Raw genomic sequence first — 57,671 nt, 5'->3', positions numbered from 1 at the left:
TTATTGACTTTTAATTCTTCAAAACTTGTCATAGGCCGCAAAGATACATCCAAAAATCGACATGCAGAAACGACGATCAACTCAACCGGTACATCTTCCCGGGCAAACTGGCCACCAACCCGTTAAACTCGAGCCCAAGCAAAATGGACGATACTTTCCCCATGGGCATCCCGGCCAGCTGGCATAACTGGTCGATGTAAACCGGGGCATCACCAAGCAGGTCAACAATTTTTTGTTCCTCGGGACGAAGTTCAACAAAAAGCTGCCGTTGAATTTTGCGAGGCTTGTCAATCTGGGGTTGCCACGACATAAAATACTCCAAATCATTCAGCGATTCGATCAGATTGGCTTTACTTTCCCGGATCAGCGCATTGCACCCGCGGGAATAAGTATCGCTGCTACGCCCCGGCACAGCAAATACATCGCGGTTGTACGAGTCGGCAATGTCTGCTGTAACCAGCGAACCGCCTTTTTCCGCCGATTCAACAATAACCGTAGCATCGGCCAAGCCGGCAATGATACGGTTGCGCCGAAGAAAATTCTGCCGGTCGATCTTTGTCCGGCTCATAAAATCGCTCACCAAGCCTCCATTTTCCCGCATCTTTTGAGCAACGCTTTTATGTAACGCCGGATATACTTGGTCCAGGCCGTGGGCCAATACGCCAAGGGTTGGTACCTGGTATTTCAAACAAGCCTTATGGGCTGCCACATCAATGCCATAAGCCAAGCCACTCACCACACAGTAACCACCCCGCTGCGCCATTCCCGCAACCAGATCGTCGCAAAATTTCCGACCATAGTCAGTCGCATTGCGGGTACCGACCAAGGCAACCATTTTGCTTTCGTTAAAGTTGATGTGCCCGGTTGAAAACAGCACCAACGGCGCGTCAACGCAACGCTTTAACCGCATCGGATAATTATCGTCCAAATAAAAAGAAGCCCGGATTTGATGGCTTTGCATAAAGTGGATTTCCTCTTCTGCCCGTTCTGTCAATTGGTGAGCAATAATATTACGGGCCAGGACTTCGCCAATGCCAGGTACTTTCCTGAGCGTTTTTTCGGAAGCATGAAAAACGGCTTCGACACTGCCCAGGTAGGCAACCAAACTTTTGGCATTGACACTGCCAATGCCGGGAATTAACGACAATGCCAGTTGATATTTGAGATTGTGGGAGTAATCCATCTGGAAATGTTTATGATCAATTTAGACCTTTCCGAAGAAATACACAAGCTTTAGCGAACGAGCTGCAATATTTCAGTTAAATCGTGCTGAATAGCCTGAATTTCTTCGCGCGACAATCCGGCCAAACTCACTTCTGGATATTCGGCAATCCCCTTACTGGTCCTGATAGACAGGTACAAATCCGAAAATAAAAGCACCTTTTTAACTTTTGCTGAATACAGCAAATGTTTGTCAAACTCAATCGCGTTATACTCCTTCCCAAATAACGACACCACCGGATAGTAGCGCACCAGTAGCTTTCCCCCTTCAGAACTGTAATACACGTAATTCATATTGACAAACTGGAAGCCTACGACGAACAAAACCAAAACACCGCCTGCAATCAGGGCACCGGCATTGTTTTCTTTCCAAACAAAAAACAGGGCTACCAGCAACAGAAACACAACTACCAGGTTAAAAATGCGCTTTATTCTTCTTGTTCGTTTTTTGTTTGAAATTTCCATAACTAATTAATGAATCGTAAATAATAACCGCAAGCTGCTTTTCAATTAAAAGGGCTTCTGAAAATATATTAACTTTGCCGTCACGAAAAATCGGACAAAATGGCTCCATCAAAAATACACTCAAATATTATCTTTTCCCAGCAGATTGAAGCGGAACTCAGCAAAATCATTGATGGGTTCCCTGCCGGAAAAGTTTTTCTGCTCACCGAGGACGTTCCCGACAAACTGTGCCTGCCGTTGATCGGTCAACTCATCGAAACCCATCATATTCGAAAAATCGTGATTCGTGGCGGCGAAACCAATAAATCGATCCGCTCGGTGGAACAAGTTTGGGAAGTACTGTCGAAACACGGAGCCGACCGTAAATCGCTGCTCATCAACATTGGCGGAGGCATGCTCACTGATCTGGGCGGTTTTGCGGCTTCAACCTTCAAGCGGGGAATGGCTTTCGTAAATATCCCCACCACCCTGCTGGCCCAGGTTGATGCTTCGCTGGGAGGAAAAACCGGCATCAACTTTAACGGGCTGAAAAACGAGATCGGTGTTTTTAACGAGCCGGATGCCGTTATTATCAACACCAACTTTCTGAAAACAATCGACCACGAAAACTTTTTGTCGGGTTTTGCCGAAATGCTGAAACACGGTCTGATAAAAAGCCCGGAACACTGGGAAGAACTGATGACTTATAATTTAGGGCAAATCGATTACGAAGCGCTGCAGGCGATCATCGCCCACTCGGTTGCGGTAAAAGAATGGCATGTATTGAACGATCTTACCGAAAAAAATATCCGCAAAGCACTTAACTTCGGCCACACGGCCGGACATGCTTTTGAAAGTTACGCCCTGTACGAAGGTCGCCCCATCTTGCACGGATATGCCGTTGTTTACGGGATGATTGTGGAACTGTACCTGTCGGCCAAAAAATGTGGGTTTAATGAAACGGAACTCGAAACCATCTCCGGATGGTTGCTTCAAAAATACGGTAAATTTGACATTGCCAGGCAAGATTACGAAGCTTTGTACGAATTGATGACCCACGATAAAAAGAACGAAGGCAGCCGCATCAACTTTACACTGATTTCTGAAATCGGGAAAGTGGAAATCAACCAGGATTGCCCGAAAGAATTGATTTTTGAGGCGTTGGATTATTACCGCCAACTGTAGCATTTTTTTGACTTTTGACTTTTGATTTAAAATGAAATACCAGCTTTCCAAACCAGATAAAACAATCAACGGCAGCATCAAACTGCCGGCATCAAAAAGCATCGCCAACCGTGCCCTGATTATCCATGCGCTAAGCTACAGTCCTTATGAAATCGAAAATTTATCCGATAGCGACGACACCAAGGTCATGCAACGGGTATTGACCTCAAACACCAATGTATTTGACATTGGCCACGCCGGAACGGCAATGCGTTTTCTGACCGCATTCCTGGCGCAAATTGTGGGTGAATGGACCCTCACCGGTTCGGACCGGATGAAGCAACGGCCAATTAAGATCCTGGTTGACGCGCTGAACAAGCTGGGTGCAAAAATCGAATATCTGGAAGAAGAAGGATTTCCGCCGCTGAAAATTTACGGCTCGCATCTCAAAGGCAACATCTTGGAGTTGGATGGGAGCGTGAGCAGCCAATACATTTCGGCCCTGCTAATGATCGCTCCCACGCTGGAAGGCGGACTGACACTACGGTTGAAAAACAAAGTAACCTCGCGTTCATACATTGAACTGACCCTTGGGCTAATGAAACAGTTTGGGGTAAAATCAGTTTGGAAAGGTAACGAAATCCGCATCAACGAGCAGGACTACCAGCCTTGCGAATTCACCGTGGAAGCTGACTGGTCAGGCGCCTCGTACTGGTACCAGCTGCTGGCCCTGGCCGGAGCGGGTGAAGTGGAACTACAACACCTGAACCTGATGAGTTTGCAGGGCGATTGCGCCATTGCCCCTTGGTTCAAGCAATTTGGGATAGAGAGCCAGGCAACCGCAAACAGCATCATCATCCGAAAAACAGCAGATATTCAACCCAAAAACCTGTCGCTAAATTTTGCCGAAAACCCCGATGTGGCTCAAACCATGGCGGTGTTGTGTGTGCTGAAGAAGGTCCCATTCCACTTCACCGGGTTGGAAACCCTGAAAATAAAAGAAACAAACCGCATTGCCGCCCTGCAAAATGAGCTGTCAAAATTCGGCGCACAACTAACAGAACCACATCATGGTGAACTGGCATGGGACGGCACGTTCCCATTCGAAAAGAAAGAAGTGCCCTGCATCACCACCTATCATGACCATCGCATGGCACTCGCCTTTGCCCCTGCCGCCCTGTTTGGCACCATTGAAATTGACGACCCGATGGTAGTAACCAAATCGTACCCGGCCTATTATGACGACCTGAAACTTGTAGGTTTTGATGTGGCCCAAGTTTAAATGAGATGAAGTGCATTACAACACGCGAAACACTGATCCTACACATTAATAAAAAGAGTCACGACCTTCCATCCGGCAGATCGTGACTCTTTCAATTTTGGCAATTCGATAAGAATAAATCCGTGTAAACTCATTCTGCTCTGGTCCACAATTGATTTTCAACATTTATGCACTCCTCGATCAGTATGGAATCGGACAAATCGCCCTGAACATCAAGAACAACCGGAGCAGCAGTGTTAAACCGGATATTGTCAAACTGAACATTCCGGGCATCCAGCAATCCAACTACGCTATCGTTGGAACCAATACGCATATTCCGGAAAGAAGCGTTCACCAGATCATGCGCATAAAACAATGTTTTGCAGTTCTTTACTTCAACATTCTCAATGGATAAGTCCTCAAGCGGCGACTCGGGAATACCATTAACACGTACAAAGTTGGAGCAATTCTCAATCAGGATATCCTTCGCCTGAATGTTTTTATATTTTGGTGTAAGGTCATTCACATCTCTCACCGGCAACCGGTCGGCCAGTTCACCAACATACATTTTACCGCCAAGCATGTCCCAACGAAAAGCTGTGTTTTTCAAATTCATGCGGATTCGCTCGTAAATCAAATTCTCACCTCCACCTCCTCGGGGACGTCTGGTTTTAAACCTAATTCCAACCCCCGTGTCTTCAAACACGCAATCGTGTACATACAAGTTGCGGATCATGCCGGCAGTTTCACTTCCGCAAGTTATTGCGCCGTGTCCTTCACGTGCCAGACAATAACGCACCACCACATTTTCGGTCGGTCTGTTCACGCGTAGGCCATCTTCTCCTCGACCTGCTTTCATGGTGAAACAATCGTCTCCACAACTCAATGTGCTGTATTCAATTAACACATTCCGACTTGATTCAATATCAATTCCGTCGCCCCGCGGAACACCGACCGAATTAACATGGATTCCGCGAATGATCACGCCATCGCAATAAATTGGTACAACATTCCAAAAAGCTGTATTCTCCAGGGATACCCCTTCAATGTAAACGTTCTCACAGTTTATAGGTGAGATGAACATCGGCGCGAAGATCGTTCCGGATTCCTGGCTTCCGTCATACATGCGTTCGTCAATTGGAGTATCAGCCAAAATCACATTTTCTATCACGCCCGACCTGTCAATACGGTCACGTATATCGCCGCCGGTTGGGCCAATTAAATTTCCCGAACCGGTTACAGCAATATTTTTCTGATTATTAGCATAGATACATGCGCCCAACGACATCACTTCAACTCCTTCAATTCGGGTAAAAACAGAAGGCTGAAAGTCCTTTACCCAACCGCTAAAACGCAAAATACTTCCGGCTGGAATTTGCAAATTAATGTTGCTCTTCAATTCGACCCTACCGGTTAACCACTCGCCCTCAGGAATAATCACCGTACCTCCGCCTTGCTGACTTAAAGCAGAAATAGCACTGTTAATGGCAACTGTATTGATCTGATTATTGGAAAGCTGGAGCACCACGGTATCGGCAGGAAATACCGGTTTCTTGAACTCGATTGTTTCAAAAGGGGCTTCAACCGGAGCAATTTCATCAGGCAGCTTAGTATGTCCGACTTCGTCAATTACCGGAATTTGAGCAAGCGCCCAATCGTTATCCTTTTTCCCGGAACTGTCACAGGCTGACAGCATGCCAACAAAAGCAACAAATAACAGAGAGATACATTTAAAATTCATAATTCATTAGGTTGAGATTCGTTTCAATAATTTCTGATGACTTCACACAAAGCTAAACAACTTTCTAATTCTATGAAAACGTTTACAATAAAATACCCATCCAATTTAGAAGTCCTTTTCAAATCCATTCATATCCTTAAATTGGGAAAATCAATAAGAACAATGTTACCCAACAGTTATCGTCTCTCCTGAAAAAAGGCAGTCATCAGGTCGGAACAATCATCTGCCATCACACCACCTGTAACTTCCGTTTTAGGGTGCAATGCCTTGGGCGCAAATTTGGAGAAACCGCGTTTTTCATCGGCGGCACCGTACACAAGCCGTCCGAGCTGCGCCCAGCCCAACGCGCCGGCGCACATAACGCAAGGCTCCAGAGTAACATACAACGTGCATTCATTCAAATACTTACCACCTACCAGATTAGATGCAGCCGTGATGGCCTGCATCTCGGCATGAGCCGTTACATCAGTCAGCGTCTCTGTCAGGTTATGAGCCCGGGCAATTATCCGATTATTGGCAACAACCACCGCTCCCACCGGAACTTCCCCCTGATCGTACGCAAGCCGGGCTTCCTGAAATGCCCGCTTCATAAAGTAAACATCATCGAACGGCTCCATCACTCAAATCAATTCAATATTAATGGCAAACCTACAATTTTAATTGCTAAAATCTACTTATTTTTGCTGCCGAACAAAAAGAAACAGCAACTATGTACAGAACGCACACCTGTGGTGAATTACGCCTTGAGCAGCAAGGAATCGAAACGACCCTCGCCGGTTGGGTACAACGCAAACGCGAATTGGGTGGGATGACTTTTATTGATTTGCGCGACCGCTACGGAATAACCCAATTGGTTTTTGATGAAAACAGTCCGGCTGAAATCAAGGAGAACCTTAAAAAACTGGGACGTGAGTACGTCATTCAGGTTAACGGGTTAGTACGCGAACGCAGCAGCAAAAATATAAATATACCAACCGGGGAGATTGAAATCGATGTAAAAAAACTGACGGTGCTTAGTCCCTCGGCTGTTCCTCCGTTTACAATTGAGGATGAAAGCGATGGTGGTGACGATATACGCATGAAATACCGCTACCTGGATCTGCGCCGCAATCCGGTTCGCGATACACTGGTGTTGCGATCAAAAATGGCACACGAAGTGCGTTCATACCTAAATGCCAGGGAATTTATCGAGACCGAAACTCCGGTCCTGATGAAATCGACCCCGGAAGGAGCCCGCGACTTTATTGTTCCGTCGCGCCTGAATCCCGGCGAATTTTACGCGCTGCCACAGTCGCCGCAAATTTTCAAGCAGCTGTTGATGGTGGCCGGCTTCGACCGCTACTACCAGATCGTGAAGTGTTTCCGCGACGAGGACCTGCGTGCTGACCGCCAGCCTGAATTTACCCAGATCGACTGCGAAATGTCGTTTGTAGAACAAGAAGATGTGCTTGCCACCTTCGAAGGATTGACAAAGCACCTTTTTAAAACTTTAAAAAATACTGAAGTGGGTGATTTTCCGCGCATGCCCTACCGCGAAGCCATGGAAGATTATGGTTCGGACAAACCGGATACCCGCTTTGAGATGAAGATTAAAAATCTCACCGAATTGGCAAAAGGAAAAGATTTCAAAATTTTTGACGAAGCTGATTTCATTGGAGGGATTTGTGCCAAAGGTTGCAGCGAATATACCCGCAAACAGCTGGATGAGCTGACAAACTGGGTGAAGCGTCCTCAAATTGGGGCAAAAGGACTGGTCTATGTGAAATTCAACACGGATGGATCGGTAAAATCGTCGGTGGATAAATTCTACTGCGAAGACGACTTAAAGGCTTGGGGAACTTCATTTGGTGCCGAACAAGGGGATTTGATCCTGATACTTTCGGGTGATAAATCACACACGCTAAACGCTCTTGGCGAACTTCGTCTGGAAATGGGCAACCGACTTGGACTCCGTGACAAAAATATCTTCAACCCACTTTGGGTTGTCGATTTCCCACTTTTGGAATGGGATAGTGAATCCAAACGTTTTTACGCCATGCACCACCCGTTTACTTCGCCCAAACCCGAGGATATTCCGCTGTTGGAAACCAATCCAGAACAGGTACGCGCCAATGCATACGACCTGGTTATCAACGGGGTTGAAATTGGCGGTGGGTCTGTCCGTATTTTCAACTCGGAACTCCAATCCTGCATGTTCGATTTATTGGGTTTCACAAAAGAGGAAGCACAAGCTCAGTTTGGCTTTTTGATGAGCGCCTTTAAATTCGGCGCACCGCCCCACGCTGGCATTGCGTTTGGATTCGACCGTCTGGTATCTATGTTCGCCGGGCTGGACAGTATCCGCGATACGATCGCCTTCCCTAAAAACAACTCCGGCCGCGATGTGATGAACGATGCTCCATCACCGGTAGCAGAGGGCCAGTTAAAAGAACTACGTATTAAACTCGATTTAAACGATCGTTAAAATCGCAAACATATCGCCATAAAAAAGGGAACTGCAAAGCTCCCTTTTTTTTTATTACCCTACTTCAAAAAATCTTCGCGAATTGGGTTAAAACTATCCACAAGCCGGGCCTCCCCCGATAATAACTGAATAGTGTGCTTTTTTCCGGAAGCTACCGCAAACATATCGCCGGCTTTCAGCCTGACAGGGTCCTCTCCTTCACAAAAAAAGAGGATTTCACCAGCTGCAATATAAGAGGTTTGTTCGTGCGGATGACTGTGTGGTGGCTCTGGTTCACTCCAGGGTCCATCAGTAAAATCAATCAAAACAGTCATTAAGTTATCGGTGTGAATAATTTTCCTTTCCAAACCTTCACGTACCTTTTCATAAGGTGTTTGATCAAATAATAAAGTTGCCATCGCAATTAATTTAAATGAAAAAGGGAAACCAAGCAGTTTCCCTTTTCTAATTATTAATACATCCGATTATTCTACAGTAGCTTTCTTCCTTGAAGAGTAGTTAATGTGCAGGGCCGAAGCTTTTCGCAATTCCTGCTTGATATCGGTTACGATACCCATTTTAGTAAATTCATCCACTTTCAGGGAAGTAATCATGAATGGTACCTCTGCCTCATCGCGGGCTTCACGTTCAGCCGTAATGTAATCGAGAATATCTGTCGTATTCGCAAACTGATCATTTAACTGAATACGAGGCTCAGAACCAAACACATTTTGAAATTGCTTATGCGGTGTGCCCACATAAATATAGCTTACCAATGATTTTTTCTCCAATTTGGAAAGTTCAGTCGCTTCAGGAACCGTTACTTTAACTTTCAAAGTAACTTCCCTCATTGTTGTACTTACCATGAAGAAGAAGAGCAACATAAACACGATATCTGGCAATGATGCTGTCGAAATCGGTGGTAATTCCTTAGAGTCACTTTTTCTAAACTTTGACATACTAGTTTCCTCCCACTTTTTTAGGTTCAGCTTCAGAGATTCTTGAAGGATAAATTTCCTTTATCGCGTCTTGTTGATCCTTGTCAAGCTTTTCGTAAGATTTACCAAACTTTTGTTTGGCAAGCTCTTCTCGCAAATCATTGATGGCACCAACCAACTCGTTTTGAACAGCAATGTATGTCCCGTACTGGGTTCCTACATCGTTTCGTAAGGAGATCACCCCTTTTGTAATTCCAACCTGACCGAAATAAGCAACCTCTTTCGGGGTCTTTTCCGGCAAATTTTCGTTGTCATACGGGTTTGCCATAAATTCTTTGGCTTTCTCACGAAGGTCATCAACACGTGTGATTTCTCCTTCTACCAACAACTGGTTATTGGCATTCACCAAAACCACGAAAACGTTACGCTCCTTAATTGGAGGCATATCATCTTCCGGTTGTTCTTCCGGTGGCATAGGGGGAAGTCTGCGTTCAAGACCGCTGTCCACATCCATCGTGGTGGTTACCAGGAAAAAGATCAGCAACATAAAGGCTATGTCAGCCAAAGATGCTGCAGGTATTTCGGGAATTTTTCTAGCCATAATTTAATTTTTTCCTGTATTACAAACCACGTTGAATTATTTAAAAATACGATATACCGATGAAACCGCAATTGCAATGATTGACAGGAAAAGCAAAATGTAAGTTGCATACAATGTTGTTCCAATCCATTTTGAAACAGACTGGGTTAAACTTCCGTCGGCAACAAACTTGTCAACACCATGAAATTGAGGAATGGCATCGGAGGCAAAAGCATAAGATATGGCCAGAACCACGCCGGCAAAAACCAATGCAATTAAACCTTTTTTGGCAGCATCTTTATCAGTAGCAGTATGCAACACGGCAAACACCAAAGCAACAACTGCACTGGCACCCAGCAGAATATACGACCAGGTAAGATTTGTATTGATCCAGGCACCCATAGTTGGATCAGCTTCATTATCACTGAGATTCATCGTTAAAGACACAATCAGAAATGCTGAAACTGCCAAAAGTACCCACATCAAAATGTTTAATACTTTTTCAAGCTTCATAAGTCAATTATTTTTTAAGATTGTGTTTTACTAAAAGGTCGATCAATGAAATAGAAGCATCTTCCATGCTGTTAACGATAGCATCAATTTTGGCTACACAGTAGTTGTAGAAAATTTGCAGGATGATCGCAACAACAAGACCAGATACGGTAGTAATCAAAGCCACTTTAATACCACCGGCAACCAATGACGGGCTAATGTCACCGGCAACTTCAATGGCGTCGAAAGCTGCAATCATACCAATTACAGTACCCATGAACCCAAGCATAGGAGCCAAGGCAATAAACAAAGCCAACCAGCTCAAACCTTTTTCCAACAAACCGGCTTGAACACCTCCGTAAGCCACAACAGTTTTCTCAACAACATCGATACCTTCCTCTGAACGGTCAAGGCCTTGGTAAAAGATACTGGCAACCGGACCACGTGTGTTACGGCAAACTTCTTTAGCTGCTTCGATACCACCGCTGGCCAGTGCTTCCTCTACTTTCACCAATAATTTTTTGTTGTTGCTGGTAGAAAGGTTCAGGTAAATAACCCGTTCCAATGCCATAGCAAGACCTAAAATCAAACAGATCAATACAGTTGACATGAAACCGGCACCACCTTCAATAAATTTTTGTTTTAACTGGCTGTGCAGCGATTTGCCTTCTTCAGAGGCAGCAGCGGCTGCTTCTTCAGCATCGGCGGTCATGTCAACAGCAGGCGCAGCTTGCTGAGCCGCTACTTCTGTAGTTGCCTCTTCAGTTTGATCCTGAGCTACGGCATTGTTCGATGCTCCCAAATAAAGCATCCCAAGAACTGCTATAAACGCAAATAGTTTTTTCATCATTGGTTTTAATTTTAATTAGTAAATCTCCTTAATTTAATTCTATACTATTTGTTTTTTATTCTTACTGATGATAAGGAATTTGGTTCCCGATCATTTTCAAAACATTTTCTTTCAAGGTTTGTTAATGAACTTAACCAACCGTTTTTGCGGAGAGAGAGGGATTCGAACCCTCGGTACCCTTTTGAGGTACACACGCTTTCCAGGCGTGCCAGTTCAGCCACTCCTGCACCTCTCCTTTGTTTCCGGCATCGCATTTTCAGGCCGCAAAATACAAAAAAATTGTGAAAAAAAAATTCCTACTCACTTATTTCACCGCTCAGGCTTTTATTCAAATGTAACTTTGTGTCAGCATCACTCAAGCCTTGCCCCAGCAGAAACATCAATTTAGTCACCGCGGCTTCAGTGGTCATATCTTTTCCGCTTACCACGCCGGCTTTCAAGAGTTCGCGGCTCGCCTGATAATGACCCATTTTCACAGCGCCACCTTCGCATTGAGTAACATTTACTATAATAATCCGCTGCCTGATAGCCTTTTTTATCAGACGCATCAACCAGGGAGAAGTTGGCACGTTCCCGGAACCGAAGGTTTCGAGCACAATTCCTTTCAATCCAGGGATATTAATGATCTGCTCGAAAACGGCCTGACTCATCCCGGGAAATATTTTCAGCACAACCACATGATCGTCAAAATTGGTCCTCACCTTCAGTATTCCTTTGTTTTGGGGATGATAGATATTTTCGTGGTAATATTTTATATCCACGCCCGCTTTAGCCAGCAGCGGATAATTGGTGGAGCTGAATGCGCTGAAATGATCGGCATGACGCTTGCTGGTCCGGTTTCCCCGTGATAATTTATTGTCGAAGTAAATGCAAACTTCCGGGACGATAGCCTGCCCACTTTCGTGCGCTGCTGCAATTTCAATTGAAGTGATCAGGTTCTCTTTGCCATCGGTGCGAAGGATTCCGATTGGTAGCTGCGAACCGGTCATCACCACCGGTTTATCCAGATTTTCGAGCATGTAACTGAGCGCCGAAGCCGTATAGGCCATGGTATCGGTTCCGTGCAAAACCACGAAACCGTCGAACTTGCTGTAATTATTCTGAATAGTCCGGGCCAGTTTCCCCCATATTTTGGGGGTCATGTCAGAAGAGTCAATGGGCGGATTGAAGGTAATGGATTCCAAGTGGTAGCCCAACCGGTTTAGCTCGGGCACTTCATCCAATATCTGATCAAACCGGACCGGGCTCAACGCGCCAGTCCCCGATTTTTGAACCATGCCAATGGTCCCGCCAGTATATATGAGTAAAATAGATCGTTTTTGAAGATCCATACAATTAATTAAACGAACGTAGCAAAGGTAAATTAATTTGTTCCTAAATACCGAATAGTTTCTCAGCATTTTCTGTTGTTATCCGGGCAAGCTCGGCAACAGGAAGCTGATGGATCTCGGCAATTTTCCGGGCTACATAAATCAAGTACGAACTTTCATTGCGCTTTCCCCGGAACGGAACAGGGGTCAAATATGGGGCATCCGTTTCCAATAAAATATGAGAAGGATCAACATTGGCAACCACTTGATCCAATCCGCTGTTTTTAAAGGTGACAATCCCGTTTATTCCCAATTTAAAACCTAATCCAACCACTTGCCTGGCTTGCTCTGCCGTACCGGTAAAACTATGAAAAACACCGGACAAGCCCTCTCCTGCTTCGGATTCCAGCACCTCGAAAACTTCCTGAAACGAATCGCGTACATGCACCACCACGGGCAACCGGTACTTTTTGGCCAATTGCAGCTGTTTGCGGAAGGCTTCCGTTTGTTCGTGAATAAAGGTTTTATCCCAGTACAAATCGATCCCGATTTCGCCAATCCCGTAAAATTTTCGTTTTTTCAGCCAGAATTCAATTAACTCCAATTCTTCCTCGTAATCCTCGGTAACCGAAGTAGGGTGCAAACCCATAAGCGGATAGCATATTTGGGGATATTGATCGGTCAGGTCCAGCATCTTTTTTACCGACGAACTATCAATATTGGGGAGGAGAATCTTCCGGACACCGTTCTCGAAGGCGCGCTGCACCACTTCATCCAAATCCTCCGTAAACTCCTCCGAATAAATATGGGAATGCGTATCAATCAACATAGAAAAAAATTTCCTGCAAAGAAAATACTTCTCTGTCAGATCACCCTTTTTTGAATATTATCTAATTGATAATTCAAACCAAAGGCCGGAAAGGACATCTGCTTTTCCTATCCGGCCTTCACAAAAAAATTAAAAAAGACTACACCACTCCTTGTGCCAACATGGCATTGGCAACCTTAACAAAACCGCCTACATTGGCGCCTTTCACATAATTGATGCGTTGTCCGTTATTGCCGTGAAGAACACAAGTTTCATGAATTTCGCGCATGATCAAATGCAATCGGGCATCCACTTCTTCTCGGGTCCAATTCAGTCGCTGGCTGTTTTGAGTCATTTCCAGGCCCGAAACCGCTACTCCCCCTGCATTGACCGCCTTGCCCGGTGCATAATTCAAGTGATTAACCAAATAATCAACAGCCTCAGCTGTGCAGCCCATATTCGAGGCCTCCGCCAACAAGAAGCAGCCATTGGCCACCAGCATTTTTGCATCGTCCAGGTCAACTTCATTCTGCGTGGCACAGGGTAGGGCGATATCCACTTTTTGCTCCCAGGGCTTTTTCCCCGGATGAAATTCGGCCCCAAATTCAGCCGCATACGGTTCCACAACGTCATTATTGGTAGCTCTTAATTCGAGCAAGTAATCCACTTTTTCATCTTTTATGCCAGCCGAGTCATAAACATAACCGTCAGGCCCGGAAATGGTAACCACCTTCCCCCCCAATTCATTAATCTTGGAGATAGCCCCCCAGGCCACATTACCGAAGCCGGAAACGGCAAACGTATGCCCGGCAATTTCTTTGCCCAAACGTTCAAGCATATAGCTGACAAAATAAACTGCCCCAAAGCCGGTTGCTTCAGGACGTATCAGACTGCCCCCCCAAGCCAGGCCTTTTCCGGTGAGCACTCCGGTAAACTCATTGCGGATTCGTTTGTATTGACCAAACAAATAGCCAATTTCCCGGCCGCCTACTCCAATATCGCCTGCAGGCACATCCGTATCCGGACCAATATGGCGCTGTAGTTCGGTCATGAAACTCTGGCAGAAACGCATAATTTCATTATCCGATTTTCCTTTCGGGCTGAAATCAGAGCCGCCTTTTCCACCGCCCATGGGCAAAGTGGTCAGACTGTTCTTAAACGTTTGTTCGAATCCCAAAAATTTCAATATAGATAAGGTAACGGTGGGGTGAAAACGAAGCCCGCCTTTATACGGTCCAAGTGCCGAGTTGAACTCAACCCGGTAGCCCCGGTTGATACGCACTTCACCCTGATCATCAATCCAGGGTACCCGGAACATGATCACACGTTCGGGTTCAACCATCCGCTCAAGGATCCTGGTTTTTTGATATCTTGGATTTTTCAGGTAAACATCCCAGATGGATTCGACCACCTCATGGACAGCCTGATGAAACTCCTGTTCACCGGGTGTCCTGGCCTTTAAAGCCTCCATAAATTCGTTGATGTCTGTTCTCATCTTGCTCTTTTTGATTCAAAATGAATGTTCATTCTTCCGACAAAGGAAAAAATGAATTGAGTATTAAAAACTGATTTTATGACAACTTTCGGATACGACCGAATGTTTAAAAGCAGCGTCGTAAAATTAAAAAGCTGCCCTGGCTAAAAGGCAGCTCTCAAATCTCAATATACGGAAAGCTCAAACTACTCCCTGGGCCAACATGGCCGTTGCCACTTTTACAAATCCGCCAATGTTAGCTCCGTTCACATAATTGATCCAACCATCGGGCTGGCGTCCGTACTTTCCGCACATTTCATGAATGGTCTTCATGATGGTTTGCAAGCGGCCGTCAACCTCTTCACGGGTCCAGTTCAGGCGCATGTTATTCTGGGCCATCTCCAGTCCCGAAACGGCAACACCGCCGGCATTGGCTGCCTTTCCGGGTGCATATAAAATTTTAGCACGAAGGAATTCATGCACTGCCTCCGGAGTACATGGCATGTTGGCCCCCTCGGCCACCACCTGACACCCGTTGGCAAGTAAAAGCCGGGCGTCCTCCCGGTGAATTTCATTTTCGGTGGCACATGGCAAGGCCACAGCGCAAGAAACCGACCAAGGACGTTTACCTGCCTGATAGTAGCATCCATATTTTTCGGCATACTCCCGAATGCGTCCACGTTGAATATTTTTCAGTTCAAATACAAAGGCCAGCTTATCCCGGTCAATCCCCTCCGGATCGTGAATAAAGCCTGCCGAATCAGACAGGGTGACCACCTTCCCGCCTTGATCAATTACTTTTTGAGCCGCATATTGGGCCACATTTCCCGAGCCGGAGATGGCAACGACCTTCCCGCTGAGCGTCTCCTGCCGGGCTTTCATCATTTCACCAACAAAATAAACCAGGCCATAACCTGTAGCTTCTGGCCTGACTAAGCTGCCGCCCCATTCAATCCCTTTACCGGTGAGCACGCCGGTAAACTCGTTGCGAAGCCGCTTGTACTGCCCGAACAAGAACCCGATTTCCCGGCCGCCAACACCAATATCCCCGGCAGGAATGTCAGTATTGGGGCCGATGTGCCGGTACAGTTCCGTCATAAAACTCTGGCAAAAGCGCATCACTTCCTGGTCGGAACGATCTTTCGGATCGAAATCGGAGCCCCCTTTACCGCCACCCATGGGCAAGCTGGTGAGGCTGTTCTTAAAGACCTGCTCAAAAGCCAGAAATTTCATGATGCTCAGGTTTACGGTTGGATGAAAGCGCAAACCACCTTTATATGGACCGATGGCCGAATTCATCTCAACCCGGAAGCCACGGTTAACCTGCACATTCCCCTGATCATCCAACCAGGGCACACGAAACTGAATAATCCGCTCGGCCTCCACGAGGCGCTCCAAAATTTTCATCCGCAAATATTTGGGGTTATCCAGCAAATAGGGAGCAAGCGACTCTACCACTTCTTGTACTGCCTGATGAAATTCAACCTGGTTTGGATCCCTGGCTTTTACAAATGCCATAAAGTCATTACTAAACCGGTCAACTAAATTTTCCATGATGGTTGCTTTTGTTTTCTTAGAATAAGTTCGGGAATACACAGCACATATTAAATCTGTTTTCCAACAGGTTACAACAACCAAAACAAAGAACCCTGCAATTCAACTTTCGAAAAAAAGCTCCCCAATTTACCTCGGCATTTGCCCCGCCGCTGCGTCATTATTCTTGTTCAGCCAGCTACAAGATTTACTGGAAGAAACCAGCCGACCTGGGGCAACCATTTTAGTTCACGCAAGTTATTTGTATTTTTGTGCGGTAATTTTAACAGAAAACATCATGAGAAAAGCAGAAATCCATACCAGCAAGGGGATCATGAAAGTGAACTTTTATGAAGAAGATGCTCCGGGAACCGTGGAAAACTTTGTCAAATTATCCAAGTCGGGGTTTTATGACGGGCTGACCTTTCACCGGGTTATCCCAAACTTTGTGATTCAAGGCGGATGCCCTGACGGAACAGGCGCAGGTGGTCCGGGATACACCATCAAGTGCGAACTTTCCGGTAACAACCAATACCACGACCGCGGCGTCCTTTCGATGGCACATGCCGGAAGAAATACAGGTGGTTCACAGTTCTTTATTTGCCACAGCCGACAAAACACGGCACATCTTGACCGTAACCACACTTGCTTTGGCAAGGTTTACGAAGGACTGGAAGTAATTGATGCCATCCGGGCCGGCGACCTGATCGAAAAAATCGTCATCATCGAAGAATAGCAAAACAAGCCGGTTTCAGCCGGCTTTTTTCTTTTTTATCATGAAGTCGATTCGGAAAAACACAAGCTAGTTATACTTTGTTTCTTCTGAAGAACTTGCTTGCCACAGCCAGCGGTCGAAGGGTTCCCTTCTTTTTGTACTGATGGGCTTCCATACGCTGCAGGATGTTGGCCAAAATCTCAACAGTCTCCAGGATGTTTTCGCCCTTGTTCAGCATCACACATTCCGAACGCGACGCCATCGAGGCATCAGTAATTTCCGACCGTGTAGCGATACCTTCCTTCGCCAGCTTCTCGAGCACCTGTGTTGCCCAAATATTCGGGATGAAAGCAGATTCGCACAGCCACAGCAACATTTCCTGCACCTCCGAAATCCGCTCCGGCCCCAGCTCAACAGCCAGGTCGCCACGGGCAATCATCAATCCTATATTGGGGCTTCGCATGGCCGTGAGCAATAACTCGGGCAAGTTGGTGAAGGCTTCCTTGTTTTCAATTTTCAATACCAGCCCAATATCTTCGCGGTTTAAACGTTTTAGTTCGGCTTGCAACAGTTCAACATCAGCAGCTGTGCGCACAAATGAATACCCAACCGCATCGGCATGTTGCACAATAAAAGGCAAATAAGCCAGATCTTCATCCGGCAAAGACGGTAAATTCAGCCGGGTGTCTGGCAGGTTGATACCTTTTTCACCCCGCAGCTTGCTGCCACCGGGTTTTGTTTTCGTAATCCGAACAACCAGATAATCGCCGGTTACCTCATGAATAACACCGCCAATTTTCCCATCATCAAACCAGATGCGCTCGCCAACCTTTACATCCTGAAATATCGAAGGAATCGAAATCGATATTTTCGCTGGTTCCAGCAACTGGCCCTTTTCATCGTAGGACGCGCCTGTTCCCGGAACATCATGATAGCACACATGTAAAAGGTCACCCGTAAACAGACGAATAAAATCCTGTGGCTTTTTGCCTGACTTGTTTGTATTTTCAACGCTGCCGGTCCGCAACTTGGGACCGGGCAAATCCATGTAGATTTTGCAATCGCGACCGGTTTTGGCCGACACGGTTCGAATGTTGGCAATCATCCGCAGCCATACCGCCGGGCAGTCGTGACTGCAATTGATCCGCGCGTTTTCCATTCCCGCACGCAACAACGATTCAATCAGAGCACTATCATCTGCGGCCTCTGTTGGCAATGTAACCATAATGCGGGTATGGAATGGTTGATTGGTTTTCCCCAACAAGCGCTCGGTGTTTTCTTCCAACACCTTGATACTTTTATAATAATTCACCGGATGCTCGCCCAAATCGAACCGCCCCTGAAATTTTCGGCCAACATACAAATGGAGGAAATAGAGAATGTTTTCGATATTGGCCAGCACATAACGCTCGGAATGCCCGATGGACGACAAGCCCATAGCCGAAAGCTGTTCCTGAATGTGGCGCAGCTCAAACGTACGCAATTTCAGGTAGCGGATAAAGTTGCGGGCCGAATACCGGTAATTCGGATGAACGGACTCAATTTGAGATTCATAACCGGCCTCGCAATCTAAAATAGCCTGCCGGATGACCATCAGCTCACGGATTAATTCTTCAACCTCCATAATAAAAATAAATTACCAACTTTTGCTCAGTTGGAAGTGTCTGTATATAGAAACTCGTAAGCGGATAAACCGCCAAATGTCCGCGCTAAATATAGCTATTTAGTTGATAGTTTATTTTTCGGCTCCCCATTTCCTGAACAGCATGCTACAAATTCCCGGGCAAAAAAAATCCGGTTAATATGAAAAATAACCGGAAGAGCACAGCATTCTAAACAAACTGTTTCAGGAGCATCCAACATTATCAGGCTTCAACAACACTGTTTTCGCCGCCAAAGCTATTGGCAACAAAGCGGTCAGCCTCAGAATCGTTCAGCCAATTTGTTCCGTTGACCAAATAGCGAAACCCATAAGCTTGTCCTTGTTCCAACTCCAACTGGCAGGTGAATTCACCCGTTTTCAGTTTTCCCATCGGACAGGCAGCCTCGTCCCAGGCATTGAAATCCCCAACCAGGGCAACCGTTGCAGCGTCACCAGCCATCTCTTTTGAAACCCGGAAAGTAACCTTACAAACCGGTTTCGATTTTAAAATTTGTTTCTTTAAACTCATAGCAATACTTTTTCAAACTAAATAATGGATTTAACTTCGACCAAAATTAAACGACATTACCACTCAACAAGCCTCCTAATCCGTGCACATCCAGCTTATTTGCAATAATTTAACACAAATCAGACCAAGCCAGCACACATCAGACACCATTCTTCATCCTAACAAATGGCCGAAACCGCCTTTATTTCCGTGCCAGGAAACCTAACTTACACAAAAAAACTGGATGCTATAATTCGTAATGCACTTGTTACCTGAGAAAAGCTCAACTTTACAAACGGAATGTATGTCTATCGTTTAATCAACGGGCAATAATTGGCCGCCACCGACCTTCAATGCGAAACTCATCACGCCAAAACCTGTGCACTCTTCCCGGATTTTTCTATCTTTGCGCCTCAGTTTTAAAACGCTTAAAATCAACCGATACCATGGACTACAAATTCCGGGAAATTGAGCCGAAATGGCAGGCATACTGGGAGGAACAGAAAACCTTCAAAACAGAAAACGACTTTTCGAAGCCAAAATATTACATCCTCGACATGTTCCCCTACCCATCCGGGGCCGGCTTGCATGTCGGGCATCCTGAAGGTTACACGGCTACCGATATCATCAGCCGGTACAAACGCATGCAAGGCTTTAATGTATTGCACCCCATGGGCTGGGACGCATTTGGCTTGCCCGCCGAACAATACGCCATTCAAACCGGAACGCACCCGGCCATTACCACGCAAAAGAACTGCGATAATTTCCGTCGCCAGATTAAAACATTGGGGCTGAGTTACGACTGGGATCGGGAAATCAACACAACCGACCCGAAATATTTTAAATGGACGCAGTGGATCTTCACCAAGCTATATAATACCTGGTTTGATTACGAACAAGGAAAAGGCCGTCCCATCAGCGAATTGCCCATCCCGGCTGAAGTTGAAGCCGAAGGCGAAGCTACTGTAAAAGAATACATCAGCAAAAAGCGCCTTGCCTATTACGATAACGCCCAGGTTTGGTGGTGCGCCAACTGTAAAACGGTTTGTGCCAACGAAGAGGTGTTAACCGACGGATCGCACGAAAAATGCGGACATCAGGTAACTCGTAAAAACCTGAAGCAATGGCTACTACGCATTCCACACTATGCCCAGCGCCTGTTGGAAGGACTGGACGAGCTGGATTGGCCGGAAGGCGTGAAAGACATGCAGAAAAACTGGATTGGCAAATCAACCGGCGCTGAAGTCGATTTTGAACTGGCAGGACTGGCAGAGAAACTGCGCGTGTACACCACCCGCCCCGACACCTTGTTTGGCGCCACCTACATGGTGGTTTCGCCCGAGCATCCGATGCTGGATAAAATGGTAACCGAAGATAAAAAGGAAGAGGTTCGGAAATATACGCAGGCCGCATCGCTGAAGTCGGACCTGGACCGCACGGAGCTGAACAAAGAGAAAACCGGCGTATTTACGGGTCGCTATGCCATCAACCCGATTAACGGAAAGCAAATCCCCATTTGGGTGGCCGACTATGTGTTAATGGGTTACGGAACCGGAGCCATTATGGCTGTTCCGGCGCACGACACCCGCGACTTTGAGTTCGCCGAGAAATTCAACATCCCGATTGTTTGCATCCTCGACCCGAAAGATGCCGACGCTGAAACGCGTGAAAACGTGCTGGCCGGCAAAGCTTGCTGGACAGAAGATGGCGCTTACATCAATTCGGCCAGTGAGGTTACCGGAATCAACATCAACAGCCTCAGTAAAAAAGATGGCATCGCGAAGGTAATTAGCTGGCTCGAAGAAAAAGAAATCGGAAAAGCCACCGTAAATTTTAAGCTGCGCGACTGGCTGTTCAGCCGCCAGCGCTACTGGGGTGAACCGTTCCCGGTTATCCACTGGGAAGACGGCGAAATCAGTCTGGTAGAAGACGACCTGCCTGTTACCCTGCCCGACATGGAAAAATTTGAACCGGGTGAAGGCGGCGAATCGCCCCTGGCCAATGCCGGCGGCTGGCTGACCGTGGTGGACAAAAACGGGCGCAAAGGCCGTCGCGAAACCAACACCATGCCGCAATGGGCCGGATCGTGCTGGTATTACCTGCGCTACATCGACCCCAAAAACGACGAACAGATTTTCGACCCCAAAGTAGAAAACTACTGGATGCCGGTTGACCTGTACATTGGCGGCGCCGAACACGCGGTGCTTCACTTGCTGTATTCGCGTTTCTGGCACAAAGTGCTGTTCGATTTGGGCATTGTGTCCACCGACGAGCCGTTCAAAAAGCTTTACAACCAGGGCATGATCCTGGCTTTTGCCTACGAAACGCAAGCCGGCGCCAAAGTGGCTTCGGACCTGGTGGAAGAAAAAGACGGCAACTATTTCCATACCGAAACCGGCGAAGAGCTGCGCCAGATTGTTGCCAAAATGTCGAAGTCGCTGAAAAACGTGATCAACCCCGATGATGTGGTGGAAAAATATGGCGCCGACTCTCTTCGACTTTATGAGATGTTCATGGGGCCGCTCGACGATACGAAGCCTTGGGCCGAAAATGGCGTGAAAGGCGTATTTGGTTTCCTGGGCCGTGCCTGCCGTTTCTTCGGAAATTCGGATAACCTAACCGAAGGTGAAGAAGACAAAGAAGTGCTGAAACTGTTACAGCAGACCATCATTAAGGTAGGCGATGACATTGAAAACCTGAAATTCAACACCGGCATTTCGGCCTTGATGGTTCTCAACAACCTGGCCATGAAAAAAGGCAAAGTAACCAAAGCCACTGCCGAAACTTTCGCCAAAATTCTGTCTCCTTACGCCCCGCACCTGGCCGAAGAACTGTGGCAATTATACGGTCACGGGCAAACACTGGCCTACGAACCCTGGCCGGTAGCCGACAAAAGCCTGCTGGTGGAAGACACGTTCGAATACCCGGTATCGTTCAACGGCAAAGTGCGCTTTAAGCTAACCATGCGTGTTGACGCCGCTAAAGATGAAATTGAAAAAACGGTACTGACCCACGAACACGCCCAAAAATGGCTGGCTGGCGGAACACCGAAAAAAATCATCATCGTCCCGAAAAAGATCATTAACGTGGTGATGTAGTCAAAACTGACATATTCATAATCAACAGAAAAGACGTCCGGCTCGGACGTCTTTTTTTGTTATACTGAGCTACCATTTTTCTTCGCGTATTTTACCCTCGGTCATCATTCAGCCAAATCCAAAAAAAATGAACTGTAATACGTGGCATTTCGCCATTAACCGCCTAAACGAAAAGTTAAGGCGTGGCACAATGCCATTCCTCCGGAATTTAAAAAGTGGAGGCGTGGCATCCCGCCAAAGCCTCACCTGACAAAAAGTGAGCCCGTGGCATTTCGCCAATCCCCGGAAACACAAAATCTGATGTTATGGCAAGTCGCCATGAGCAAAAGATGACCTTCTGATCAAATTTTCGTTAATCGGGCTACTGATGACTTTTTCACATAGTTTCTTCGGTGCGAAAGCTATTTTTTTGCAGCCAATTTTAACGGGACAATTACCGGAAAAATCAAGACTGAATACATTAATATACAAGCGATGACCGAAGAACGCAAAGCAAAACTAAAAACCACCTTTACCGATTATATCGTCATTGCCTTTGGCATGGCATTGTATGTCCTGTCGTGGACCATCTTTCTGATCCCGGCCGAAATCACCGGGGGCGGGATAAGCGGTTTGTCGGCTGTCATTTTTTACAGCAGCAAAATCCCCGTGGCCATCTCCTATTTCATCATCAACGTGTTCCTCATCCTGATCGCCATCAGGGTGTTGGGGGCAAGTTTCGGCATCAAAACTATCTGGAGCATGCTGGTGGCCACGCTGCTTTTCTGGGTCACCCCCGGCCTGATAACAGAACCGCTGATAGACGACACCTTCCTGTCGGCTGTACTGGGCGCTATGATGGGGGGCATCGGCATCGGTATTGTGTTTACCCGCGGGGGCAGCACGGGTGGAACCGACATTATCGCCATGATAGTCAACAAATACCGCAACATCAGCCCGGGACGCGTCATCATGTACTGCGATGTCATTATCATTGCTTCCAGTTATTTTGTTTTCCAGTCACCGGCCAAACTGGTGTACGGCTATGTCACCATGTGGGTGGTTTCATATACCATCGATGCTTTTTTGAGTGGAGCCAACGCATCTGCGCAAATTTTTATATTTTCGAAAAATTTTGAAGAAATTGCCGACTATATCAATAATCAGGCAGGTCGGGGCGTTACTGTAATGGACGGTACCGGCTGGTACACCAAAGAAGAAGTAAAAATAGTGATGACGGTTGTCCGTAAACGTGAATCCAGCTTAATTTTCAGGAAACTGAAAGAGATTGATCCTAACGCGTTTATATCCATGAGTAGCGTGATGGGCGTTTACGGACAAGGATTTGACAAGATTAAAATCTAGCATGAAGAAGTATTTGGCCGAAGGAATTTTTGTGGTGATAAGTTTAGTGGTAGTAACTTGGGTGATTTGGCAGCGCCCCTCGGAAACTCTGCCGGAAAGCGAACCCGAACCCATTTTTATTCCTGAGCCAGTACTAAAGTTTGGATTACCGGTCGATTCATTTCTTATAGAAAAAACCTTCATCAGAAAAAACCAGAACCTGTCAGACATTTTGGTAAAAGAAGGGGTTTCATACCAAACCATCGACCAGATTGCCCGAAGTTCAAAACCCATTTTCGATGTTCGCCGGCTCCGGCAGGGCAACAACTGCTATTTCTTTTACTCGCGCGACAGCCTGCGTAATCCATCCTATTTTGTATATGAGATTGACGCCATCAACTATGTAGTGTACCAGCTGAACGACAGTCTGCATATCTACAAAGGCGAAAAACCCGTCACCCGCGAAATACGTACCGCTTCGGGCGTTATCAGCTCATCGCTCTGGAATACGATGAAACACAACAACCTAAACCCCGTGCTGGCCATCGAACTTTCGGAAATTTATGCCTGGACCATCGACTTTTTCGGGATACAGAAAGGCGACAAGTTCCGGGTGATCTACGAAGAAAGTTTCGTGGACAGTGTATCGGTAGGCATCAGCACCATCTATGCCTGCCAGTTTCAGCACATGAAGGAAGATTTTTTTGCCTTTCAGTTTGAACAAGACAGCATCTTAAGTTATTACGACGACAAGGGCAAAAGCCTGAAAAAAGCGTTTCTGAAAGCACCGCTGAAGTTTTCGCGCATCAGCTCACACTTTTCGCATAGCCGCATGCACCCCATCCTGAAGATTTCCCGCCCGCACCATGGCATTGACTATGCCGCACCAACCGGTACGCCCGTGGTTTCTATAGGCGATGGGGTGGTCACCCGTAAAGGGTATCAGGCAGGAGGTGGTGGAAACTACCTGTACATCAAACACAACTCAGTTTATACAACCTGTTACATGCACCTGCACAAATTTGCCTCCGGCATGGCGCCAGGCGTTCGTGTCCGGCAGGGACAACTCATTGGTTACGTCGGCAAAACCGGACTGGCTTCCGGCCCTCATCTCGACTTCCGGGTGTTCCGAAATGGCTCGCCAATCAACCCGCTGAAGGTGGAAGCCCCGCCCGTTGAGCCTGTACATGAACACCTATTGACTAAATTCACAACATTGAAAGATTCGCTGATGCTAAAATTGAACCGTATTGACTTCTCTGCCAAAAGCCTGGATTAATCCGCAGCAATATGATGTTTGCAAACAGAAAGGACGGAGAATTATCCCCGCCCTGGTATTCGTTGCCTTTTAACTTTTACCTTCAATAATCTGTTTCCGGTTCTTCTTTCAACAAAATTTCTTCAAGAACCCGCGGAAAGTGTTCATATTCCAGCTTGTGAACTTTTTCGGCCAGCGAATCGGGAGTTTCGTCCTGGGAAACCGGGCATTTGGCCTGAAAAATAATATTGCCCGCATCGTATCGTTCGTTCACATAGTGGACAGTAATGCCGCTTTCCTTATCCTTATTCCGAATAACAGCCTCGTGTACAAACTTACCGTACATGCCTTTCCCGCCGTAATTGGGCAGCAGGGCAGGGTGAATATTGATGATGGTGAACTCCTCGGTAAGGTTATGAGGTACAAGCCACAAGAATCCGGCCAGTACAATCATATCAATTTTACGCTCACTCAGCGCCTCCAGCACCTCAATACTGTGGTAAAGCTCTTCTTTTCCAAAAGTAAATGTATCAACGCCCAACCTTTCTGCCCGGATCAGGGCATAGGCATTTTCGTTGTTCGACCACAGGGAATCCACAATAACATCCCTGCTATTACGAAAATATTCGATGATATTTTGGGCGTTTGTGCCTGAGCCTGAGGCAAAAATAGCGATCCTCTTCATGTTTCTGTTCTTTATAATATCAAATTTGAATATTGGACTATTCGATTCAATTATAGCTGCATCAGCTAGGGCACGCCACCCCGAAACAGCTATTTATTTCAAATTTTGTTTGAAATATTTTGGGTAAATTTATTACTTTGCACCGGATTTTTTAAAAAATAAAATTGAATATTAACTTAAAATTAGAACTATGTCTGACATTGCATCTAAAGTAAAAGCAATTATTGTCGACAAATTAGGTGTTGACGAAAGTGAAGTAACCAATGAGGCTTCTTTTACAAATGACCTTGGCGCTGATTCACTTGACACTGTAGAGTTGATCATGGAATTCGAAAAAGAATTTGACTTGGCTATCCCCGACGATCAGGCTGAAAAAATTGGCACAGTAGGTGAAGCAATCGCTCACATCGAAGCAAACATCAAAAAGTAATAAAACAGAATTTATGGAATTAAAACGGGTAGTTATTACCGGACTTGGAACCGTAAACCCGCTTGGTAATTCTATTGAGGAATATTGGGAAGGGCTAAAAAACGGGGTGAGCGGAGCCGCAAGGATCACCAGAATGAACATTGAGCTCCACAAAACCCAGTTTGGATGTGAAGTAAAAAACTTTGATCCTACTTTATATGTAGAGAAAAAAGAGGTTCGCAAACACGACCCTTTTACTTTATATGCATTTGCCGCTGCCCAGCAAGCCATCGACGATTCGGGCCTCGACCTGGACGCGATTGACAAAGACAGGGCAGGTGTAATTTGGGGTGCAGGCGTTGGTGGTCTTCAAACTTTCTACGAAGAAGTGAAGGCTTACGATTTGTCCCGCCCCAAGTTCAACCCTTTCTTTATTCCCAAGATGATTGCCAACATTGCCGGTGGATTAGTATCCATCCGCTTTGGATTCCGGGGACCAAACTTCACAACGGTTTCTGCTTGTGCATCGGCTTCACATGCCATGATCGAAGCGTTTAATTACATTCGTATGGGCAAAGCCAACCTGTTTATCACAGGAGGATCAGAAGCAGCCATCAATGAAGCTGGCCTGTGTGGTTTCAATTCCATGCGTGCAATTTCAACACGAAATGATGACCCGGCAACAGCTTCCCGTCCATTCGACAAGGACCGTGACGGTTTCGTCATGGGTGAAGGTTCAGGAGCTCTTATCTTTGAAGAGTACGAACACGCTATTGCACGTGGTGCTAAAATTTATGCTGAAGTTGTCGGTGGCGGGATGTCTGCTGATGCCTACCACATGACTGCCCCGGATCCAGATGGTAAAGGCGCCTCGTTGGTCATGAAATGGGCCCTCGAAGATGCCGGCTTAAAACCGGAAGACATTGACTACATCAATGTTCACGGAACCTCTACTCCTTTGGGAGATATTGCCGAGCCAAAAGCAATTATTAAAGTATTTGGCGATCATGCATATAAGCTGAGTATTAGTTCCACAAAATCAATGACAGGCCATTTATTGGGTGCAGCGGGCGCTATTGAAGGCATCGCGTCGATCCTGGCATTGAGAGACGGAATTATACCTCCAACAATCAATCATTTTACCGACGATCCTGAGATCGACAATAATCTTGATTTTACCTTTAATGTGGCCAAAAAACGTGATATCAATTACGCCATAAGCAACACATTCGGGTTTGGAGGACACAATGCAACAGTAGTATTCAAGAAATACTGATATCGTGATAAGAACGCTGGTTCATAAAATAAAACTCTTTTCCACTCCCGGAAAAGAGTTTTATTTATTTCTTAAATCCCTGCTTGGCCGTTACCCGGGAAACCTGAAACTATACGAAACGGCCCTGATCCACAAATCCGCTTCAAAAATGGACTCGCAGCGGAACTGGGTCAATAATGAACGGCTCGAATATTTAGGCGATGCCATTCTGGGCGCCGTAATTGCCGAATTCCTGTACAATCGCTTTCCCAACGAAGACGAGGGTTTTCTCACCCAAATGCGGTCGAAACTGGTGAACCGCAGTTTTTTGACCGAACTTACCTACCAAACCGGCTTGAACAACTACATCAAGTCGAACACCAACAACACGGCAGAAAACAGCCACATTTACGGCGATGCGCTGGAAGCTTTGATCGGGGCTCTTTATCTTGACAAAGGATACGCCATTACCAAAGAGTTCATTACCAAAAAGCTGCTGTTGGAATATGTGAACCTCAACGAGGTTCAACACACCAACACCAACTACAAAAGTCAGTTGATAGAGTGGAGCCAGAAAAACAAAAAGGAAGTTAACATTGAAACCACCGAGCGTTTGACGACCGAAAGCCGCATTCCCTGTTTTATTACCGTGATCAGTGCGAACGAAGAGATTATCGGGCAAGGCAAAGGAAACTCGAAAAAAGAATCGCAGCAAAATGCCTCGCGTGAAGCAATTCTTCATTTAAAGAAGAATGATCCGTCCTCATTTTAAGGTGATATAAAAAACAGCGGGGCCCGAAGACCCCGCAAAAACCAAAACCTAAATTCACCTTGTAAAAAACTCAGTTAAACCCCAAAATTTGAAAAAGACTAAATTATTTACGTCTTTGCACAAATATACGCAATAGCCACCAGCAGGGATACTAACAAATGTTAAAGCCTGTTAACATTTTTAATTTTCACTTCCGCCCCTGCTTATTCAGCCAATGTTAAATATTGTTAAGCCCTGATTTACGGTATTTTTTAAAGGTTATCTTTGCGTTATGAGCAGAAAGGTAATCATTAGTTTGATTGTATTCATGGCCTTGGTGATGACCAGCCTGATCTTGGTACAGACCAATTCGATCCAAAAAGCTTTCGAAATCCGTGAAGAACAATTTGACCAAACCGTAAGCAGGATTCTTCGTCGCGTAGTGGACCGATTGGAACGGGACGAAGTTTCGCGGATTGTGAGCGGGAACTACTCACCTTCTTCCAATGCCTCCAGCCTTTTTCCCAATAGCGGAAGAAGTGCAGGACTGCTCCCCAAGCGACAGGCTCAAAGTGATATCAACATTTCCTTTCGTTTCTCGCAACGCAATGGCACGACTACCTATCGCGATGAATTCAGCATCCGTTATGCCGACTCGCTGGCGATCCTCCAAACAGAACGGGGCCGCCCCGGGGAATTCCCGTCTGCTTTTGACATGTTCCACGATTACGACAGCTACATCCGCCAGCAATACGAGCAACGGCTGGACGAACGGGCAGAAATGTACCGGATCATCCAAAACCAGATCATCTTCGCCCAACTCCCCCTGCAAGACCGCATCAATCAGCAACTGCTCGAACGTGCCCTGAGAACTGAGTTTCGTGAAAACGGCATTGACCTTGATTTTAAATATGCAGTAAAAACATATCCGCACGGCGAAGAGAAATTTGTATTTGGAGATGCAGATTACCGCCCCGAAAATCGGAAAGAATACCAGAATGTACTTTTTCCCAGAGACATCCCGGATCCCAAACCGAACTACCTGCGTGTGTATTTTCCGCGAAGGGATACCTATTTGCTCAAAGAAACCGGCATCATGGTCATCCCAACAGCCATCCTGACCTTCCTGCTGATCGCTATTTTCGTATATACAATCCTGGTTATTTTGAAACAAAAGAAGCTTTCGATCATCAAGAACGACTTCATCAACAATATGACGCACGAGCTGAAAACGCCAATTTCGACCATCTCGCTGGCCAGCCAAATGCTGCACGACAACAGCATCACCAACACGCCAAAAACCATTGAGCATATCTCGAACGTCATCCTCCAGGAAAGCAAACGCCTAAGTTTTCAGGTTGAAAAAGTGTTGCAAATGGCCGTTTTCAACGAGGGACGCCTGAAACTGAAATTCAAAGAATTCCACTTCAACCAGTTGGTCAGTAACGTGGTGATGAACTTTGAATTACGGGTAAAAAACAAAGGGGGCAAGCTCGATGCAGAACTGCTGGCCGAAAAAGATTTGATCAAAGGTGACGAAATCCACATTACCAATGTTATCTTTAACCTGCTCGACAATGCAGTCAAATACAGCAAAAGCGAGCCGGAAATCAGCATCAAAACAGAAAATAAAAACGGCTTTCTGCTGGTTTCCGTAAAAGATAATGGCATTGGCATTGCCAAAGAACATCACGATCAAATTTTTGAACGCTTTTTCCGTGTTCCAACCGGCAATGTACACGACGTGAAGGGATTCGGACTGGGCTTAAGTTATGTCAAGAAAATAATAGACTCGCACCAAGGAAAAATAAAGGTGGAAAGTGTTGTTAACAAAGGCACAAAATTTACCATCTATTTCCCGCTTAATACAAAAGAAAATGGAAACAAAAGCAAAACTTTTATTGGCCGAGGATGATGAAAATCTCGGACTGTTATTAAAAGAATACCTGATTGCCAAAGGATTTAATACCGATCTGTACGGAGACGGCGAAGTTGCCTATGCCGGCTTCAAGAAAAATGAATACGACCTCTGCATCCTGGACATCATGATGCCCAAGAAGGACGGGATCACCCTGGCGCGCGATATCCGGCTGATCAACCAGGAAGTACCGATCATTTTTCTGACAGCCAAAAACCTGAAGGAAGATGTCCTGGAAGGTTTCCGCACCGGGGCCGACGATTACATGACCAAGCCCTTCAGCATGGAAGAACTGATTTTCCGCATCGAAGCAATCCTCAGGCGCACCACGCTGGACGGCAAATCTGGCACGGAACAGGCAACCTACAAACTAGGCCGTTACACTTTCGACCCCCGTAAACAGGTTTTGCTTGATGAAGGCGAAGAAACCGTGAAACTAACCACCAAGGAATCGGAGCTGCTGCGTTTGCTGTGCAACAATGCCAACAAAGTACTGGAACGCAATTTCGCTCTCAAAACCATTTGGATCGACGACAATTACTTCAACGCGCGCAGTATGGATGTTTACATCACAAAATTGCGCAAACACCTGAAAGACGAACCCTCCGTTGAAATTATCAACGTCCATGGCAAAGGGTACAAACTTGTCATGTAGGCAAGTACATTAACTGACATTCAATCCCGGCTTTCCCGGGATTTTTTATTTCTGGCAACCGAAACCACCTGTTCCGGAGCCATAAAAATTTGCTTCAGGTGAATACCCCATGAGGCAGTAAAGGATCAGTTAACCCCTACTTTTTTTTATTTAGACTGAATTAAACCTAAAATTGCCGATAATTTTAGATATTTTTGTCTGAAATAAAGACGAAAATTATGGGATGCAATGGATGCACAATAAATACAGACACAGCCAATGAAGGCATGTTGGCCACCTACGATTGGCTAAAAGATCTGCCAGACACTTCTCATTTAAGCAATCTGGTTGAAGTACGTTTTAAAGGCACTCGCAAAGAATTCTTTAGGAACGAAGATCAGCTATCGCTCAAAGTGGGTGATTTGGTGGTGGTTGCCTGCTCACCCGGACACGATGTGGGCCAGGTTACCTTAACCGGTACGCTGGCAAAAAAGCAATTTGAACGAAAAATAAAAAAACACGACCGCTACACCTGGCACAAAGTTTACCGAAAAGCGACCGATGCCGACAGAAAAAAATGGGAAGACGCCCACAAACGCGACTACCCTGTTATGGTCTGCTCCAGGCAAATTGCCTCAGAACTGGGGCTTAACATGAAAATCGGTGATGTTGAATTCAGAGGCGACGGCGCCAAAGCGATCTTCTATTATATTGCCGATGAACGGGTTGACTTTCGCGAACTGATTAAACGCTACGCCCGTGAATTTCAGATCAAGGTGGAGATGAAACAGATTGGCGCCCGTCAGGAAGCCGGACGTGTTGGCGGAATCGGCTCATGCGGGCGCGAACTTTGCTGCTCAACCTGGCGCACCGACTTTTCGAGCGTTACCTCAGATGCAGCCATCCAGCAAGGACTTTCGCCCAATGCCGAAAAAATGGCCGGCAGGTGCGGCAAGCTGAAATGCTGCCTGATGTATGAGCTGGATTCATACCTGGAAGCACAAGATGATTTTCCCTACGAATTGCTCACGCTGGAAACCGAAAAAGGAATTGCCAAACATTTCAAAACCGAAATCCTAAACAAAAAAATCTGGTACACCGTGGAAAAAGCGTATGGCGGCAAACCAATAGTACTCGACCTAAAAGATGTAAAAGCGATCATTCAGCTTAACAAACGCGGACAAAAGCCCCTGTTGGACAAATACCTGGGCACGGAAACCAAACAGGAAAATGAAATGAGCGTGGGTTCGGCCAACATTGAGCTGATGACCGAAAGGAAAACTCCCAAAAAACGACGGAAGGTTAAATTTAAGCGTCCGGAACCAACCAGACCTCCTCAAAAAGGCTAGCCTGCGATGATTTTTCAGGCAGCTATCATGCCTGAAAAATCTGAAAACTACCTTCCGGCAATGTAACCGAAACCCCTCGGGGCACAAAGGCCAGCAGGAAACCACCACCGCCCGAGCCCAACAGCTTGACCAAGACGTTTTGTCCAAGCAGTCGCCTGATGGTCGGCACAAAATCCGTTGGGATCATCTCTGCAAAATGATCCAACTGAAAGCGAGTGATGTTTTGCAGGTTGGCAAAATATTCTGTTTCGTTTTGCGCCAGAAACGCATCCACCGCCCGATTGTTGGTAGGCAGGTATTCTTGTTCAAACAGTTTCCGAAAGTCGGGCTGTTCCATCTTCCGAAGAAACAGGTTAACCAGTGGTGCGGTGGCGCCAGTTGTCTTCGTATCGATCAGATACATCGACCAGGGCAACTTGTCAAGCGCCAGGGTGGGCAACGAAAGACGGCCGTTTTCAAGCAACACCGGCCGATCCAAAAACGAAACCAGCGGATCGAGGCCCGAGCTGCGGCCATGAAAATACGATTCCAGCAAGGCAAAATCCTGCTTCAGCAGGGCGGCACCATCAGAAAGCGGCTTGGTACCATCAGCCACATAATTACTGTACTCATCAAACAACGCGGCACAAAGCGCGCCTGAACTTCCCACGCCATATTGCAACGGCACATCCGAACGAAAATAAAGTTTCGCCTGCACATCCTGCTGCAAGCGTCCCAAATCGAGCGGATAGTTCATTTGTTTATTCCGGCCTTCCTCCCCGAGCCACGCGGTAAACCGCTCTAATTCCGCCGCACTTTGACCACTTTTTTCATCGACATTTTTTGCACAGGATTTCACCAGGGAACCGCTGTACCGGGGAAACGGAACCGCCAGCGCCTTGGCGCCAAACATCAATCCATATTCGCCAAACAACAATAACTTTGCAGGAAAATTTTTCATGATCATACTTTTACAGGCCCCATACCAATGCGGTCGTCCAGCCACTTACCGTCTTCCAAAAAAGTAAGTAACTTGTTTTGGATGAAGGTATGTACTGCGTTCCGGTGTTCGTCCCAATACAGCAGATGAATATTCGGGCCGGCATCAATTGTAAATCCAACCGGCAAGCCGGTTTCCTCCCGAAAAGAGCGAATTTTTTCAATGATGTGAAGACTTTCGGGTTTCAGCAAAACAAACGATGGTGTTGAACTCATCATCAGGGCGTGCAGACTGAGTGCCTCGCTTTCCACAATTTCGAGAAAACGAAGGCGGTCATCGGTTTGCATCACTCGCAGCAAGCTTTCGATATTATTGTTGGCCTGTTGAATACGTGCATCCCGGAAAGGATGGTTGTTCATCAACTCGTGCCCGGAGGAGCTGGACACTTTCTTTTTGGCCGAATCGACCAGCAATACCGCATCGCACAAACGAAAATAGCAATCGTGTATGTTGGTGGAAACCGGCAAAGCATAACAATCGGTTGAGCCACGCAAGGCCGCCGACTTTCCCCACCAGGCAAAACCAGGATAAACCGATCGGGAGGCGCTCCCGCTTCCCAAACGGGCCAGCCGCGAAGCGGTTTGTATAAATTGTTCAGGTTCCTTTTCAGCTCCTGTAAGCCGCTGATCCAATTCGGCCAAGCACAGCGCCAGCGCCCCAAAAGCCGATGCCGATGAGGCAATTCCGGCAGAATGCGGAAAAGTATTTTCGCTTTCTATCCGGAACGAATAATCGTTGATCCAGGGAATTTCGATGGAAAGCGTATCCAGGTATTTCTCAATCCGGGCCGCAAAAGGAGAAGGTTCTCCTTCAAATAAAAAGGTCAGGCGCGGTTGAGATATTGGCAATAATTGAACGCTTGTGCGTGTTTGTGACTTCTTTAAACTAAAACTCAACGAAGGGTTCATCGGCAATTGCTGCGGCCTTTTTCCCCAGTATTTTACCAATGCAATATTTGAGGGACAAGCCCAACTGACCTGTAAATTACTCATTTTCTTATCGTTCATTTAAAATCAATTCATTCCACGAAAAGATGGTCTTCAATCCTTTCGTGTTGAAATAGTTTCGAACCTCCGTTTCACCCAGTTGGCTGGCCACCAAATAAAAGTCGCCACCCCAGGCACCCAGCGATTTCACCTCGCCATCAAAATCAGCGAAATAGGTTGACTTGACAGTTGGTATGCCCAACAAACCGGAAACCATCTTTTCGTGCTCGGTTATTATCCGCTGAAAATCAGGCAGGTACTTTGCCCGGGAAATTTGCCCGGCCAGTTGGCTGATTTGATCCACTTCGTTTTGGTGCACCACCTTTTCAATTAAAAACCGGCCCACCTCGCTGCGAGTACTTTTTTTCGCCCCGGAATAAACAAAATAGAGCCGGTCCGAAAAAGGGTATTCAAGATCGACCGGTTCCGGCGCCTGATTTTTCTGATAAAAAATCGGACCATCAGCCATAGCGCAGGCAATGTCAAATCCGCTTCCCCTAAAAATCAATTCATTTAATTTAAAAGCATCCACCCCCGCCCAGGCGGCCAGGTTGGCAACCAGCGTGCTGCTGCTGCCCAGTCCCCAAGCGCTGTTAAACTCAATGCGGGTTTGTATTTCCAGCGAACTGCCGGTTTGAAAGACCGGATTGAGCTGATGAATTGTCCGGAAGATATCCTGCAAAACCAACGCCTTGTCGTTGTCGGAGCTTTCCAAAATTGTATAATCGGGCAGTTGCAACTTGCACCAAAACCACAATCCTTCGGGCGAAAAGGCCTTCCAGTTCAGCATGTTCTTTTCTGTTCCCTCCGAAACTGTCATCCACTGGCCGTATTTCACCGGCAGCGCCAGTGCTTTAGCGCCATGCAGCACAACATATTCGCCGGTAAGCAACAGCTTTCCGTGAGCATAAAAAGTTTGAGTGTTAGTTGCGTTCATGTTTCAGGAATTTCTCCACCTCGGCAAAACTCACGGGCCGATTGTGAAAATAAAGGCGGGCGGCTTGTTTTTGTTCATCGGTAACCTGAAAACTGTTCAAAATATTGCTCAGGTGCATCTTCATGTGGCCCTGCTGAATGCCAGTGGTAACCAGCGCCCGAACAGCCGACCAGTTGGAAGCCAGTCCGGCAACTGCCAGGTATTGCATCAGTTCTTCAGCCGATGGTTTTTCGAGTATTTGCATGGCCAGTTTCGCCAAAGGGTGCAGGGCAGTCACACCGCCAACCACGCCCACGGCAAGCGACAATTCCATGGAAAAGATAAACTTCCCGTTGTCGATCCGGGCCTCGCTCAGCCCGGCATATTTCCCGTTACGGGCGGCAAAGGCATGTCCGCTGGCCTCGATGGCGCGAAAATCGTTCCCGGTGGCCAGCGCCAACGCATCCACCCCGTTAAAAATACCCTTGTTGTGGGTCACAGCTCGCGACACGTCTTCGCGTGCAATATGCACTGCCTGCACAAATTTTTCGGCAAACTGCACTGCTCCGCTTGTGTCGTCCGTTTCAGAAAGGTCTTCAACCGGGCATTCCACCCAAACTTTCACCCGGCTACCGGGCACATAGTTCGACAAAATGGCCATGATGATCTCGCAGTCCTGTTCTTCCTCGTTCCAATCAACCTGATCAGCCAGCCAGTTTTTCAGGCTTTTCCCGAATTGCTCCAGGCACGAGTTGATGAAATTGGCCCCCATGGCATCGCGCGTTTCAAACGACACGTCGAGCTGGTAATAATTGGGGAGAATTTCCGGTAAATGTTTTAATTCGATGCCCGTAATTCCCCCACCCCGTTCTTCCATCTTTTGGGTGAAATGGGCAACTTCTTTTAGCAATCTTTTTTTTATTTTAGGGAAAGAACGTTGAAGCGTTTCCGGATTTCCCTTCCACGAGAAATGAAGCTGGCCTTTTTTTTCGGTACCGATCACCTGGGCATGGAATCCGCCGCGTTTAGCCCAAAAACCTGCCGCCTTAGCCAAGGCAGCCACCACCGAGCTTTCCTCTGTCACCAGCGGGAAAACCCGGAATTGCCCGTTCACCAAAAAATTGGGCGCTATCGTAAATGGAAGATGATAATTGGAAAGGTGATTTTCGCTCAGTTCATCCAGGATGTTCTGGAGGCCTTCATTTTTCAGTTCGAATGCAACCAGGAATTCAGCAGTTCCAGTACTGAGCCCCAGCTGATCTGTCAGCCAGTCAATTTTTTGCGCTTTGCTGAGTTTTGAAAATCCCGCTATCAGTTTATTATCTTTCATAATCGGGGTTCAGCCGTAAATAAGTTTGTGCCAAACGATACGCTTTCAGCTGGTTTTCAATGTACGTCTTTAAAGTTTCGTAGTCGCCGGTGGCGTGTTTCAGTACCGACGAAGCCATACCGTAAACAGCAGGTAACCGGCTGAGCGAAACCAGGTAATAACCGTCCAGGTATGTTTTCAAGCCGCCGGAAATGATCAGCTGTCCACAAACAGGCTTCGTTTCATCCAGCAGCGAGTTGATGTCGTTCACCATTTGCCGGGCGGTTTGCCCCACAAAAGCGAAAGGTTCGAAGATTTCGCGGTTTCTCGGATCATCGCGCATCAGTTCCAGCCGCGAAAAATTGGTACCTCCGTACGCACCAAACTCAATGGCCGCCAGCGGAAGCTGCAACAGTTGTTTCAAACTTTCGCGGCCCATTCCTTGTCCCACTTCTTTCACGATGAGCGGCACATTAATTTTTGCCAGTAGTTCCTGAATGGTTTCGAGCGGCGGTTGGGAGATGAGGTCGCCCTCTGGTTGAAAATATTCCTGAAAAGGATTGACATGCACAATCAGGCCATCTGCCCGCAGCTCGCCAACCAAATCAACAATGGCCTGTTCCTTTTTTTCGTATAAAAGTTGCTCCACCTGTGCCACGCCCAGGTTAGCCCATAAAGGTGCATCCGGCCCGATTTCGTCGCGAACGTCAAAATCTTCCCAATGGGTTTTGTCGAACAGGATTTTACGGCACGAACCCAGCCCCATTCCCAAGCCGAACTCACGGCAGGCACCGGCAATATTCCGGTTGATGGTTTTGGCCACGCCGGTACCGCCGGTCATGCTCGACACCCAGACCGGCGCCTTCATCCGCTTTCCTAGAAAAGGAAAATCAGGCGTTTTCCCATCGGGATGCGCGGCCAACAACGGTTCGTAAATAAAGCGTGGATCCTGCTCCGAAATGCCGGTTTTGGAATCAAACGCCAATTGTATATGTTCAAGTTTGCGGTCTTTGTCCATAAAATCAGGTAAAAAGGTAAAAGGCAAAAGTAAAAAATACCACTGCCTATTCGTCAATATAAGTTAAATATTGAAAGAAGTACCTACTTCAGTACATCCCGCGAAATGACCATCCGCAGTACTTCCGAGGTGCCTTCGCCAATGGAAAGCAGGCGCTGGTCGCGGAAGAAACGTTCGATTGGATATTCATCATTGCGAAAAAAGCCAGCGCCGCCAAAGATTTGCAGAGCTTCGCTGGCCACATCGCTGGCCACCTGCGAACAATACAGCTTGGCCATGGCCGATTGCGTACCAAACGGCTCGCCGTTGTCTTTCAGCCAACAGGCGTGGTACAGGAAAGTGCGGGCCGTTTCAATCTTCATGGCCATGTCGGCCAGCCGGAAGGCTACCGTTTGAAATTCGGAAATGGCTTTCCCGAACTGCTTGCGTTTTTTGGCAAACGACACGGCCATTTCGTAAGCGCCCTGTGCCAGGCCAAGCCCCATGGCAGCAATCGACAACCGACCTGAATCGATAGTTTTCAGCATGATTTTTATACCCTGCCCACGCTCACCCAGTTGGTCCTCTGCCGGAATATGGCAGTCCTTTAAATAAACCATCCCATTATCGGCTGCCCGCCACAGGAACTTCTGCTTCATAAATTCGCGGGTGTACCCCGGCGTTCCTTTTGATACCAGAAAGGCGGTAAATTCTTTTTTTCCGTCGGGACGCATACCGGTTTGGGACACAAAACTAATCCCAGAGGCCATATCAGAGGCCGCATTGGTGATGTATTTTTTATGGCCATTTACCACCCAGCCACCGGTTTTTTCTTCGGCGATGGTTTCCACTCCCTGGGCATCCGAACCGGCATTTTCTTCGGTGAGGCCAAAGGCCCACAGGTTTTGCGCGGTACACAAATCGGGCAGGTATTTCTTCTTTTGCTCCTCGCTGCCAAACTCCAAAATGGGGCCAACCCCCAGCGAGTTGTGCGCAGCCAGCGTGGCAGCCACCGAACTGTCAATACGAGCAAGTTCCTCCACGGCAATGATGAAGGACAGGTAATCGCTGCCCTGCCCACCATATTCAACCGGAGCCTGCATCCCAAAGATGTTCAAACTATGCATGGATTTAATCAAGTCGGCCGGAAACTGTTCCAGCGCTTCAAACTCGCCAATAACCGGTTTAATTTTCTCTTCCGCAAAAGCCCGAACTTTGGCCCTCACTTCCTGATGTACTTTTTTCAACAGTGCATTCATATAGGTTTTGTCTTTTCTTTAAGATTCCAGATCGACCAATATCTCCTTGTCCTGAACAATATTGCCTTTTGATACATGAACGGTTTTCACCACAGCATCAACCGGGCTTTGTATGGTAAATTCGGTTTTCATCGATTCAATCACCAGTAAATTTTGCCCTTTAGTCAACCGGTCGCCCGGCACCACCAACACGTCGATCACCTTTCCGAACAAATCGGCAAAAATCTGCGATTGTGCTTCACCGTTTTTGTCACCTGTTTGCCTTTTCAGTTTAATTTGATCCGGAACATGCCTGCTTTTCAGTTCAAACTGGCAGGTTCCGCACTGCACCAGCGTGGCTCCCGGGGCATCTACAACAAAAACAAGCTGTGCCTCCCCGTTTCGCTTCCATGCAAGTTGGTTATTACTGAAAAGAACATCAGACAAGACAACGGGTTCATTTTCGAACTTCAACAAATAACAATTGTTTCTTTTCTGAAAAGTCAGTTTATATATTTTATCGTCATTTTCAATGCAAAAAGAAGGAAGTATCCGCCAATACCCGGCGTGCCCCCAACGATCTGCATGGAGGTCAGGTCTGTAAAAATGGTGCAAGACATACGCGCCGAGCAAAACGTCAACCGGGACCAGCTTTTTGTGGTCTTCCATTTCATTTAAAATCGAAAGAAGTTGGTCCTCCAGGAAACGGGTATGAATCGAATTGTTCCGGAAAGCTTCCGACCTAACCACTGACCAAAGAAACGACTGGTTGGTTTTTATGCCGCCAATCAACAGCAACGACAGGGAATTTTCCATAGCAGCCAGCGCCTCCGCACGCGAAGGGGCATGAACAATCAGCTTTCCAAGCAGAGAATCGTAGGCCGGTGAGATGGCCATCTTGTCAACCAAAAAGCTGTCCCAGCGAACCTGTTCCGGTACCTGGAGCGCCAATACATTCCCCGACGATGGCACAAAATGATGCTCCGGGTCTTCGGCGCAAATACGAACTTCGAGGGCATGCCCGGTTTGGGTAATTTGCTCCTGCAACAATGGCAGGCCATTCCCGGCAGCAATTTCCAGCTGCCATTCCACCAGATCCAGCCCGGTAATTGCTTCTGTAACCGGATGCTCTACCTGCAAGCGCGTATTCATTTCCAGGAAATAACAGTTTTCGTGTTCATCCACCAGAAACTCGATGGTGCCCGCCCCCCGGTAATTGACTGCTTTGGCAATACGCAACGCGTACTCATAAAGCTGTCTTTTCAATCCAGCAGAAACGGATGCAGCGGGCGCTTCCTCTATCAGTTTCTGGTAACGGCGCTGGATGCTGCACTCGCGTTCAAACAAATGCACAGCATCTCCCATTCCATCGCCCACCAGCTGTACTTCGATGTGGCGGGCGTGTGGCAGATACTTCTCGACAAATAGTTCACTGTTGCCAAAATACTTGCTCGCTTGTCGTTGTGCTCTCTGCAAAGCGAGTGGCAAATCGTCAGCCTTTTCGATGATCTGCATGCCCTTCCCGCCGCCGCCAGCCGATGCTTTCACCAACAAGGGGAACGGCAACGAAACCAGCTCCCTGATAATATCGTTCACGGCCCCATGCGCACCCGGAATAACCGGAACGCCCATGTTTTTGACGAAATTAATAGCCTGCGTTTTTTCACCCATCAGGCGAATTTGGGCGGGAGTGGCCCCGATAAACGCCAGGCCTGCTTCTTCCACCCGGTGAGCAAAGGCCGCATTCTCCGACAAAAATCCGTAGCCGGGATGAATGGCCTCAGCTCCGCATTGAACGGCCAGTTCAATCAGTTTTTCCTGATTGAGATAAGTTTCAGCCAATACGGAACCGGGCAACAGAAATGCTTCACCGGCCAGTTGCACATGCAGCGACTGCGCATCATCTGCGGCGTAAACAGCCACAGTTTTAATGCCCAGCCGGTGGGCCGTGCGAATAATCCGGACCGCAATTTCGCCCCGGTTGGCAATCAGTATTTTATGGAATGTCTTTCTCAAAGCTTGAGTGCGTTTCTTTTATTGTTTGTGCAAGCCGGTCAGTAACGATGCTCCCTTCCAGTCGGGCTTGCGCTTTTCCAGGAAGGCGCGCAGTCCCTCCTGCCCTTCGTCCGAGTGCACCAGTTCGGCCAGTACCGCGGCCGTATATTCGCTGCTGTCAAGGCCAACTTCACCCGTTTCAACTTTCAGGATCAACTGTTTGCAAGCTTTCAGCGCATTGGGCGAAACGGCCTTTAACTCACCGATCAGCTTGTCCACTACTTCCATCCGCTTTCCATCTTCCGCGAGAAAATCGACCAGCCCAATGGCGTGGGCTTCCACCGCCCCAAAACGTTCGCCCGAGAACATCAGCTTTTTCAGGTGTTGAGTGGACAACCGCCTGGCCACAAACGGCAAAATGGTGGCCGGGATAATCCCAAGTTTGACTTCGCCAAAAGCAAATCCGGTTGATTTTTCGGCCAAGGAAAAGTCGCAGGCGGCCAGTAAACCATTAGCCCCGCCCAGCACGTTGCGATGGGCTGCAGCAATAGTTATTTTAGGGAAGGTTGCCAGCTTTTTCATCAGTTCGGCCATGCGCAGAAACTCCTGCCAGTTTTCGGCCTTACCGCGATCAACAGCCCCGGCAAACCAATTGATGTCGGCGCCCGCACAAAACGATTCCCCCTCACCGGCCAGCACCACAAAATGCACCATTTCGTCTTCGGCCAGATGATCCAACACGGTATGCAGTTCTTCAATCATTTCGGGATTAAGCGCATTGTGCTGTTTCGGGCGGTCCAGCAAGATGGTTGCCTGTACGCCTGATTTCTCGAGTTTGATGTATTTAAATTTTTCCATGCATTACATTCTGAAAATGCCGTAGCGGGCTTGGTTAACGGATTGGTTGAGGGTGACCCAAAAGGCCAGCCCCAGGATATCGCGCGTATCGGCAGGGTCAAGGATGCCATCGTCCCACAATCGGGACGAGCTAAAGTAGGCCGTGCTTTCGCGCTCAAACTGCTCGATTAAGCTGTTGTTTTCGCTGCTGCCTCCAATGTTTTGGAGCACACCGGTGGCCTGTTCCCCGCCCATCACCGCAATGCGGGCATGTGGCCACATAAACAGAAAATCAGGATCATAGGCACGTCCGGACATCGCGTAGTTTCCGGCGCCAAAGGAGCCACCAATCACCACTGTAATTTTCGGGACGGTTGAATTGGCTACCGCATTGATCAGTTTAGCGCCATCGCGTGCAATGCCTTCGTGCTCGTATTTTTTACCAACAATAAAGCCGGTAATACTTTGTAGAAATAACAACGGAACCTGCCGCTGGTTGCACAGCTGGATGAAATGCGCCCCTTTCCGCGCGCTTTCTGCTGTCAGAAAACTCTGGTTGCCGAGGATCCCCACCGGAATTCCTTTGATACGGGCAAACCCCGTGATCAGTGTTTTGCCGTAACCGGCTTTGAACTCCTGAAAATCGCTGCCATCCACGAGGTGTTCGATCACCGCCTTCACATTGACGGGCTTTTTCAGGTCGGTGGAAAGATATCCGTACAGGTCCTCAGCCGAATAAAGCGGGTCAACCGGATCTTTCAGGTCGATAGCCTGCTTCATGGGTTTTGGTAATCCGGCCACCAACTTACGGCAAATCGCAAGTGCGTGTTCGTCATCATCTGCCAGGTGGTCGGCCACGCCCGAAATTTGGGTATGCACATTGCCTCCGCCCAGCTCTTCAGCCGTTACTTCCTCGCCGGTTGCTGCCTTCACCAAGGGCGGACCCCCAATAAAGATGGTTCCCTGGTTACGAACGATGATGGTTTCGTCGCACATGGCCGGCACATAAGCGCCACCGGCCGTGCAGGAGCCCATCACCACTGCAATCTGTGCAATGCCTTCAGCCGATAGTCTGGCCTGATTGAAAAACACTCTGCCAAAATCGAAACGGTCGGGAAACACGTTGGCCTGTTCAGGCAAAAAGATGCCGCCCGAGTCCACCAGATAGATGCAGGGTAACTTACTTTTAAAGGCAATTTCCTGCGCCCGCACATGCTTTTTGATAGTTTCGCGAATGTAAGTGCCGCCTTTCACGGTAGCATCGTTGGCCACAATCATACACTCACGTCCCGCAACAACGCCAATGCCGGTGATAATCCCGGCCGATGGAAACGCATCGTCATACTGCCCGTAAGCAGCAAACGACGACAACTCGACAAATGTTGTTTTAGAATCCACCAACAGATCAATCCGCTCGCGTGCCAGCAACTTGCCCCGCTCGCGGTGCTTCTCCACCGCTTTGGCCGGGCCGTGTGAGCAAACAGCTGCCACCCGATGGCGAAAATCATCGATGACCAATTGATAGTCAGCTTGGTTCATCAAAAAAGAAGATGATTTTTCAACGCCCTGATTTTGTTTGATGTTCTCCATTTGATCGTTAAACAAATATAGATTTGAAAATCTCTTATTACTACAAAAAACCGGGACATAAGTTCATCAGGATGCCTTTTTTTTTGCTCATGAATTTGATTAAATACGAAAACTAATTTCAGTCATACGATTGCCGTTTTCCGATCCGAAGAAAAAAGTTGAAAGAACCATCCTTCCTTTGTTGTTTGTCTGCAAACAAGTGAGGGCCTGACCTAAGTCAAACCCTCACTCAACCAGGCAGTTTTACAATTAGCGTGCAAGCAGCCTGTTGCGATCATTTTACAGATCGATCGTTTTCGATTATTTTTCAGGCAGCCAAACCTTCATTTTGTTGGCGCCGCGGTTGTTCCAAACGTAGTAGGGAATCGCCGTAAAAGCATCGCCAGAGGAATTAGATGCGGAAATAACTTCAACCCCACTCAACAGCTCAGGTCTGTAACTGGCGGCAAAGCTGGTTTCGGAGGAAATACTTAACTGGTCCACATCGGCGTTGTCGGCGCCTTCCACGCAATAGACAACCGGGCCGCGCTCGATGGCCACTTTCCCCCGGTTTTCCTCAACCAATTCGTTGGCTTTCACCTTGCGGATTTCCATTGGAAGGGAGTATTCCACTACATCTCCCTTCTTCCAGCTGCGGTTCAGCACAGCATAACCGTTTTCGTTTACCACATCCACCGCTTCGCCATTCACTTTTATCGTTACCGGTGAACTTGTTTCTCCTTCATAGCGGTACAAATTGCCGGGTACCGGTTGGTTTTGTGCCCATCCGGGGATGCGCAGGTGGAGCGCAAAGGCAGCTTCTCTTTCAGGCGAAACATCAATCTTCACATCCCCGTTCCAAGGGTAGGCAGTTTGCTGGGCCAGCGCCACCGAAGTACCGGTTACCTTCAGGTTGGTCGCACTTTGGATGAACAGGTTCACATACACCTTTTCGTCGGTTTGGGCATAGATATAGCCTGGCACCGAAGGCATGAAACGGCATAGGTTGCTGGGGCAGCATGAGCAGTCGAACCAAGGTTCGCGGGTGAGGCTGCCGCCACTGTTGAAGTGGTAGTGCATGTCGCACTCCAGCGGGTTAGGATAGAAAAAGCTTGTTCCATCGAGGGCAACACCCGAAATTACCCCATTGTACAGGCTGCGTTCCAGCACATCTATGTATTTCGAATCACCGTGCAACAGAAACATGCGATAGTTCCAATACACGTTAGCGATGGCGGCACAGGTCTCGTTGTAGGCCGTCAGATTGGGCAGTTCATAATTTTCGCCAAACGCTTCGCCGTCGTGTCGGGAACCAATTCCTCCAGTGAGGTACAACTTTTTAAACACCACATTTTCCCAAATCTTGTCAACAGCATTTTTATAGGCGGAATCATTGTACAAGGCGGCAATGTCGGTCATTCCGGCATACATGTAGGCTGCGCGCACAGCGTGTCCCACAGCCTCTTCCTGTTGGGTCACAGGCAGGTGGTCCTGATTGTACGGCCCCCACAATTCGCGTTTGGTGCTTTCGCCCCGAATGTCGAGAAAATGGCGGGCCAAGTCCAGGTATGCTTGTTTCCTGGTGATGAGGTACAATTTGATCAATCCGGTTTCTACAATTTGGTGCCCGGGAACCTGGTTGTTATCTTCCTTTCCAAAGACGCTCACCAGCAAGTCAGCATTTTTAGTAGCAATATCCAGGAGGTTTGTTTTTCCGGTGGCATGGTAATGGGCGGCGGCAGCCTCAAACAAGTGCCCGCTGTTATAAAGTTCGTGGCTCGAGGCCAGTCCTTCCCATCGATCGCCGGGCGGGCACCACGAGGCAGGCGACTGGGTCGGGTCGATGGTTTTCCAGGTGGTCAGGTAGCCATCCTCCTCCTGACCAATAGCAATCAGGGCGATCACTGAATCCACATACGCATCCAGCACAGGGTCGGGTGTAGTGGTCAGCGAGTAGGCCGCCCCTTCGATAATTTTATACACATCGGTATCGTCAAAGGGCATTTCGCCTTTGGTGGTACCCTCCATCATGCCACCCGCAATCAGGAAATTATCCATGCGGCCCATCTCTTCACATTTGGCAAAAGAGGCCGGAATGGTGGCTGTCCGGTTGGTTTCGATTTTGGATGACCAGAACTGGTCGCTCAGGTGTACTTCATTAAAAGGTACACCTTTAATCCGGTAGTCGGCAGTGGTTGCGGATTCGTCCGTTTTGGGTTGCGCACAACTGAAAAACAGGCCCGCCAAGAGGATCGGGATTAGGTTTTGTCGTTTCATTAGCATCGGTTTGTTTCTTTCAAAAGTACAAAATACTTTTTAAGACCGTATAACGTATCAACGAAACATTAAATCTGAACATTCCGGCATTCCTTATTTTTAATCCTTCTAAAAAAAGGATAATTTTGTGCGGCAAAAAGTTAATGACTTAAAAACGACATACATTATGGCTGTACAGAAAACACTTTTGATGATCCTTGACGGATGGGGAATCGGCGACGGTTCGGAACGCGACGTGATTGCATCGGCACCAACACCATTTATGGATTCGCTGCTGAAAGAATATCCTAATTCACAACTGCTTACTTCTGGCGAAAACGTTGGTTTGCCCGACGGACAAATGGGCAACTCGGAAGTTGGGCACCTGAATATTGGCGCCGGTCGCGTTTTATACCAAGACATGGTGAAAATCACCAAAGCGATCCGCGACAAATCGCTGTGGCAAAACCCGCAGTTGCTGAAAGCCTACAACTACGCCAAGGACAACCATAAAAAAGTACACCTGATTGGTTTGATTGGCCCCGGCGGGGTGCATGCACTGAGCACACAAATGGTTGCTTTGTGCCAAATGGCCACCGACTTGGGGCTGAGCGATGTGTTCATTCACGGCCTGACCGACGGTCGCGACACCGACCCCCGCTCGGGATACGGTTTCCTGAAAACCGACCTGGAAGCGTTGCAAGGAACAAACGCAAAATTTGCCTCCGTTATTGGCCGCTATTACGGCATGGACCGCGACAAAAACTACGACCGTTTAAAACTGGCCTACGATCTGTACACTAAAGGTGAAGGCACCAAATCCACTGATTTGCTGGCTTCTATCCAGGCATCATATGAGGCCGGGGTGACCGACGAGTTCATCAAGCCCATTGTGATGGTGAAAGAGGACGGCAGCCCGGTTGGCCTGATTGAAGAAGGCGACGTGGTGATCTGCTTCAACTTCCGCACCGACCGACTGCGCCAAACCACCATTGCCTTCACCCAGGAAGACCTGCCGGAGTTTGGCATGAAAACCATGGACCTGCAGTGGTACACCATGACCAACTACAAAGCCGACTTCAAAAACGTAAACGTCATTTTCGACAAAGAAAACCCCACCAACACGATGGGAGAAGTGGTGTCGAAAGCCGGACTGAAACAAATCCGGATTGCCGAAACAGAAAAATACGCGCACGTAACCTTCTTTTTCAGCGGTGGTCGCGAAGCCGAGTTTGAAGGCGAAAAACGCATCCTGATCCCTTCACCAAAAGTCCCGACATACGACTTCCAGCCCGAAATGTCGGCCCCAAAAATTAAGGACGCCATCATTCCCGAGCTGAAAAAAGGAGAAGTTGACTTTGTTTGCCTGAACTTTGCCAATGGCGACATGGTTGGGCATACCGGCGTTTACGAAGCCATTTATAAAGCCATTGAGGCTGTTGATCAGTGCGTGAAAGAAGTAGTGGAAGCCGCCCGCGCCAACAACTACAATGTGCTGATTATTGCCGACCACGGAAATGCCGACAATGCGGTGAACCCGGATGGATCGGCCAACACGGCCCACTCGCTGAACCCGGTACCGTGCATTTATGTGAGCAACGATAAAAACCTCAAAATCAGCAATGGTATCCTGGCCGATGTGGCTCCGACCCTGCTTTCGGAAATGGGACTGGAGATCCCGGCAGAAATGACCGGTAAGATTTTGATTGAAAGATAATTTGTCAATAATATTGATAAGGCTGTCCCCAAAATATGTGTCCGGGACAGCCTTTTTTATACTGAAAACCTATGCTGGAAATTGGTAAAGCCATTGTGAGTTTTGATGTACTGGAAGAGCATTTTCTGTGCGACCTGATGAAGTGCAAAGGCGCTTGTTGTGTAGAAGGCGACTCGGGCGCCCCGTTGACCCAAGAGGAGGCGCTGACAATTGAAAAGATTTATCCGATTGTGGAGCCTTACATGACCCGGGAAGGCAAAACGATGGTTGAATTGCAGGGGACCTCGATGGTTGACAGCGATGGCGACTTGGTTACCCCGCTGGTAAACAACCGCGAATGTGTGTTCACGTTTAAAGACGAGCAGGGCATCACCAAATGCGCCATCGAAAAAGCTTTTCTCGACGGGAAAGTGGATTTTCGCAAACCGGTTTCCTGTCACTTATTTCCAATCCGAATTACCGAATACAAGCGCTTTGACGCGGTGAACTACCAAAAACTGGACATCTGCAAGCCGGGCCGGGAATGCGGCCGGGCACAAAAACTACCGCTGTACCAATTCCTGAAAGAGCCGCTAATCCGCAAATACGGCAAAAACTGGTACGAACAGCTGGAATATGCGGCCAAAGAAAAGCCGTGGGAAGAGCGGTAATACCTCGGTAAAAAGACTTAGTGATTATCGGGTTTTGCCATCAATTCAACCCGGTTGCCTTCCGGATCGAGGATCACTGATTCGTAAAAGCCATCGCCGGTAGTGCGTGGCTCGCTTACTATTTTGAACCCGTCGCGGCGAAGCTCTTCGGTCAACTCATCCACCCGTTGCTTCGATCCTACGTTTATGGCAAAATGAATCAGCCCGGTGAATTGTTTCCTGGGATCGTTCTTCGACTGCGGGATGCCGGGCATGTGCATCAGTTCGAGAGAGCAATCCCCGTCGAAGGTAATGAAGTACGATTTAAAATCTTTGGTATGGTTATAATAACCATCATTAGAACTGGCATCAAAATAATGGATGTAAAAATTGCGCATCCCCTCCAAATCATTGGTCCAAATTGCAACATGTGAAATCTTCATACTCCGCTACTATTAGTGTGTACCCTTCAATTCAAATTCCATTCATGAAAAAACTGCGCCAGGTACTGCTCCATAAATGCATGTCTGGCATCGGCCATCTTTCTGCCGGTTTCCGTGTTCATCCGGTCTTTCAGTAAAAGTAATTTTTCGTAGAAATGATTGATGGTTGGCGCCGACGTTTTTTGATAAGCCGCGAAACTCCGGTGTGATTCGGGATCGATGCCCGGATCGTAAATCAACCGGTTATTATAGCCACCGTAAGTGAAAGTCCGGGCAATGCCGATAGCCCCAATGGCATCCAGGCGGTCGGCATCCTGAACCACCCCGGCCTCCAGGGTGGTGGGCGTGGTGTCAACTCCGGCCCCTTTAAACGACACTTCGCTGATGATTTGCCAAATCTGCTCAATCTCCTTTTCGGGCAGGCCCAGCTTTTTCATCCAACAGACCGCACGCGGCTCATCTTGCCCGTTTGGCCCCAGCTTCCAGTCGTCCATATCGTGAAGCAAGGCAGCCATTTCCACCAAAAAAAGATTGGCCTTTTCCTTTTTGGCAATTTTTACCGCCAGTTGCCAAACCCGGTGAATGTGCCACCAATCGTGCCCGCTGCTTTCTTTCTCAAATTTCAGCCGGACATACATGGCTGTTTCCTGTATGTAAAATAGCTTTTTCATGCTTGCATTAAAGCTACACAATTCTTCTGACTGCTAAAACATGTTAAAAAAACATCCGTGTGTCACAGATTTAATTATTTTTGCTGATCAATTATGCTTTTCCTTTGTTTTAAAGGAAGTTAGGAGCTTGAGAATATGGGTGGAACAAGAAAATTAACCTTGCCGGTGATGTTGCTGGCGAGTTTTGAACGATTCAAAAACAATAACTCGCTGGTTTTTGCAGGCGAGAAAGCCAAAACCTACGGCGAACTGAAGTCGGACGTTGAGCAATTAGGAAATCAACTGCGGATGATGGGCATTCAGCGTGGCACCAAAGTGGCCATTTTGAGTACGAATATGCCCAATTGGGGGGTTGCCTTTTTCGCGATTGCATCGGTGGGAGCCGTGGCCGTTCCCATTTTGCCCGACTTCCATACTAACGAAATACGCAACATCCTGCAACATGCCGAAGTGGAAGCAGTGTTTGTTTCGGATAGTCTGATGAGCAAGTTGGAGCCCGAAGAATACCCGTTGATGAAAATCATCCGGATCGAAAACTTCCGGGAAATGAACAGCGAAGATTACCCGTCCTTCTCAACAAATGAACGTTCGGTGGCCTTCGAATACGAAAATGTGGAAGAAGACGATTTGCTGTCGATTATTTACACGTCGGGCACAACCGGCAAATCAAAAGGCGTTATGCTCACCCATAAAAACGTTGTGTGGACAGCCCAACAAAGCCTCACCTTTCAATTTATCGATCCAACCGACCGGTTTTTATCGGTACTGCCGCTTTCGCACACCTTCGAAAATACGCTGGGACTGATCTTTCCGATCATGCATGGTAGCTCGGTGCATTACCTGCGCAAAGCGCCAACCGCCCCGGTGTTGTTGCCAGCTTTACAGCAGGTGAAGCCAACCATCATGCTGGTGGTGCCGCTCATCATCGAGAAGGTATATAAAGGCAAAATCCTGCCGCAGATCAACAGTAAGGCCATTACACGCAGTTTATTTAAAATAAGGCCTTTCCAAAAAATACTGAGCCGCATCGCAGGCAAAAAGCTGTATCAGACATTTGGCGGCGAACTGAAATTTTTCGGTATCGGCGGCGCCAAGCTCGACGACCAGGTGGAGCGTTTCCTGATGGATGCCAAATTCCCGCTCGCTATTGGTTACGGTCTTACCGAAACCTCTCCCCTGCTGGCCGGCGCGGTGGGTAAAAATGTGCGCTACCTTTCTACCGGTGTTCCGTTGCAGGGCGTGGAATTGCGCATTACCAACGCCGACCCAGTAACCGGCGAAGGCGAGGTACAGGCACGCGGCGAAAATGTGATGAAAGGCTACTACAAGGAGCCTGTCCTCACTACCGATGTTTTTACCGAAGATGGCTGGTTCCGCACCGGCGACCTGGGCAAGTTCGACAAATCCGGCTTTTTGTACATCAAGGGCCGCATCAAAAATATGATTGTGGGTGCCAGCGGCGAAAATATCTACCCCGAAGAAATCGAATCGCTCATCAACCGCATGGAATATGTGCTCGAATCGCTGGTGGTACAGCAAAAAGGGCGATTGGTAGCGATGGTACACCTGAACATGGAGGAGATTGAGCAGCGCATGAAACACATCCGCGAGATGCACGATGAAGCTGTTCAGAAAATCAACAGCCAAGTGGATGAAATCCTGAATGAAATCCAACAGCGGGTGAATGAAGAAGTAAACAAATTCTCGCGGATCCAGGTCGTTGTTCTGCAACCGGAACCCTTCGAAAAAACACCCACACAAAAGATCAAACGTTTTTTGTATTATTAACGGAAAACTGAAGTTTATAATAACACAGGAGTCCCCGGTTGCTTTGCGCGATCGGGGATTTTCAATGTTGTCCTACTCTTCGGAATGTTCCCAAACCGGGCGGCGGCTGGATCGGATGCAAATCCTGACCAGCTACGGAAGTAATTAGCAGCAGCGCTGCGGGATATTTATAGATAAAATTCACCATTGTAACAAAAGGTGCAGCGCACCGAAACCACTAATCATCGAAAAAATCAAACAAGTAGTTGTCGTTATATGGTATATCGTTTTTATGCAGTATTTCTAAATATTCCTCCCTGAACGATTTCTTTTGGTGGTGTTTTTCCTGGCTCAACACATATTTTACAACCGTATCTATTTGTGAATTTGAATGCGTAAATGCCCCGTACCCTTTTTGCCATTCAAATTTAGATCGCGATAAGTTGTTTTGTTTGATCCATGCGTTACTCGATGTTTTAATGTTTTCCACTAAATCAGGGATGAGTTGGTTTAAGTGATAGCCTATAAAAATATGAATATGGTCGGGCATGGAGCCAATTGCCAGCAATTTATGATTGTTGTTTTGTATAATCCCGGTAATGTATTTTTCCAGTCCAGCGGCCCAGGTTTTGCCAATCAGGGCATCACGGTTTTTGGGCGAAAACACCAGGTGAAAATAGGCTTGTGAATAGGTATTGGCCATTCTATGATTGTTTAAAATGTTATCGGTGTCTACAAATGTTATCGGAGCGCTGCACCTTTCCCCTATGCTATGCCCATAAATCTACAAATATCCCGGTGCGCTGCACCTACCCTACTCCAAATTTACAAACTACAAATGTAACGGTGCGCTGCACCTCATTTTTACGTGGGTTCTGTATTTCTACAAATGTATCGGTGCGCTGCACCTTTCCTCTATGTTATGCCTATAAAGCTACAAATATTACCGGGGCGATGCACCTACATTCATGTCCTAAAAATCTACGAATATCACGGGTGCGATGCGCCTTGCTTTTTGTGTTTTACCCGATATAACCCGACAATTATGAGCAGCAGCGCTGCGAAATATTTGTAGCTACTGCGGGATATTTGTAGCTGCGGATGTAGCGCAAACAAAGGTGCAGCGCACCGAAATAGGAAACGTCAAAAAAAATCAACGTAGGTTACCGGTGTCTTGCACCTCATTCAATTCATCCATTTTTACTACCGGTTTCCCTACCCTTCGGGAATGTTTCTAAATCGGGCGGGCGGCGGCTGGATTGGATTGGTAAATCCTGACCAGCCTGACGCGCGGCAGGGTTCCGCAACACAACTAGGCCTTACCGCTGACGCGCGGCGAGGTTTCGCAACGCAACAACGGCTTCCCCCGGAGCTGTGGCATGGGGTCGAAACGCAACACGGGCCCGCCGCGCATCAAAGGCATGATCTCTCCTTACAACAAGACCTTGCCGCGCATCGGTGGCAGGGTTTCGAAACCCAACAATGGTATGCCGCGCTCCCATGGCAAGCTTTCGAAAAACAACAGGCGAGTCGCCCGGGGCAACGGCAAAACATCGGGGCCCAACACGGGCATCCTACCAGATCAAATTCAACTTATATTCAGCAACAGTTTTTAAAGTCTTGACATGGGTTGCAGGTTTCCGTAAATTTAATCGCGTAAAATAACCGCAAGCTTATTTCAACACCCAATAGCGAAATAGCTTCACAAACAACAAGATTAATTTTTAAACAAAACAAACGATGGATTTTATTCAAACAACCTACCTGGCGCGAATGCGCAACAACGAACATTACCAGTTTATGAGCGACGTGGCCAATGCCATTAACAAAGCTACGCCGGCTGCTTTGCAACTCGACAGTGTTTATCCCGTTTTCACGGCCGCACTTGCCCGGTTAAACGCCACCCTGCTGATTGACCAGGGAAGTGCAACAACCGAACAAATCACCGCGATGGATGTCACGCGCGACCGTACCTGGAGCGCATTGAACGAACGGATGAAATCGTCGTTGCTCAGCCCCATTGAGGCCGAAACAGAAAGCGCCAAGGCGGTAAAACGTGTGCTCGATTTGTATGGAAACGTACGGAATCTTTCGTACAACGAAGAAAGCGCCGCGATTACCAACTTGGTTGAAGACCTGGAAAAACCACAAAATGCAGCGCATTGCAGCACTCTGGGCATCAGCGGCTGGGTGGCCGCGCTGAAACAACAGAACCTCGATTTTCAGGCCCTGATCGATTCGCGCAACATTGAACTGGCCAACAAGGACAGCGCCGATGTAAAGAAAGTACGTGAGGAGATTGACCCGGTTTACCAAAACATCGTGAAACGAATAAATGCCCAGGTTACGCTCGAAATTGGGACGGCCGTAACCGAAACGTTTATCCGCGAACTGAACCAACGCATCAAGTATTACAACGACACCCTGGCTGCCCGGGCCGGCCGTGCAAGTACAGCACAAGCCGACACACCCGCCGAACCGGTAACGGAATAAGCAAAACAAATTCATGGCAGGCGCGGGTCTGCGACCCGTGTCTTGCTTTGAAGAAGCAACAGTTTGCCCCGACAGGCAAGACACCGATTAAAATATAAGATAATTTTGGGGTGCAGATAACAGAGTTATGGGCTATAATGAAAACTAAAGAGAATGGATACGCTGTCAAGTATAAATGAAATAAAAATTGCGGTTCAAGAATATCGTGAACTAAAAAAAGAACTTAAAAGGAAAAGGACTAAACTTAATTCTTTGACAGCAAAGTATTCTTTTATAGACACAATGCAATCTACTGACGTTGATGATATTGAATTGGAAAATAATGTTCTTGACTTATTGATGAGTATCGGATATAATACTCAAAAGCCAAAAGAAAAAAGAGACTTAGACGGATATGCAACATATAATGGAGAAATGATTGGCATTGAAGTTAAAAATTCTACTGGAATTAGTGAAAATGAGATGTTTCAAGGATTAAAATACAAAGGTAGGAATGACCGTAAAGGACTTGAGACAAAAACGACTTTGATTGTTTGGAATAATGCGAAAAGTAATCAGGAGTTTGATAGCTTTCGCATCGAAGATGCAGAGATTCATAAATACGGGATAATAACAACCAAAGAACTTGTGAAAGGATTCATAAAGGTCATTAACGAAAAAATATCTGTTCAAATATTTCATACAATATTGACAAAGGAAGGACAGATAAAATTTTCAAACAAAAAAATAAAGGAATTGGAATAGTGCCGTGTGCTCGTTGAGCCCAGCCAGGGAAGGCTGAGTGAAATGTGGACTGGCGAGGAAGCCTAAATTATCTGCAAAGTAGCAAGGCGCATATCCAATTCCTATTATATGAAAATATGAAATTACAGCCCATAATAATTGCAAATTGCATTGCGGGGACAGTGGTATGCGTTGTCTCTGCTCCTTTCTTGACCGTCATGTCCTACCGGACACTGACGCTCTTCTAAACCCGGCCCTTCAGGATATGTCGAGAGCTGCAAACGGCTGGTCAGTCCGGCAGCTGCCGTACTGACCAGCCGGGGTTCAATTACACCTCACTCATCTCCGCAAAATACTTATAAAACAAGGGGATGGTTTGGATGCCTTTGTAGAATTGCTCCAATGGGAAATTTTCGTTGGGTGAGTGGATGGCGTCCGATTCCAGACCGAAGCCCATCAGGATGGATTTGATGCCCAGGATTTGCTCGAAGGTGGAAATAATAGGGATGGAGCCTCCGCTGCGGAAGGGTACGGGCCGCCGTCCGAACACATCCACATACGCTTTTTCGGCAGCCTGGTAGGCTGGCAGGTCGATGGGGCAAACGTAGGCCTGTCCGCCGTGCAGCGATTTCACCTCCACCTTCACCGATTTTGGGGCGATACTTTCGAAATGCTCTTTGAATAAAACGGCAATCTTTTCGTGATTTTGGTTGGGCACCAACCGGGTGCTGATTTTGGCAAACGCCTTGGAAGGCAGCACGGTTTTGGCGCCTTCGCCCGTGTAGCCGCCCCAGATGCCGCAAACATCGAACGATGGGCGGATGCCTGTACGTTCGGTGGTGCTGAAACCTTCTTCACCGGCCAGCTCTTCCACGTCGATGGCCTTTTTGTAGGTTTCCGGGTCAAAGGGGGCTTCGGCCAGCAGGGCGCGTTCCTCTGCTGATGCTTCCAACACATCGTCGTAAAAGCCGGGGATGGTGATGCGCCCGTTGTCGTCAATCATGCCGGCAATCATTTTCGATAGCACATTGATCGGGTTGGCCACGGCGCCGCCAAACAAACCCGAGTGCAGATCGCGGTTGGGGCCGGTCACTTCCACCTGCCAGTAGGCCAGTCCGCGCAGGCCGGTAGTGATGGTGGGCAGGTCGGGGCGGATCATGGTGGTGTCGGATACCAGAATCACATCGGCTTTCAGCATTTCCTTGTGTTGTTCGCACCATTTGCCCAGATTGGGCGAACCGATTTCCTCTTCGCCTTCAATCATGAATTTCACGTTACAGGGAAGCGTATGGGTGTTCACCATCATCTCAAACGCTTTGGCGTGCATCATGCCTTGTCCTTTGTCGTCGTCGGCGCCGCGGGCCCAGATTTTGCCGTCGCGGATTTCGGGCTCAAAGGGGGCCGATTTCCACAGTTCGAGCGGCTCCACCGGCATCACATCCATGTGACTGTACACCAAGACGGTGGGTTTCGCGGGGTCGATCATCTTTTCGCCATAGGTAACCGGGTTACCATCGGTCTCAAAAATTTCGGCTTTGTCGGCACCCGCTTTCAGCAGCAGTTCTTTCCAGTATTCAGCGGCCTTGTACATATCCGGCTTATGCGCCGAAACCGAGCTGATAGAGGGAATCCGGATCAACCCGAACAATTCTTCCAGAAAACGGTCCTTGTTTTCTTCGATGTATTTTTCAATGTAGTTCATCAATAAAATTTTAAAGTTTTCAGTTCCTGTAAAAATAAGACTTTCCGCTTAAAAGAACGGAGAAAATGGAGTTGGATTGAATGCAGGACGGCTGCAAGCGGATTCAGGGCTGCTTTTTCTCCGACTGAAACAATACCGACCGCTCGATTATTTTCAGCGAAACTTCGGCAATATGATACAGCAGGGTGAGTTGCTGGCGGAGAACTCCCACCTGGGGGGTTGCCGTTTTTTGACCGATGAACAATAGAATGCGCTCAACAGATTGTCGGGTACCTTCTTTCTGCCGGGATTGAGAGCAATCCTGCAAAATTTCGAGTAGTTGACCGGCTATTTCCGGTATTTCGTCATTTTTCCCGCTTTCCTGTTCGCGGTGGGCGCCAAAAGCCGAAAGGTACGACAGCAGGGCATGGTTCAGGTAAGTGAGGGTGAAAGCCTGCTCCCGAAACTGCCGTCGTTTGCGGGGCTCCACCTGCATATCCTGCCAGGCCAGCACCAGAGCATTGTCGGCGCGATGGGCTTCCCGGCGGGCAATGCGGTAGTTCAGATCGTCGCCGGGAGCAGGTTGCCGGTATTCGCGAATGATGGCCCGAAAGTAGGCGGCGTTTTTATCCAAAGCCTCAGCCAGCAGTCCGGGCATGCGTTTGTGTTGCCAGTCGGGCCAAATGAAACGTACGGTGATAAAAGCCAGCGCCGACCCGATGAAGGTATCCAGCAGACGGGGCAGCATCACGGCCACTCCTTTCCCCGCAATCAGGTTGAAGGCGGCCAGCACAAAGATGGTGATGAAGATCACCGAAACGGAGTAATTGCGCCGCAGCCACACGAAAAAAGCAAAGGCTGCTGCGAGCATCAGCAACAACTGGCCAGGCACGGTAGGGAGCAGCTGAACAACGAGCACCCCGGCAATCACCCCGGTGAGGGTGCCCAACATGCGCTGAAACAGGCGGCGGCGGGTTTCGCTGTAGCTGGGCTGGCACACAAACAAGCTGGTCAGGATAATCCATTCGCCTTTGGAAACATTAAGTCCTTCGGAGATGGTAAAACCGATCAGAAAACAAATGCTGAGGCGGATGGCGTGGCGCAGGCGCGGATGGTTCGGGTTGAGCTGGTCTTTGAAGCGTTGCGTCAGGGAGCGTTTGTCCTTGGCCAGGCGAGGTGTCGGACTTTGCTGTTGCCTATTGTTTGCTTGCTGAAGCGCGGTATTGGAGCGCGAGAGGTTCCGGACCAGCAGCACCAACGGATGGGTTTCATCGGGTTGGTACTTCTCCAGCTGGTCGTTCAACGCCTTCACCGACCAGTTGAGCGAAACCGGATGCCGGTAAGGCTTTCCGGAAAGCAGGCTTGCGGCAAACAGGTGGGTAGCCCCCGCCAGCTGGTGCAACAGTTGTCCAATCCCTTCCAGCAAGGCCTGGTTCAACGGGTCGCGGCTAAGCAGGTCGTAACGCTCGTGGCTCGATGCGGCACGTTCGTGCAGGCCCTGGAGGAGCATAAAATGATGCAGGTAGGGTTTCAGGGGCGTTTCATCTTTCAGGGCGTCGCCGTAAGTGTTCAGCACTTCCTTGCAGCGGTCGAGCGCTTCAACCAGTTCCACATTCAACAAGGCCAGCCGGTTTCGGATTTCGCCCTGTCGTTTTTCATCGCTCGGGAACAAGTTCGCCTTTTCTTCCATGTATGCCGATAAAGCCTGAAAGCCCCGTGCCAGTTGTTCTTCCAGCAATCGCCACGGACGGTAGTACAACAACGCCAGGGAAATGAGCCCGTAAAACAAAGCACCTCCGGAGAGCAAAACAGGCTGCCAATGCCAGGAAGAACTAATTTCGGTACCCAACATCGTGTACAGGCCCACCAGCAAGGCACCAAAAGTTACTCCCCGGTAGCGTTCGCCCAAGCCGCCAATCAGCAAGAAAAAGATCGTCGATACAGCGAGTCCGAGTCCCAGCAGAACCGGCCAGGGACGAAGCAGTTCCACGGCAAGACTCGAAATACCAAAGCTGACCACTTTCAGCCCCAGCGATTTGATACGTCCCTTGGGATGATCGTCGGTTTCGGAAAGGGCGCCGGTCAGCGCGCCCAGTGCCAGGGTGACCGCGAAAAAGGATTGTCCTGCCAGGACAAAAGGCACCGCCAGCAAAGCTATCGACATCGTCGCCTTTGCGGCCATCAGCCGATCGGGATTGCTCCAGAACGCGCGATGCAGGGGCTCGTACCATGACTGCCCGTTAATCCACGACCGAAGTTGCAAGTGCGGAAAGCTGTTTTTTCTTTTTTTCATCGTATCGTAAAGAGTGCAAGTGACGATAAAATTAAGAAATACTTTGGTGGAAAGAATAATCAGTCCAACCGGTTCCAAGGAAATCGCTTTTAAAATATAGTTCTACCCTTCAATGCACATGTGCCTCAAAAGCTTCCATTGCCTGAGTCATTTCCGGTAGGTGCAGGATAAGTTAATATGGGCTTTCCGCGTGGCTATGGCATGTTGGTCACGACGTGTCGTGTCCGTACCTGGCTTTCCCGTTTTAGGGGGGTTCGGATTTTATCCGGCGTGTAAGAGGCTGTCTCAAAAGAGTTCAGTCTCTTTTTTTATTTTGGGTTTTCAAGTCAAAAATCAGCGAAGGGCATCACATTTTTCAATTTTTACTT

50 protein-coding genes and 1 tRNA gene (1 of these 51 running past the window's edge) are annotated in these 57,671 nt (G+C 47.8%); 18 read left to right on the top strand and 33 right to left on the bottom strand.

The features are described from left to right. The 3 genes in view from N2K84_RS07145 to N2K84_RS07135 are tightly spaced (at most 50 nt apart) and all read right to left on the bottom strand, a layout consistent with a single transcriptional unit that may run on beyond the window. Positions 1 to 32, bottom strand: partial view of a DEAD/DEAH box helicase gene (locus N2K84_RS07145; RefSeq protein WP_282591105.1) — the 5' end (the start) only. Its footprint begins 1,291 nt before the window's first position; only the first 32 of its 1,323 coding nucleotides appear in the window; it begins with the start codon at positions 30 to 32; its stop codon lies beyond the left edge, outside the window. A 44-nt stretch (positions 33 to 76) separates the two neighbouring features. Then, complete coding sequence (dprA, locus tag N2K84_RS07140) at positions 77 to 1,183, bottom strand: DNA-processing protein DprA (RefSeq protein WP_282591104.1); 1,107 nt, start codon at positions 1,181 to 1,183, stop codon at positions 77 to 79. A 50-nt stretch (positions 1,184 to 1,233) separates the two neighbouring features. Further along, positions 1,234 to 1,686: a hypothetical protein gene (locus N2K84_RS07135; protein WP_282591103.1), complete on the bottom strand. Its 453-nt coding sequence runs from the start codon at positions 1,684 to 1,686 to the stop codon at positions 1,234 to 1,236. Between the two features lie 99 nt (positions 1,687 to 1,785). Between N2K84_RS07135 and aroB the strand changes: the two genes are divergently transcribed. Continuing rightward, positions 1,786 to 2,850: a 3-dehydroquinate synthase gene (gene aroB, locus N2K84_RS07130; protein WP_282591102.1), complete on the top strand. Its 1,065-nt coding sequence runs from the start codon at positions 1,786 to 1,788 to the stop codon at positions 2,848 to 2,850. A 31-nt stretch (positions 2,851 to 2,881) separates the two neighbouring features. Then, complete coding sequence (locus N2K84_RS07125) at positions 2,882 to 4,111, top strand: 3-phosphoshikimate 1-carboxyvinyltransferase (RefSeq protein ID WP_282591101.1); 1,230 nt, start codon at positions 2,882 to 2,884, stop codon at positions 4,109 to 4,111. A 130-nt stretch (positions 4,112 to 4,241) separates the two neighbouring features. Here N2K84_RS07125 and N2K84_RS07120 read toward each other — a convergent pair whose 3' ends face one another. Beyond that, positions 4,242 to 5,831, bottom strand: a complete 1,590-nt coding sequence (locus N2K84_RS07120) for a glycoside hydrolase family 28 protein (RefSeq protein ID WP_282591100.1) — start codon at positions 5,829 to 5,831, stop codon at positions 4,242 to 4,244. Between the two features lie 176 nt (positions 5,832 to 6,007). Beyond that, positions 6,008 to 6,448, bottom strand: a complete 441-nt coding sequence (locus tag N2K84_RS07115) for a nucleoside deaminase (protein WP_282591099.1) — start codon at positions 6,446 to 6,448, stop codon at positions 6,008 to 6,010. Between the two features lie 92 nt (positions 6,449 to 6,540). Here N2K84_RS07115 and aspS point away from each other — a divergent pair, with 92 nt between their 5' ends. Continuing rightward, entirely contained in the window at positions 6,541 to 8,295 is a 1,755-nt protein-coding gene (gene aspS / locus N2K84_RS07110) for an aspartate--tRNA ligase (protein WP_282591098.1), read from the top strand. A 59-nt stretch (positions 8,296 to 8,354) separates the two neighbouring features. Here the strand turns inward: aspS and N2K84_RS07105 are convergent, their stop codons facing one another. The 10 genes from N2K84_RS07105 to gdhA (N2K84_RS07060) form a co-directional block, all read right to left on the bottom strand. Further along, positions 8,355 to 8,693 carry a cupin domain-containing protein gene (locus tag N2K84_RS07105; RefSeq protein ID WP_282591097.1) on the bottom strand — a complete coding sequence of 113 codons (339 nt, stop codon included), beginning with the start codon at positions 8,691 to 8,693 and terminating at the stop codon, positions 8,355 to 8,357. Positions 8,694 to 8,759: 66 nt separating this feature from the next. Next, the gene (locus N2K84_RS07100) at positions 8,760 to 9,233 is read right to left on the bottom strand and encodes an ExbD/TolR family protein (RefSeq protein WP_282591096.1); all 474 of its coding nucleotides are present in this window, start codon (positions 9,231 to 9,233) and stop codon (positions 8,760 to 8,762) included. A gap of 1 nt (position 9,234) precedes the next feature. Then, positions 9,235 to 9,813, bottom strand: coding sequence for a biopolymer transporter ExbD (locus tag N2K84_RS07095; RefSeq protein WP_282591095.1), 579 nt, complete (start codon positions 9,811 to 9,813; stop codon positions 9,235 to 9,237). Positions 9,814 to 9,849: 36 nt separating this feature from the next. After that, on the bottom strand, positions 9,850 to 10,305 hold the full coding sequence (locus tag N2K84_RS07090; RefSeq protein ID WP_282591094.1) for a hypothetical protein: 456 nt from the start codon (positions 10,303 to 10,305) through the stop codon (positions 9,850 to 9,852). A 7-nt stretch (positions 10,306 to 10,312) separates the two neighbouring features. Continuing rightward, a complete protein-coding gene (locus N2K84_RS07085) occupies positions 10,313 to 11,134 on the bottom strand; it encodes a MotA/TolQ/ExbB proton channel family protein (protein WP_282591093.1) in 822 nt (273 codons plus the stop codon). A gap of 147 nt (positions 11,135 to 11,281) precedes the next feature. Next, positions 11,282 to 11,369 (bottom strand) — tRNA-Ser (locus N2K84_RS07080). Between the two features lie 61 nt (positions 11,370 to 11,430). Further along, complete coding sequence (locus tag N2K84_RS07075) at positions 11,431 to 12,465, bottom strand: asparaginase (protein ID WP_282591092.1); 1,035 nt, start codon at positions 12,463 to 12,465, stop codon at positions 11,431 to 11,433. A gap of 43 nt (positions 12,466 to 12,508) precedes the next feature. Further along, the gene (locus N2K84_RS07070) at positions 12,509 to 13,273 is read right to left on the bottom strand and encodes a TatD family hydrolase (protein WP_282591091.1); all 765 of its coding nucleotides are present in this window, start codon (positions 13,271 to 13,273) and stop codon (positions 12,509 to 12,511) included. 139 nt (positions 13,274 to 13,412) lie between these two features. Next, positions 13,413 to 14,747: an NADP-specific glutamate dehydrogenase gene (gene gdhA, locus N2K84_RS07065; protein WP_282591090.1), complete on the bottom strand. Its 1,335-nt coding sequence runs from the start codon at positions 14,745 to 14,747 to the stop codon at positions 13,413 to 13,415. A gap of 180 nt (positions 14,748 to 14,927) precedes the next feature. Further along, positions 14,928 to 16,280 carry an NADP-specific glutamate dehydrogenase gene (gene gdhA / locus N2K84_RS07060; RefSeq protein WP_282591089.1) on the bottom strand — a complete coding sequence of 451 codons (1,353 nt, stop codon included), beginning with the start codon at positions 16,278 to 16,280 and terminating at the stop codon, positions 14,928 to 14,930. A gap of 277 nt (positions 16,281 to 16,557) precedes the next feature. On the opposite strand from gdhA (N2K84_RS07060), the gene N2K84_RS07055 reads away from it, so the two are divergent. Continuing rightward, positions 16,558 to 16,995, top strand: a complete 438-nt coding sequence (locus N2K84_RS07055; protein ID WP_282591088.1) for a peptidylprolyl isomerase — start codon at positions 16,558 to 16,560, stop codon at positions 16,993 to 16,995. A 70-nt stretch (positions 16,996 to 17,065) separates the two neighbouring features. On the opposite strand, the gene N2K84_RS07050 is transcribed toward N2K84_RS07055, so the two are convergent. Beyond that, positions 17,066 to 18,598 (bottom strand): pyruvate kinase, encoded by a 1,533-nt coding sequence (locus N2K84_RS07050; RefSeq protein WP_282591087.1) that lies wholly within the window; start codon positions 18,596 to 18,598, stop codon positions 17,066 to 17,068. Positions 18,599 to 18,839: 241 nt separating this feature from the next. Further along, entirely contained in the window at positions 18,840 to 19,145 is a 306-nt protein-coding gene (locus tag N2K84_RS07045; protein ID WP_282591086.1) for an isoamylase early set domain-containing protein, read from the bottom strand. Positions 19,146 to 19,570: 425 nt separating this feature from the next. On the opposite strand from N2K84_RS07045, the gene leuS reads away from it, so the two are divergent. The 3 genes from leuS to N2K84_RS07030 all read left to right on the top strand — a co-directional run bounded on the left by leuS (position 19,571) and on the right by N2K84_RS07030 (position 24,824). After that, a complete protein-coding gene (gene leuS, locus N2K84_RS07040; protein WP_282591085.1) occupies positions 19,571 to 22,222 on the top strand; it encodes a leucine--tRNA ligase in 2,652 nt (883 codons plus the stop codon). Positions 22,223 to 22,696: 474 nt separating this feature from the next. Beyond that, positions 22,697 to 23,566 (top strand): YitT family protein, encoded by an 870-nt coding sequence (locus N2K84_RS07035; RefSeq protein ID WP_282591084.1) that lies wholly within the window; start codon positions 22,697 to 22,699, stop codon positions 23,564 to 23,566. Between the two features lies 1 nt (position 23,567). Then, entirely contained in the window at positions 23,568 to 24,824 is a 1,257-nt protein-coding gene (locus N2K84_RS07030; RefSeq protein WP_282591083.1) for a peptidoglycan DD-metalloendopeptidase family protein, read from the top strand. An 82-nt stretch (positions 24,825 to 24,906) separates the two neighbouring features. On the opposite strand, the gene purN is transcribed toward N2K84_RS07030, so the two are convergent. Further along, complete coding sequence (gene purN, locus N2K84_RS07025; RefSeq protein WP_282591082.1) at positions 24,907 to 25,488, bottom strand: phosphoribosylglycinamide formyltransferase; 582 nt, start codon at positions 25,486 to 25,488, stop codon at positions 24,907 to 24,909. A gap of 190 nt (positions 25,489 to 25,678) precedes the next feature. Between purN and N2K84_RS07020 the strand changes: the two genes are divergently transcribed. The 6 genes from N2K84_RS07020 (at position 25,679) to N2K84_RS06995 (ending at position 31,804) form a co-directional block, all read left to right on the top strand. Continuing rightward, positions 25,679 to 25,918, top strand: coding sequence for an acyl carrier protein (locus tag N2K84_RS07020; protein ID WP_282591081.1), 240 nt, complete (start codon positions 25,679 to 25,681; stop codon positions 25,916 to 25,918). A gap of 13 nt (positions 25,919 to 25,931) precedes the next feature. Then, positions 25,932 to 27,173 carry a beta-ketoacyl-ACP synthase II gene (fabF, locus tag N2K84_RS07015; protein WP_282591080.1) on the top strand — a complete coding sequence of 414 codons (1,242 nt, stop codon included), beginning with the start codon at positions 25,932 to 25,934 and terminating at the stop codon, positions 27,171 to 27,173. A gap of 4 nt (positions 27,174 to 27,177) precedes the next feature. Continuing rightward, on the top strand, positions 27,178 to 27,924 hold the full coding sequence (gene rnc, locus N2K84_RS07010; protein ID WP_282591079.1) for a ribonuclease III: 747 nt from the start codon (positions 27,178 to 27,180) through the stop codon (positions 27,922 to 27,924). Positions 27,925 to 28,195: 271 nt separating this feature from the next. Further along, positions 28,196 to 29,818, top strand: a complete 1,623-nt coding sequence (locus tag N2K84_RS07005; RefSeq protein ID WP_282591078.1) for a sensor histidine kinase — start codon at positions 28,196 to 28,198, stop codon at positions 29,816 to 29,818. Further along, positions 29,781 to 30,476 (top strand): response regulator transcription factor RprY, encoded by a 696-nt coding sequence (gene rprY / locus N2K84_RS07000; RefSeq protein WP_282591077.1) that lies wholly within the window; start codon positions 29,781 to 29,783, stop codon positions 30,474 to 30,476. The genes N2K84_RS07005 and rprY overlap by 38 nt, the downstream gene beginning before the upstream one ends. A gap of 218 nt (positions 30,477 to 30,694) precedes the next feature. Then, complete coding sequence (locus N2K84_RS06995) at positions 30,695 to 31,804, top strand: PSP1 domain-containing protein (RefSeq protein ID WP_282591076.1); 1,110 nt, start codon at positions 30,695 to 30,697, stop codon at positions 31,802 to 31,804. Positions 31,805 to 31,829: 25 nt separating this feature from the next. Here N2K84_RS06995 and N2K84_RS06990 read toward each other — a convergent pair whose 3' ends face one another. From N2K84_RS06990 to N2K84_RS06945, 10 genes are all read right to left on the bottom strand, one after another. Continuing rightward, a complete protein-coding gene (locus N2K84_RS06990; protein ID WP_282591075.1) occupies positions 31,830 to 32,744 on the bottom strand; it encodes a mevalonate kinase family protein in 915 nt (304 codons plus the stop codon). Positions 32,745 to 32,746: 2 nt separating this feature from the next. Further along, positions 32,747 to 33,790: a diphosphomevalonate decarboxylase gene (mvaD, locus tag N2K84_RS06985; RefSeq protein ID WP_282591074.1), complete on the bottom strand. Its 1,044-nt coding sequence runs from the start codon at positions 33,788 to 33,790 to the stop codon at positions 32,747 to 32,749. Further along, positions 33,780 to 34,706 carry a GYDIA family GHMP kinase gene (locus tag N2K84_RS06980; protein WP_282591073.1) on the bottom strand — a complete coding sequence of 309 codons (927 nt, stop codon included), beginning with the start codon at positions 34,704 to 34,706 and terminating at the stop codon, positions 33,780 to 33,782. The genes mvaD and N2K84_RS06980 overlap by 11 nt, the downstream gene beginning before the upstream one ends. Beyond that, a complete protein-coding gene (locus N2K84_RS06975) occupies positions 34,693 to 36,015 on the bottom strand; it encodes a hydroxymethylglutaryl-CoA reductase (RefSeq protein WP_282591072.1) in 1,323 nt (440 codons plus the stop codon). The genes N2K84_RS06980 and N2K84_RS06975 overlap by 14 nt, the downstream gene beginning before the upstream one ends. Next, positions 36,005 to 37,012 carry a beta/alpha barrel domain-containing protein gene (locus N2K84_RS06970; RefSeq protein ID WP_282591071.1) on the bottom strand — a complete coding sequence of 336 codons (1,008 nt, stop codon included), beginning with the start codon at positions 37,010 to 37,012 and terminating at the stop codon, positions 36,005 to 36,007. The genes N2K84_RS06975 and N2K84_RS06970 overlap by 11 nt, the downstream gene beginning before the upstream one ends. 83 nt (positions 37,013 to 37,095) lie before the next feature. Continuing rightward, on the bottom strand, positions 37,096 to 38,250 hold the full coding sequence (locus N2K84_RS06965; protein ID WP_282591070.1) for an acyl-CoA dehydrogenase family protein: 1,155 nt from the start codon (positions 38,248 to 38,250) through the stop codon (positions 37,096 to 37,098). A gap of 18 nt (positions 38,251 to 38,268) precedes the next feature. Next, positions 38,269 to 40,245, bottom strand: coding sequence for an acetyl/propionyl/methylcrotonyl-CoA carboxylase subunit alpha (locus tag N2K84_RS06960; protein ID WP_282591069.1), 1,977 nt, complete (start codon positions 40,243 to 40,245; stop codon positions 38,269 to 38,271). Positions 40,246 to 40,263: 18 nt separating this feature from the next. Then, positions 40,264 to 41,082, bottom strand: a complete 819-nt coding sequence (locus N2K84_RS06955; protein WP_282591068.1) for an enoyl-CoA hydratase-related protein — start codon at positions 41,080 to 41,082, stop codon at positions 40,264 to 40,266. A gap of 3 nt (positions 41,083 to 41,085) precedes the next feature. Then, a complete protein-coding gene (locus N2K84_RS06950; RefSeq protein ID WP_282591067.1) occupies positions 41,086 to 42,651 on the bottom strand; it encodes a carboxyl transferase domain-containing protein in 1,566 nt (521 codons plus the stop codon). Positions 42,652 to 42,951: 300 nt separating this feature from the next. After that, positions 42,952 to 44,907 carry a glycoside hydrolase family 127 protein gene (locus N2K84_RS06945; protein ID WP_282591066.1) on the bottom strand — a complete coding sequence of 652 codons (1,956 nt, stop codon included), beginning with the start codon at positions 44,905 to 44,907 and terminating at the stop codon, positions 42,952 to 42,954. Between the two features lie 166 nt (positions 44,908 to 45,073). Here N2K84_RS06945 and gpmI point away from each other — a divergent pair, with 166 nt between their 5' ends. Both gpmI and N2K84_RS06935 read left to right on the top strand, forming a co-directional pair. Beyond that, positions 45,074 to 46,603, top strand: a complete 1,530-nt coding sequence (gene gpmI, locus N2K84_RS06940; RefSeq protein ID WP_282591065.1) for a 2,3-bisphosphoglycerate-independent phosphoglycerate mutase — start codon at positions 45,074 to 45,076, stop codon at positions 46,601 to 46,603. A gap of 71 nt (positions 46,604 to 46,674) precedes the next feature. Next, the gene (locus N2K84_RS06935; RefSeq protein ID WP_282591064.1) at positions 46,675 to 47,253 is read left to right on the top strand and encodes a DUF3109 family protein; all 579 of its coding nucleotides are present in this window, start codon (positions 46,675 to 46,677) and stop codon (positions 47,251 to 47,253) included. Between the two features lie 17 nt (positions 47,254 to 47,270). Here the strand turns inward: N2K84_RS06935 and N2K84_RS06930 are convergent, their stop codons facing one another. Further along, positions 47,271 to 47,675 carry a VOC family protein gene (locus tag N2K84_RS06930; RefSeq protein WP_282591063.1) on the bottom strand — a complete coding sequence of 135 codons (405 nt, stop codon included), beginning with the start codon at positions 47,673 to 47,675 and terminating at the stop codon, positions 47,271 to 47,273. A gap of 26 nt (positions 47,676 to 47,701) precedes the next feature. Continuing rightward, complete coding sequence (locus N2K84_RS06925; RefSeq protein ID WP_282591062.1) at positions 47,702 to 48,346, bottom strand: HD domain-containing protein; 645 nt, start codon at positions 48,344 to 48,346, stop codon at positions 47,702 to 47,704. Positions 48,347 to 48,481: 135 nt separating this feature from the next. Here N2K84_RS06925 and N2K84_RS06920 point away from each other — a divergent pair, with 135 nt between their 5' ends. Continuing rightward, positions 48,482 to 50,134, top strand: a complete 1,653-nt coding sequence (locus tag N2K84_RS06920) for an AMP-binding protein (RefSeq protein WP_282591061.1) — start codon at positions 48,482 to 48,484, stop codon at positions 50,132 to 50,134. A gap of 217 nt (positions 50,135 to 50,351) precedes the next feature. Here N2K84_RS06920 and tnpA read toward each other — a convergent pair whose 3' ends face one another. After that, positions 50,352 to 50,816: an IS200/IS605 family transposase gene (gene tnpA / locus N2K84_RS06915; protein WP_282591060.1), complete on the bottom strand. Its 465-nt coding sequence runs from the start codon at positions 50,814 to 50,816 to the stop codon at positions 50,352 to 50,354. A gap of 1,037 nt (positions 50,817 to 51,853) precedes the next feature. Here tnpA and N2K84_RS06910 point away from each other — a divergent pair. Beyond that, complete coding sequence (locus tag N2K84_RS06910; protein ID WP_282591059.1) at positions 51,854 to 52,606, top strand: DUF6261 family protein; 753 nt, start codon at positions 51,854 to 51,856, stop codon at positions 52,604 to 52,606. A gap of 153 nt (positions 52,607 to 52,759) precedes the next feature. Further along, a complete protein-coding gene (locus N2K84_RS06905; protein WP_282591058.1) occupies positions 52,760 to 53,350 on the top strand; it encodes a hypothetical protein in 591 nt (196 codons plus the stop codon). 307 nt (positions 53,351 to 53,657) lie between these two features. Here the strand turns inward: N2K84_RS06905 and N2K84_RS06900 are convergent, their stop codons facing one another. Together N2K84_RS06900 and yccS are read right to left on the bottom strand one after the other, a co-directional pair. Further along, positions 53,658 to 55,031 carry a dipeptidase gene (locus N2K84_RS06900; protein ID WP_282591057.1) on the bottom strand — a complete coding sequence of 458 codons (1,374 nt, stop codon included), beginning with the start codon at positions 55,029 to 55,031 and terminating at the stop codon, positions 53,658 to 53,660. A gap of 103 nt (positions 55,032 to 55,134) precedes the next feature. Continuing rightward, complete coding sequence (gene yccS / locus N2K84_RS06895; protein ID WP_282591056.1) at positions 55,135 to 57,303, bottom strand: YccS family putative transporter; 2,169 nt, start codon at positions 57,301 to 57,303, stop codon at positions 55,135 to 55,137. Positions 57,304 to 57,671: the final 368 nt, after the last annotated feature.

Source organism: Gaoshiqia sediminis (assembly GCF_025907915.1).
Classification (GTDB): domain Bacteria; phylum Bacteroidota; class Bacteroidia; order Bacteroidales; family Prolixibacteraceae; genus Gaoshiqia; species Gaoshiqia sediminis.
This window is presented reverse-complemented; position numbering and strand designations above follow the sequence as displayed.

Coding starts and splice junctions, on each gene's coding strand:
- aroB (WP_282591102.1), top strand. CDS start 1,786: ATGGCTCCATCAAAAATACACTCAAATATTATCTTTTCCCAGCAGATT.
- N2K84_RS06920 (WP_282591061.1), top strand. CDS start 48,482: ATGGGTGGAACAAGAAAATTAACCTTGCCGGTGATGTTGCTGGCGAGT.
- N2K84_RS06905 (WP_282591058.1), top strand. CDS start 52,760: ATGGATACGCTGTCAAGTATAAATGAAATAAAAATTGCGGTTCAAGAA.
- purN (WP_282591082.1), bottom strand. CDS start 25,488: ATGAAGAGGATCGCTATTTTTGCCTCAGGCTCAGGCACAAACGCCCAA.
- N2K84_RS06930 (WP_282591063.1), bottom strand. CDS start 47,675: ATGAAGATTTCACATGTTGCAATTTGGACCAATGATTTGGAGGGGATG.
- mvaD (WP_282591074.1), bottom strand. CDS start 33,790: ATGAACGATAAGAAAATGAGTAATTTACAGGTCAGTTGGGCTTGTCCC.
- N2K84_RS06995 (WP_282591076.1), top strand. CDS start 30,695: ATGGGATGCAATGGATGCACAATAAATACAGACACAGCCAATGAAGGC.
- rprY (WP_282591077.1), top strand. CDS start 29,781: ATGGAAACAAAAGCAAAACTTTTATTGGCCGAGGATGATGAAAATCTC.
- N2K84_RS07085 (WP_282591093.1), bottom strand. CDS start 11,134: ATGATGAAAAAACTATTTGCGTTTATAGCAGTTCTTGGGATGCTTTAT.
- N2K84_RS06950 (WP_282591067.1), bottom strand. CDS start 42,651: ATGGAGAACATCAAACAAAATCAGGGCGTTGAAAAATCATCTTCTTTT.
- N2K84_RS06990 (WP_282591075.1), bottom strand. CDS start 32,744: ATGAAAAATTTTCCTGCAAAGTTATTGTTGTTTGGCGAATATGGATTG.
- N2K84_RS06975 (WP_282591072.1), bottom strand. CDS start 36,015: ATGAAAGATAATAAACTGATAGCGGGATTTTCAAAACTCAGCAAAGCG.
- N2K84_RS07100 (WP_282591096.1), bottom strand. CDS start 9,233: ATGTCAAAGTTTAGAAAAAGTGACTCTAAGGAATTACCACCGATTTCG.
- N2K84_RS07135 (WP_282591103.1), bottom strand. CDS start 1,686: ATGGAAATTTCAAACAAAAAACGAACAAGAAGAATAAAGCGCATTTTT.
- N2K84_RS07120 (WP_282591100.1), bottom strand. CDS start 5,831: ATGAATTTTAAATGTATCTCTCTGTTATTTGTTGCTTTTGTTGGCATG.
- N2K84_RS07095 (WP_282591095.1), bottom strand. CDS start 9,813: ATGGCTAGAAAAATTCCCGAAATACCTGCAGCATCTTTGGCTGACATA.
- tnpA (WP_282591060.1), bottom strand. CDS start 50,816: ATGGCCAATACCTATTCACAAGCCTATTTTCACCTGGTGTTTTCGCCC.
- N2K84_RS07005 (WP_282591078.1), top strand. CDS start 28,196: ATGAGCAGAAAGGTAATCATTAGTTTGATTGTATTCATGGCCTTGGTG.
- N2K84_RS06925 (WP_282591062.1), bottom strand. CDS start 48,346: ATGAAAAAGCTATTTTACATACAGGAAACAGCCATGTATGTCCGGCTG.
- N2K84_RS06935 (WP_282591064.1), top strand. CDS start 46,675: ATGCTGGAAATTGGTAAAGCCATTGTGAGTTTTGATGTACTGGAAGAG.
- N2K84_RS07125 (WP_282591101.1), top strand. CDS start 2,882: ATGAAATACCAGCTTTCCAAACCAGATAAAACAATCAACGGCAGCATC.
- N2K84_RS07050 (WP_282591087.1), bottom strand. CDS start 18,598: ATGGAGGTTGAAGAATTAATCCGTGAGCTGATGGTCATCCGGCAGGCT.
- N2K84_RS06965 (WP_282591070.1), bottom strand. CDS start 38,250: ATGAATGCACTGTTGAAAAAAGTACATCAGGAAGTGAGGGCCAAAGTT.
- N2K84_RS07070 (WP_282591091.1), bottom strand. CDS start 13,273: ATGTTGATTGATACGCATTCCCATATTTATTCGGAGGAGTTTACGGAG.
- N2K84_RS06970 (WP_282591071.1), bottom strand. CDS start 37,012: ATGGACAAAGACCGCAAACTTGAACATATACAATTGGCGTTTGATTCC.
- gpmI (WP_282591065.1), top strand. CDS start 45,074: ATGGCTGTACAGAAAACACTTTTGATGATCCTTGACGGATGGGGAATC.
- N2K84_RS06900 (WP_282591057.1), bottom strand. CDS start 55,031: ATGAACTACATTGAAAAATACATCGAAGAAAACAAGGACCGTTTTCTG.
- N2K84_RS07105 (WP_282591097.1), bottom strand. CDS start 8,693: ATGGCAACTTTATTATTTGATCAAACACCTTATGAAAAGGTACGTGAA.
- N2K84_RS07075 (WP_282591092.1), bottom strand. CDS start 12,465: ATGGATCTTCAAAAACGATCTATTTTACTCATATATACTGGCGGGACC.
- leuS (WP_282591085.1), top strand. CDS start 19,571: ATGGACTACAAATTCCGGGAAATTGAGCCGAAATGGCAGGCATACTGG.
- N2K84_RS07055 (WP_282591088.1), top strand. CDS start 16,558: ATGAGAAAAGCAGAAATCCATACCAGCAAGGGGATCATGAAAGTGAAC.
- yccS (WP_282591056.1), bottom strand. CDS start 57,303: ATGAAAAAAAGAAAAAACAGCTTTCCGCACTTGCAACTTCGGTCGTGG.
- N2K84_RS07045 (WP_282591086.1), bottom strand. CDS start 19,145: ATGAGTTTAAAGAAACAAATTTTAAAATCGAAACCGGTTTGTAAGGTT.
- N2K84_RS06910 (WP_282591059.1), top strand. CDS start 51,854: ATGGATTTTATTCAAACAACCTACCTGGCGCGAATGCGCAACAACGAA.
- aspS (WP_282591098.1), top strand. CDS start 6,541: ATGTACAGAACGCACACCTGTGGTGAATTACGCCTTGAGCAGCAAGGA.
- gdhA (WP_282591089.1), bottom strand. CDS start 16,280: ATGGAAAATTTAGTTGACCGGTTTAGTAATGACTTTATGGCATTTGTA.
- N2K84_RS06945 (WP_282591066.1), bottom strand. CDS start 44,907: ATGAAACGACAAAACCTAATCCCGATCCTCTTGGCGGGCCTGTTTTTC.
- N2K84_RS06955 (WP_282591068.1), bottom strand. CDS start 41,082: ATGGAAAAATTTAAATACATCAAACTCGAGAAATCAGGCGTACAGGCA.
- N2K84_RS07020 (WP_282591081.1), top strand. CDS start 25,679: ATGTCTGACATTGCATCTAAAGTAAAAGCAATTATTGTCGACAAATTA.
- dprA (WP_282591104.1), bottom strand. CDS start 1,183: ATGGATTACTCCCACAATCTCAAATATCAACTGGCATTGTCGTTAATT.
- N2K84_RS07035 (WP_282591084.1), top strand. CDS start 22,697: ATGACCGAAGAACGCAAAGCAAAACTAAAAACCACCTTTACCGATTAT.
- N2K84_RS07090 (WP_282591094.1), bottom strand. CDS start 10,305: ATGAAGCTTGAAAAAGTATTAAACATTTTGATGTGGGTACTTTTGGCA.
- N2K84_RS07115 (WP_282591099.1), bottom strand. CDS start 6,448: ATGGAGCCGTTCGATGATGTTTACTTTATGAAGCGGGCATTTCAGGAA.
- fabF (WP_282591080.1), top strand. CDS start 25,932: ATGGAATTAAAACGGGTAGTTATTACCGGACTTGGAACCGTAAACCCG.
- N2K84_RS07030 (WP_282591083.1), top strand. CDS start 23,568: ATGAAGAAGTATTTGGCCGAAGGAATTTTTGTGGTGATAAGTTTAGTG.
- N2K84_RS06980 (WP_282591073.1), bottom strand. CDS start 34,706: ATGAACGCAACTAACACTCAAACTTTTTATGCTCACGGAAAGCTGTTG.
- gdhA (WP_282591090.1), bottom strand. CDS start 14,747: ATGAGAACAGACATCAACGAATTTATGGAGGCTTTAAAGGCCAGGACA.